The following is a 55,944-nucleotide window of genomic DNA, read 5'->3' as shown; positions in this document are numbered from 1 at the left end:
GGAGTCGAAATAGGCTATCAGGTGACCGGCTGCAAGCTCAGCCATCTCAATGAACGGCGCGTAGCTGGAGGCGAGGGCGCCGGCCTTGACGTAGGCCTGGCTCGGGCCGATCAGGATCTTGTTCCTGCGATAGGCGGTTAGCAGAATGTGTTTGATATTGCGTGGGTTGTAAATGGCATCATCCTGTCCGGCAAGCAGAAAATCACCGAAGCTGAGGGCACGAATCAGGCTTGGGATAAGTTGATCCTCGGTATCGGCAATAAAGACCTTGGCCTCCAGGCCGTAGGGTGCCAGTTGATCGATGAGGGGTTCGTAAAGTTCTACGCTTTCGGTCGTGGCAAGCAAGGCGACGCGGGTTGCCTGGGGCAGGATGACCTTGCCGGTCAAGGCTTGCCGTAATAAGGGCGCATCGTAATAGACGGCAGAAACCTGGCCGGAAAATCGTGTGGTATACCCCTCGATGAAATCCTTATCAACCAGTAATGCCAAAACCGGAAGATCTCTGTTGGCCTGGCGCACCCGTGAGAATGCGGCAGGCCCTATTGCGATCACTGGTTCATTCTCGAGAACGGCGAGCTGGCTTTCAGTCAGTGGCTCCAGTGTGACCTGGTCGCCAAGCTGTTCTGTCAGCAGGCGAGCAACGTGGTCATCCAGAGCCGCGTTTCCAGATCCAGCAATATAGGCTGATCCGGTCCCCGATTCCTGGCCTAGCGCGAGACCAGAATTCACGAACAGCAAAGCCATCAGCCAGACCAACATAGAGGTGAATCTGGCAAGTTTGAGTGTACGGCCCGTTGTAACGTTACCGTTAGGGTTGAGCATCGTCTGACAGCTGGCCCATTCCATTGACTGTTTAGTTTCCTGCCCTGCACACCGTCAAAAGCGAATACCGGCTTCAACAAAAAACTGGTTATGATCTTCGATGTTGTTGTCTGAGCTTAGCTCAGGTTCCCGGTTCAGGTAATGTTGCATGGATAGCGCGATTTCAGCCGTATAACGGGGCTGGAATATCTGTTTCACCAACCGGGTATCAAAGCGTTCAAACCGGGTGTTGAATTCGTCGGCCCAGTAAAATGCACCAGACCACTTAAAGCCTGCGGGAAGATCCTGAATAATCGCCAGGCTACCCGAGTGCCGGACAGACATCCGCTCCAGCAGTTCGGTCATGTAGCGCTGCTCGTTTTCGTTTACCGTGCCGTCAGATTCCAGAATCGGCGCGCCGGTATACCAGGTCTCCTGATCAAGATAACCGTAGCTTGCTCGAAGCAGGGTGCCGGGAAAATCGAGGCTGGCTTCAACCTCAAAGCCCTTCTGGTCAACGGCCACGTTGTTTTCCAGCGTCCACTCCTTGAGCTGGATAACGCCACTGATCATGTCTCTGAGCTCATCGCGAAAGCCTCTGACTTCAAGCGAGAACAACGCTTGATCCAGAGGAAACTGCCCGAAGTAGCTGATTTCGTGAGAGGTTATGGTCTCCTCCTCAAGATCGTTACCCAGTGTGAGGATACCTGTTTCCTGGGCGGCGTCCTCAATCGTGACGCGGCGACCATCAAGGTCAGAATAGATTGCCGGTCTGACATTACGCAGGGTGTATCCCCAGTCAGGGCTTTGTTCAAAGCCATCAGGAGTTCTGACAGCCTGGGAGAACACAAACCTCAGGGCGTGGTTATTGTTCACCACGAAGTTTGCGGCTGCGCGGGGAGAGAAATAGCTGTCGCCTGTGGTGCTGGTTCGCTCCCAGTTGCCGCCGGCATTAAAGGTGACCCATTGCCAGGGACTGTATTCCAGGTTGCCGAACAAGCGGGACTGATAGTTGTTTCCGCGCCCGTTGAAGTAGGTTTCTGAACGGAAGATATCTTTACGGAAACCCGCGCCGGAAACCAGTTTCAGGCTGTCGCTGACAATCAGCGTATCCTGAGCTTCCAGTTCAATCCGGGTATCTTCGGAATCTGCATCCACTACTGCAAAAGCGTCGGGACCGCCCTGGGATATGAAACAGCGCCGTTCCCGCCCGCCGGCCGTGTACGTGTACTCGTACAATGGAGTGTTGTTTCGGAGGCATTCCACCGTGCTGTCCGGGAAACTGATGGCATATTCCTGGCGCCGGTCAAAGTTCTCAACGCTGGCCTGCAAGTGGATGAAATGCTCGCTTGAGAAACTATGGTTGAGCTTGCTTTGCAGATAGTAGTCCCGCACGTCGATGTCCGGATGGTCCAGCGGATTGAGTTCGCCGCTTTTGTCCTTGTCCTGGTATTTGGTGCCATCGACCACGCCGCCCTGAAGTTCCAGGTTAGTCCCCGGCGTAAATGTCAGTCGAGAATCGTAGATAAAAGAGTTGATATCGTGGCCATCATTGAACGGGAAGCGTTCATCGTCATCGACCTGATAATCAAATCCGTCGAACTTGCGTCTCTCGAAACTCAGGCGCCAGTCGTAACTCGAATCCGCATTGCCGGTGGAGGCAAACGTGCGCAGGTAGCCTCTGGAGCCACTGGTGACCGTCGTTTCCAGGTTGGCGCTGTCCGCAGGATCCCGAGTAATGATGTTGATGGTGCCCAGAAATGCGTTGATACCATAGGCGGCCGAATTCGGTCCTCTGGCAACCTCAATGCGCTCGATCAGCTCGAGGGGCACAGGCATGGTTTCCCAGTCCATGTCGGACAGGGTTGCCCGGTGAGCCGTCCGGCCGTCTACCAGAACCTGCATTCTCCGCTGTTCGTAGTGGACTGTGCCGTGGTAGGTAACCACGGGCTGATGGCTGCCAACAAAGTTCACCACCATGCCTGGCACCAGCCGGAAGACTTCATACAGGCTTCTGATACCCAGGTCCCGAATCAGGTCTCCGGCAATCACCGTCGTACTGCCGGGCACTCGGGTTTTGGGCTGCCGCAGTCTGGTGGTGGTCAGCACTTCCGGTATCGCGGCGTTCAAGCCGGGAATACTGTCCTCGAAACCGGAATCGAGAGTTTGTGCGGTGCCGGGTAATGCCGTCCCGCTCAGGGCCGCAGAGAGAGAAACCGACAACCATATGCGTCCTTGCAAGCGATGAAGAGAGCGTTGCTTTGCAAACAGGTAATTCGTAATGGCCATGTGTGTCGTTCTATAATTTGCCGAGATGAAAATATTGTTATGGTTCTCAACTAATCCTAAGTGAGAGAGCCTCGTTTGTCTCTATAAAGAATACAGATTTTCCATTATCGGAGTTGCTGTTGTATGAACTGTTGGGATCTTCTCGGAATTGAGCCGACGGGCGACCAGGATCGGATACGCCAGGCCTACGAGCGTCAGTTGAAGTTTGCGTCAGGCGATGAGGCTCAAGCCCTGGAGCGGGCCTACCGTGAAGCGACCGGTGGCGCGGAGCCCCAATCGACGGCCAATGCGCCGGACGGGGGCCCGTCATCAAGCCCGACAGACAATGATTCCGGACAACTCCGCTATGAAGACGCTGATTCCCGGGCGCTGACGCCCGAAGAGGCCCAGGTTACCCGGGAAGTCATTATCCAGATCAGGGCGTTGATGAACGATAATTACCGCCAGCAGGACGTTGCTATCTGGAAGGCCATCCTGTGTGAACCCCCGGCAGATCGTGTTGATGTTCGCCGGGAGATTGGTCGCCAGTTGGAGCCCCAGGTTCGCCCGCTGGCAGAAAACGGCGCGCTTCCGGCTCCGGTCGCGCGCTTTCTGGGGGACTGGTTCGAGTGGTTCAGCCTGAAAGATGTTGTTGAAGAACCGGATCCACGGACTTACCCGGAGTCGGATATGCTATCTGGCCGAGGCATGGGGGAGGGGGAAAGCGATTCCGCCGACCAGCCTCCACAGATGGTCAATTTCTGGCCGGCGGTTATTGGCTGGATTGTGGGTTTAGCGATTCTGGCAACCATTTTCGGAGGCATGGGCGGGGGCTGATTTTGCCTGTTGAATTTTCTCACGATACTTCTGCGCAAGAATGGCCCCGACAATCACCTGGATCTGGTTGTAGCACATAATCGGCAACACGATCATGCCAAACCCCGGATGGCCAGAGAACAGCACTTTGGCCATCGGCAATCCAGATGCCAGGCTCTTCTTCGAACCACAGAAAACCACCGCGGCTTCATCCTCCAGACTGAACCCCAGCTTTCTCACCATCAATCGAGCGATCAGCATAAACAGCCCCAACAAGCCGAAGCAGATCAGAATCGCCAGGACGATGGCCTGTACCGGAAGGTTCTGCCACAACCCGCTAACCACGGAGTGAGAGAAGGCGGAGTATACGATGATCCAGATCACACACTGGTCATAGCGTGCCATCAGTGACTCATTGCGTGACAGGTAGCCGCCGAGCCAGGGGCGCAGGGCATGGCCAACCGCAAATGGCAGCAGTAGCTGAAGCACGATGTCTTTCAGTGCCTCGGCAACCGAGAACTCTCCGGCGCCCGAGGTGGATACCAGGAGCAGCAACAGAAACGGTGTCAGCATCATGCCGAACACATTAGATGCGGCCGCACTGCAGATGGCAGCCGGTACGTTGCCCCGGGCCATGGCGGTGTAGGCAATCGAAGAAGATACAGCGGATGGAAGTACGCCCAGATACAGAAAACCCAGCCCCAGGTCTTTGGGCATCCACTCGGGCGCAATAGTGTTCAGCTCATTGACCGGCAGTACGGCAAGGGGGAAAAACACGAAGGTGAGGGCGGTAATCAGGATGTGCAGCCGCCAATGGGTGGCGCCGTCGATGATCTGCTGTCTGGACAGGGCTGCGCCATGAAAGAAAAACAGTAAGGCCACTGCGATGGTGCCTGCGGTGCCGAGCGCTTCTGCCGCCTGTCCCGTCACCGGCAGGAACGAGGCGAGAACAATGGCGCCAAGTAACAGCAGGGTAAAGGTGTCTATCCGGAATTTCACAGCTTACTCCATACCACTGAGGGCATTGAGGCTTGGTGTCAGAAGCGCCCTCGACAGTGCCTCCGCTTTATCGGCATCTTTCCGGCGAATGGCTGCCAACAGCAGTTCGTGGGCTTCCTGGCTGGGTTCCGGGAGGTCTGAATCCATTTCGGTTCGCTCGATGGTCTGGCTGACCGCGTGAGAGAAATAGTCGTAGAGCTCAATCAGCGCAGAATTGTGAGATGCTCGTACCAACGAGTGATGAAACCGCTCGTCGTGCCGTATACGTTCGGCAATGACCTCTCCGGCCGCCGCTCGCGCATCCAGGGCCTCGGTCATGGCTTTAAGATCCGCTTCGTTGCGGCGCGTCGCTGCCAGGCGCGCCGCTTCCGTCTCCAGCGTAATCCGGACCTCAATCTGTTCTGCCAGTCGGCTTCGGGCAATTCTCCTAAGTGTTTCTCCGGCGTCCCTGTTTGCGCGCACGTAGGTCCCGTCTCCCTGTCGGGTTTCCAGCATGCCAACGTGCACCAGAACCCTTACGGCTTCGCGGATTGTATTGCGACTGATCCCTAAAGCCTCCGAGAGCTCTGCCTCAACGGGTAAGCGAGTACCTACCGGCCATTCCCCGCTCTCAATCGTTTTCCGGAGACTGTCAATGGCGGTTTCGACCAGCGACCCTTTGCGGATTGGTGTTAGCATAATGGATCATCCCTCTATATGGTGATCCAATCATCCTATGTTTAAGTGCCTGATTCAACCCTGGCTTAAAACTCATGAGAAACCTCGGCGGGGCGGTTCCGTGCTGCCGGGCTCAGGCGTTCACCGGGTCAAGAAACTGGTAGTCGGCGGTATCCACTGACCGGGTCGCAAACCGGTAACTGAAGGTGAAGCCGGGCCAGTTCACGGTGTTTCGCCCATGCTCGTCCAGATACCAGGAGCTGCAGCCAGCATCCCATACACTGCCTTCCAGGCCGCGCTGGACCACCTGGCAGTATCGGCTCTGGCGATCCTCCCGCACATCCATGGCCGCGCCGGGATAGCGGGAGAGGGCGTCCAGGGCACTTAACACGTACCGGTACTGAGATTCGAGCATGAACAGAATCGAATTGTGCGCCAGGTTGGTATTCGGGCCATAGAGCATGAAGAGATTGGGGAATCCACTGACCGAGATGCCTTTGAAGGCTTTGCTACCGTTGGTCCATGCGTCATTCAGCGTCAGACCCTCACGGCCGGCAATGTGGATGGGCGAAAGAAACTCGCTGGCCCGGAAGCCAGTACCGAAGATGATGATGTCGGCAGGCCGGTGCTCGCCTGTTTCAGACACAATCCCGGTCTCATCTATTCGGGCGATGCCGTCTGTGAGCAGGTTGGCGTGGGGCTGATTGACCGCTCGGTACCAGTCGTTGGAGATCAGGATTCGCTTGCAGCCAATGCGGTAATCGGGGATCAAATGGTGGAGTTTATCCGGGTCTGTTACCCAGCGGCGGGCTTCTTTTCGGGCCTGATGGGCGAACAGATCCAGAATCCACGAGAAACGGGTGAATGCCAGAGCCCGGGACTCGTTCTTCCAGTAAATTAGGCCCCGGTAGAGGCGGTCCCACAGTGGCAGCTTTTTAAACAGTGTTTGCTCAAACCGGTGAAACGGCCGGTCCGGCTTGGGCAATACCCAGGCGGCCGAACGCTGGTAAAGGTCCAGTTGCCCGACCAGTGGCGTAATTTCCGGCACAAACTGAATCGCGCTGGCGCCGGTTCCTATCACCGCAACGCGCTTGTTGTGAAGCTCGGTATGGTGCTGCCATTGGGCGGAATGAAAGCAGGTGCCCCGGAAGGTCTCGAGCCCCGGAATGTTCGGCATGGCTGGCCGGTTCAACTGGCCAGTGGCGGTGATTAACACGTCGGCGCTGAATGTGTCGCCGGTTTCAGTCAAGACATGCCAACGGTTGCTGTGATCGTCAAATGTTGCGGACGTTACCGCCTGATTGAACTGGATGTGAGGCTCCAGTTGGTATTTGCGAACACAGGATTTCATGTATTCGAGGATTTCAGGCTGAGCTCCGAATTTCCGGCTCCAGTCGTGTTTGGGCTCGAACGAGTAGGAGTAGAGGTGGGACTGAACATCGCAGGCCGCACCGGGGTATGTGTTGTCGCGCCAGGTTCCGCCCACACCGCCTGCTTTTTCCAGCAGAGTCAGGTCCGTAAATCCTGCCTGTTTGAGTTTGATGGCCATACCGATTCCGCCGAATCCGGTACCGATAATCAGAACAGAGGGTTTTCGGGTGCGAGCGTGGGCCATGGATAATCCTTGTTATTGTTGTACACCAACGACTATAACGGCCTGTTTGTGTAATACATAGGCCGAATCAACCAGATTGATTGTCCGAAAAGGTCAGTAACTCCTCGGCTTTCTGAGCCATCAACTCCCGCAATACCGGCGACTCAAACTGGCGCCGGATACGAATGGCGTAAAACTCCTCGAATACGCCGGGCAGGGCGCCGTAGTCTTTCAACTCGCCGTTTCTCAACTCATCCCGGACCACCACCGGCGGCAGTATGGCGTAGTGCCCGCTGTCCCGGGTCAGCAAACGCATCATGGCCATGTCGTCTACTTCAGCGATGATTACAGGGTGAATGTGGTGGTGATCACAGAGCTGATCGAAGGCCTGCCGGATGTTGTTGTCAGGCCCGGGCAGAATCAGAGGTCGGTCGCGCAGAATATCGGGAAACCCGGGGGCATCCTGGCTGCCCGGTGGCCCGATTACGCTGACCGACTGGCGGGCTATACGGCGTGAGCGCCAGGGCGTTTCTTCGTCACCTTGTACTGGCTGATTCGACAGAATCAGATCGAGTCGGTGCGCTGATAAACGGCGAAGAAGGTCGTCAAGGCTCCCGCTTTGCAGCTTGAGCTCCAGATCTTTTCGTCCCAGCAGGGGCCGCAGGAAGCCTTCCTGAAAGTTTCTGGAGAGGGTTGCGACCGCACCGACTTTCAGAGTTTCCCGGTTGGCCTGACGCCCGGTACGAAACAGCGCCTCCAGTTCCTCCCCCTGGCGGAAAATCTCCTCAGCGTAGGTAAAGGCTACCCGCCCGGCCTCCGATAGTCGCAGTCGCCGCCCCTCCCGGACAAAAAGATCGTAGCCAAGGCTTTCCTCCAGCTTTCGTATCTGGCCGGACAATGCGGACTGTGAGATATGCAGTGATTCGGCTGCCCGGGTGAGGTGTCCGGTTCGAGCCACAGTCCAGAAATAGTAGAGGTGATGGTAGTTCAGACGCATGGTGGTCTCTTGTCTGTTCTTTAAAAGTGAACGATTTGATCTTTATAAACCATTTTATGTATGAGTGCATTAACGGCAAAGTAGGCGTGAACCTGAAGGAGCCCAACATGACAACACTTACCACGACTGCTTCGCTCGTGCTGTTGATGGCCTGGCTGGCCCTGCCTGTTGCCCTGCTGGCGCTGGCTGGATTCGCCAACTGGACGAAAAACCCTCTCAAACTGGCTCATTGCTGGCGCCTGGCGGAAAGCGGTTTCAGGCTGTTGCTGCTGGCAACTGCCACCATTGGTGCAGTCCTGTTGTTTGACCGGCTGGTGTTTGATACCGGTCTGCCGGAGCTCGGCATTCGACTGGGGTTGTACCCGGACGGTCTGGCGGTATGGATGGCTCTGATGGTCTGTTTCATTGCCTGGGTCATTCTTCGTTATACCCGGGACTACCTGCGTGGCGACCCGGCTTATAATGCGTTTTTGCCCTGGTTCCTCACTACAGTGGTCAGTGTACTGGTGCTGGTGTTTACCGATCACCTGCTGGTGCTGGCTGGGGCCTGGGTGGGTGTAAGCCTCTCATTGCACCAGCTCCTGACGCTGTATGCGGAAAGGCCACAGGCTCGCCTCGCGGCAGCTCAGAAATTTATTGCCAGCCGGCTTGGCGATGCCGCCATTCTGGCAGCCGTACTGTTAATCTGGAATCACTACGGCAGCTTCCGCATCCCTGAAATCTATGCTTTGGGCGAAGACCTGGGCCGTGAATCCCAGTCGCTTACCATCGCTTCTGTTTTGCTGGCGGTGGCTGCTGCGCTCAAATGTGCCCAGCTACCGTTCCACGGTTGGCTGATCCGGGTGATGGAAGCTCCCACCCCTGTGTCAGCACTTCTGCATGCGGGCGTAGTCAACCTGGGCGGTTTCCTTTGGCTGCGACTGTTCCCGGTGTTTGAAGGCTTCACGGCAGGGCACATGATCCTGCTGGTTGTTGGCGGGGCAACCGCCATCGTCGCCGTGTTCACCATGATGACCCAGAATTCAGCGAAACATGGCCTGGTCTGGTCCACGAATGCCCAGATGGGCTTCATGCTGTTCGAGATTGCGCTGGGCGCCTACACGCTGGCACTACTGCACCTGCTGGCTCACTCCCTGTACAAGGCGCACTCGTTCCTGGCCGTTGGCCGTACCGTCAAAGTCTCCCGGATTGCGTTTTCAGAGCAAATCAGCAAGTCGCAAGCCGGTCTCGCACTGCTGGCCTCTGGTCTGGCCGCCGCCCTGCTGTGGCAGGCCCCACAACTGGTGGCCCACAAGCCGGTACTGGCGGCCTTGCTGGTGTTCGCCGTTGGCGCTGCCGTTCTGGGTACACCGGGAGCAAGCCAAAAAGGCGCCCGTGTCGTCGTGTTGCTGCTGGCCGTTACCCTGGTCCCCCTGTACGGGGTGCTTAACTGGCTGCTGAGCACCGCTTTGCCTCAGACCGCGCACACAGCCTTGCCGGTTGGTGCTGAGTGGTTCGCCTGGGTAATTCTGGCCGTGCTGTTTATGTTGTCGCTGGTGCTATTCGCCCGCCCGCAGGGCGTGGTGGCGCAGAAGCTCCACTGGCACTTCAGCCAAGGACTCTATCTCGACAAGCCTTTCGAAAAGCTTACCCGCCGCTGGGCACAAACCTGGCTCAATGCCCACGGTAAACCGGCCGACATCCGATTGCGGCACGGGGCTCTGACTGGAGAAAGATCATGAACGCACCTGTTACGTATTCTGCTTCCTGTGAACAGGTCATTCCGGAGCTTGTTAATGAAGCCTGCGAACGAATTGCGCCCATCTGGCCGTTAGATCGCTGGATCGCAGTTAACCCCTGGTGGGGCAGCAGGACTGGACCTGTCGAAAAGGTTTCCCGAGAACTGGACAACCTGTTCGGGGCAGGGTTGTTGATGCCTCCGGCTTTCTACCGGGAAGCCTGGGATGGCGGTCGTATTCAGCGTCCGCACCTTGAGGAAGCTGCCCGCGAAGCGGGTTTGAAAGATGATAGCCAGGCGCTCCTGGCCCAGCTTTCCGGGGCGGCATCAAATCAGCCCGGGTTTGTGTCGGCTCTTGGTTACACCCGCCGTGGTCAACAGGAACCGTCCCTCGAGGAGGTCCGGGAAGAGATCGGCCGCGCCTGTGCGCGCTACTTCGACCTGCGTCAGAATCGCTGGCGGGTTTCTGGTACAAAACAGGATCTGTATCAGTTCTGGCTTAGTCAGTCCGGACGCTCTCTGGCCCGGAAAGCCAGCGTGGAAATGTTGCTGAAGCCTGACTGGCAGGAAGCGGCTGCAACGGTAGCCCGTGAGTTGCCTTACAGCAGCCGCCAACTGCCCCTGGTGATCCACCACCTGCTCGGCCATTTGCTGGGCTGGGCATCCTGGTGCAGAGGTGTGGACTGGCGAGCAGCACTGGGCGATCCTCATGAAAGCGGTACCGAACACTTCTGCGCGCAATTGGCGACCATCTGGCTCATTCATGAGGCCCATGCGCTGATCAATATGACTGAGGCAGAGCGTGAGAGCTGGCAGAATCGTTACGTCAATGCGTTCGATCTGGCGCCGGCCTCCGCTAATGAACAGGCACTCTGGATATGGCATCGGGCCTATGAGCTGGCCTGGCAGTCCCGTTTCCTTGACGATATCCGCTCCAGTGAGCGGAGCTCGCTGGCGGAACCGGATCCTGTGGCGGAAGTGCAGGCCGCCTTCTGCATAGACGTAAGGTCCGAAGTCATTCGTCGACAGCTGGAGAAGGTATACCCTGAAATCAGAACGCTTGGCGTGGCGGGCTTTTTCGGCATGCCCATTGTTCATCACAGGCATGGTCCAACCGATGACGAAGCCCGGCTGCCGGGACTGCTGGCGCCGGTGTATCGGTACTCGGAAACCCTGGGCAGTCCGTCAGAAGACCGGGAGCTGGACCGGAAACTGGACAGCCGCGAACAGGTTCGGGAGTCCGTACGCCGGGCCAAATACTCCAGCCTGTCTACATTCACACTGGTGGAAACCACTGGCCTTGCCTGGGCCTGGAAGCTGGTTCGCGACAGCCTGAACAGAAACTCTGCAAAAGCAGAGGCGGTGGAACCCGGCAGGCTCCACCACTGCGTGGACGGCTATCCTTTGTCAGATCCTGAGCGGGTAAATCTGGCGGAAGGGCTTTTGCGGGCGATGTCCCTGACCAAAGGCTTCGCCAGCGTGTTGTTGCTGGTGGGCCATGGTGCCCATACGGACAACAACCCCAACGAAGCTGGTCTGGCCTGCGGAGCCTGTGGCGGCAAAAATGGAGGGGTAAATGCCAGAGTGGCTGCCGAGCTGCTGAATGACCGGCAGGTGAGGGCGGGCCTGGCAGAGCGTGGCATTGTTATGCCCGAGAGCACCATTGCCCTGGCGGCTGAGCATTGCACGATCACGGACAGAATAACCATTTACGGGCGGGACCAGGTGCCCGACAGCCATCAGCGGGTATTTAATACGCTGGTTGAGAAGCTTGAGGCTGCTGGCCAGGCCTGTCGCAGAGAAAGAGCCACCAGTCTTGGGCTTAATGGCAAGACCGATGATGACCTGCTTGCCGAACTCAAACGCCGGACTCGCAACTGGGCGGAAGTGCGGCCTGAGTGGGGCCTGGCCAACAATGCCGGGATGGTGATCGGCCCGCGTTCACTTACTCGCTCACTGGATCTCGGAGGGCGCTGCTTCCTGCACGACTATGATCCGTCGCAGGACCCGTCCGGAGAGGTTCTGACCCTGCTGATGTCTGCGCCCATGGTGGTGGCAAACTGGATTAATCTGCAGTATTTCGGTTCCGTTGCCAGGCCGGATATCTTCGGTGCCGGCAACAAACTGCTGCACTCGGTGGTTGGCGGCAACCTGGGTGTCGTCGAGGGGAATGGTGTCGATCTCAAGATCGGACTTCCGTTGCAGTCAGTATTCGACGGTGAGCACTGGCGCCATGAGCCAATGCGCCTTGCGGTGGTGGTCGATGCACCGGCGGAACGTATTGAAGCGGTAATCCGGGGTAACGCCGATGTCCGGGCTCTGGTGGAAAACCGCTGGCTCTGGTTGCACCGAGTGGAGGGCGACCAAACGCTGCGTTACGACGACGGCAGGTGGGTAACCACCTGACCGCCGATTACATATTGCTGGCGTTGGCTGCCTCGGTGTATTGCCAGTCGATCGTGCTCGGCTGAACGCTGTTGGCGACAAAGAGGTGGCCAACGTCGGGTACCGCGTACCAGAGTTCACCACGGGTGGGGTTCTGGCGCGCAAACTCCGCATGGCTCATGCCGATTTCCCAGATTTCATCGCTCTGCCAGCCTTCCGGGGCAAGTTCAATACGCACTTCCGAGCCGATCAGGCTGATGGCTTCAATGCGCAGGGGCAGGCGGGCCTTGGCCGCGGGGGATCGGGACAGCTGAACTTCGTGGGGGCGCAGATAGAGCTGGGCTTCCTGATCCTGACGAATCCCCGGCAGGGATACCCAAGCATCGCCCTGAACCAGTTTCTGACCTTTCACCAAGCCCGACAACACGTTGACGTGGCCCAGGAAGTCGAAGACGAACCGGCTTTCTGGCCGGGCATACAGTCCAGTCGGTGAATTCACCTGTTCCACCTGACCCTGGCTCATAACCACCACCTGGTCTGACAGCTCCAACGCTTCTTCCTGATCGTGGGTCACGAAAATGCTGGTGAAGTGGTACTCGTCGTGTAACGCGCGAAGCCAGCGGCGCAAATCCTTTCGGACTTTGGCATCCAGGGCGCCGAAGGGCTCATCCAGCAGCAGAATACGAGGCTGAGTTGCCAGCGCGCGAGCCAGAGCAACACGCTGTTTCTGCCCACCAGATAGCTGTGCCGGATAGCGTTTGGCCAGTTCCGGCAACTGAATCATTTCCAGCAGCTTGGCCACCCGTTGGCGGATCTCCTGCTTTGAGGGGCGCTGCTTTTTTGGGAGCGACTCCAGGCCGAACGCGATGTTCTCGGCAACAGTCAGGTGCCGGAACAGGGCGTAATGCTGAAACACAAACCCGATGTTGCGGTCGCGAACGTGTAGCTGGCTGACATCGTCACCACCGAACAGGATCCGGCCGGAATCTGACGACTCCAGCCCGGCAATAATCCGGAGCAAGGTGGTTTTGCCCGAACCAGAGGGGCCGAGAAGGGCAGTGAGCTGGCCTTCGGGGATATCCAGAGAAACATTCTTCAGCGCCTGGAAGCCGCCGAAGTTCTTGTTGATCTGGTCAATGGTGATACTCATGTCACGCACCTCCTTCTTCGGGCGTCGCGTGTTCAGCTCGGGACTGACGCCATTCGACGAATGCCTTTGCAATCAGTGTCAGGATGGCGATACCCGCCAGCAGCGAAGCGCTGGCAAAGGCCCCGACAATGTTGTAATCCTGATAAAGCAGTTCAACATGCAGCGGTAAGGTGTTGGTTTCTCCGCGAACATTGCCGGATACCACCGAGACCGCACCGAATTCGCCCACTGCGCGGGCGTTGGTCAATACCACACCGTAGATCAACGCCCACTTGATATTAGGCAGCGTGATCTTGCGAAAGATCCGCCAGCCGGAAGCGCCCAGCACCACGCCGGCTTCTTCCTCCTCGCTGCCTTGTTGCTGCATCAAGGGGATCAGCTCCCTGGCCACAAACGGACAGGTTACGAATACGGTGACCATCACGATGCCGGGCCAGGAGAACATCAACTGAACGTCGTAGTTGCTCAGCCAACTGCCCAGCCAGCCGTTCCGGCCATAGAGCAGCAGGTACAGCAGACCGGCAACAACCGGTGATACCGCAAATGGAATATCGATCAGGGTGATCAACAGCTTGCGCCCGGGAAAACGGAACCGAGTAACAGACCAGGCGAGGGCTGTCCCGAAAACCAGGTTAAGCGGCACCGTGAGTGCGGCCACAAACAAAGTCAGGCCGATGGCATCCAGGGTGTATTCATCCAGGACATTGCCGGCAAAAGCGCTCCAGCCTGTGCTCAGCGCCTGCGTAAAGATCACCACTACGGGAATCACCAGCATGATCAGAGTAATTGCGAGGGCCAGCCCGATCAGGCTGCGGCGCACCCAGGGTTGGTCACCAATACGGCGGTTTTGCGCAGCCATCTATCGACCCTCCAGCCTGCGCAGGTAGCGACCCTGCCAGAGGTTGATGGAGAACAGCAGAATCAGCGACGCCAGCAATACCAGCGAGGCAATGGCACTGGCGGCCGCGTAGTCATACTCCTGCAGACGGATGAAGATCATCAGGCTGGTGACTTCGCTGACGTAGGGCGTGTTGCCGGCGATAAAGATAATCGCACCAAATTCGCCCAGGCTGCGGGTGAAAGACAGGGCGATTCCGGTCACCAGGGCTGGCCACAGCGAAGGAAAGATAACTTTGCGGAACACACGCCCGTCAGATGCCCCCAGGCTAACAGCGGCTTCTTCATCGGCTGGCGACAGCTCCTCAAGCACTGGCTGCACCGTACGCACCACAAACGGGATGCTGGTAAATGCCATGGCTACAACGATGCCCAGGGGTGTAAATGCAACCTCCACACCGATTTTGGCCAGCCATTGGCCGTACCAGCCATTCTGGGAAAACAGCGTTGCCAGGGTGATGCCGGCGACAGCAGTTGGCAAGGCAAAGGGCAGGTCGACCACGGCGTCGACAATGCGCTTGCCCGGAAACTCATAGCGAACCAGCACCCAGGCCAACAGCAACCCGAACAGGCCATTGAACAGTGACGCTGCAAGGGCCGTCCATAAGGTAACCTTGTAGGACTCCACCACGCGCGGATCGGTGATGGTGAACCAGAACTGGTCCCAGGTCATGCCGGAGGTTTCAACGACCAGCCCGGTCATCGGCAGCAGCAAAACCAGGCTGACAAAAAACAGCGAAATGCCGAGGCTCAGACCGAATCCCGGCAATACCCGTTTGTTTCGACGACCAAGGCGCCGCACGGGGGCGACGCCTGCTTGAGCGGAGGTGGGCATGGCTTGCTCTTACCGGCGCCGCTGCAACTGGTCCAGCTTGCCGCCACTGCTGAAATGGGTACTCATGGCGTTTTCCCAGCCACCGGCAATCTCTTCGATGGACAGCAGTTTCAGTTCCGGGAAGCGATCGGCATTCTCGGCTTTCACGGCGTCGTTGTGAACACGGTAGTTGAAGCCTGCCAGCAGGCGCTGGGAGTCTTCGGTATAGAGGTGCTCCAGGTACTCCTTGGCCAGCTCGGCGGTGCCATTCTGTTCAACGTAGTCGTCAATCCACGTCACCGGGAATTCAGCCAGGAAGCTTACCTTCGGCGTGACAGCCACGTATTCACCGTTCTCGAAACGGTCTGCAATGTTCAGAACCTCCGACTCGAAGGTCAGCAGGACATCGCCAATGCCGCGCTCAACGAATGTGGTGGTGGCACCACGACCGCCGCTGTCAAAAACGCGTACCTGACCGAGCAGGTCCGCCATGAACTGATCAATTTTTTCCTGATCGTCGCCAAACTGGTCCTGGGCGTAGCCCAGAGCGGCAAGGTAGGTGTAACGGCCGTTTCCAGAGGTCTTAGGGTTCGGCATCACCAGTTGAACGTCTTCGCGAACAAGATCGTCCCAGTTCTCGATATTCTTCGGGTTACCCTCGCGTACCAGGAACGCCATGGTTGAGTAATAAGGCGAGCTGTTGTTCGGCAGGCGATCGGCCCAGTCTTCAGGAATCAGACGACCGCGCTGGTGCAGGATGTCGATGTCGGTCACCTGGTTAAACGTTGCAACATCGGCTTTCAGGCCCTGGATAATGGCCTGCGCCTGCTTGGATGAACCTGCGTGGGACTGTTTGATTTCGACCGTTTCACCGGTCTTTTCCTGCCAGTGCTTTTTAAACTCTTCGTTGTAGGCAGCGAACAGTTCGCGGGCGATGTCGTAAGAGGTGTTGAGCAGCTCCCGGTCTGCAGCCAGTACCGGTTGGGCGGAGAGCAGGGCGGCGCCGAGCGCGATTCCCTTGAACAGTTGCTTCATGACGAGCTCCTCAGAATGATGGTTCTAATCTGAGGAGCAATCTAACAAAAGGTTTTAAGAACGAAAAATATTAAAAATAAATATTCAAAGGCTTGTTTGGCATATGAGAGTCGGCAATTAATAGCGTAGCAGTGCCGAGCCCCAGGTGAAGCCGCCGCCAAAGGCTTCCAGCAACACAACCTGCCCACGCTGGATTCGACCATCGCGGACGGCTTCATCAAGCGCCAACGGGATGGATGCCGCCGACGTGTTGCCGTGGCGATTGACGGTCACCACTACCTGATCCATGGGCATGTCCAGTTTGCGCGCCGTGGCAGCGATAATCCGCAGGTTGGCCTGATGAGGAACCAGCCAGTCGATCTCGGATTTCTGCATCTGGTTGGCCTCCAGGGTTTCATCGACAATCCGGCCGAGCGTGTTCACTGCCACCTTGAAGACTTCATTGCCTTTCATTTCCACAAACGCCTGGCCGGCCTTTACCGCATCAAAATCGTTGGCGATGCCACAGGGGACGTGCAGCAACTCTTCATACCGTCCATCGGCGTGCAGGTGTGTAGACAGAATACCGGTCTCCTCACTGGCCTCCAGCACAACAGCGCCGGCGCCGTCGCCAAAAAGCACGCAGGTGGTACGGTCTTCCCAGTTAAGGATGCGGGAGAATACCTCCGCGCCGATCACCAGCGCTTTTTTGCTTGAACCGGTACGGATGAACTTCTCGGCAGTGGCCAGCGCATAGACGAAACCGCTGCAGACGGCCTGAATATCAAAGGCGGGGCAGCCCTGAATGCCGAGCCGGGCCTGCAGGATACAGGCGCAACTGGGGAACACCTTGTCCGGCGTGGTGGTGGCAAAAACAATCAGATCAATATCCGTGGCTTCAATGCCGGCGGCCTCAATGGCGTTCAGGGCCGCCTGTTCAGCAAGATCTACCGTGCTTTGTCCGGGCAGGGCAATATGCCGCTGTTCGATACCAGTGCGTTCGCGGATCCACTGATCAGAGGTCTCCACCTTCTGTTCCAGGTCGCGATTGGTAACGATGTTATCCGGCAGATAGGAACCGGTTCCGGCAATGCGTGCAAAGGTCATGGACAATTTCCAAGGGTTTATAGGGTAACGATAGACCCATGCTAAACCTTTGCAACCGGATTGGTTATTAGCGGATTGTCAAAGACTGCCCGGGCGACACATTGGGCGCCCGGGCAAGGGGTGGGAGATTAGCCTTCTTTCAACGTTTTCATATCAATGACGAAGCGGTACTTCACATCGCCTTTCTTCATGCGCACGTAGGCTTCGTTGATGTTCCGGATATCCAGCATCTCGATATCACAGGTGATGTCGTGCTCCGCACAGAAATCCAGAACCTCCTGCGTTTCCGGCATTCCGCCAATGAGAGAGCCGGCTACCACGCGGCGCTTGGTCACCAGCAGGCCGGCCTGAAGGGCGGGTTCAATTGGGGTGAGCAAACCCACGAGAATATGTGTGCCGTCGTACTTCAGACACTTCAGGTACGGGTTGAGGTCGTGGGCTACAGGAATGGTGTCGAGCAGAAAATCGAAGGAATCTGCGGCGGCTTTCATCTGTTCCTTGTCGGTGGAAATGATGACGTGGTCCGCACCCTGCTTCTTCGCTTCCGCCACCTTGGCTTCAGAACGGGTAAAGATAGTGACTTCGGCACCCAGCGCCTTGGCGAATTTCACGCCCATGTGGCCGAGACCGCCCATCCCCAGCACGCCTACCTTGTGGCCTTTTCCGACCTTGAAATGCTTTAGGGGTGAATAGGTGGTGATGCCTGCACACAGAATGGGCGCCGCACTGGCCGGGTCGAGTTTTTCCGGCACCCGAACAACAAAGCGTTCGCTGACAACAATCCGCTCGGAATAGCCGCCGTGAGTGACCGAGCCATCGTGGCGGTCCAGGCTACCGTAGGTCATGGTGGAGCCTTCAATACAGTACTGCTCCAGGCCGGAGTCGCAGGCGGAGCAACTGCGACAGCTGTCTACCATGCAGCCCACGCCCACCAGGTCGCCGGCTTTGAAGTGACTGACCTCTGGCCCAACGGCGGTAACCCGGCCAACAATTTCATGGCCCGGAATGACCGGATATTTTGAGCCACCCCAATCATTTTCAACGGTGTGGAGGTCGCTGTGGCAGACACCGCAGTAGTCGATCTCGATCGCTACGTCGTCAGCACGGAGTTCCCGGCGATCAATGGCGTAGGGGGCCAAGCCGGAATCCGGTGCAGTGGCGGCGTATGCTTTGGTATTGGCCATTCGTTCACTCCTTTTCAGTTTTAGAACAAGGATCACGGTTCTGCCGCGGCAGGACAGTTACCTTGTGTAACTCAGCACAGTTCAATTGTAACCTACGTATTCCACTCCATCAGGGATGACCAGATGACAAACACGCAATCTCTTAAAGCTGTGTGGCTGGCGAGCGCAATCGCGCTGGGCGCGGGCCTGGTCAGCGGTTGTATGCCGGGCACCATTGCCACCGGCGTGGGCACCGGCTTTGTGTATGAGCAGAAACAGGACCACAAGCACCGCCATGAAGTGGAGCGGGCGGTGGATCAGTACGTCGAAGACCACGCCAACTCTCCGTGCAGGCACGGGGAAGACCGGGTAATGGAGTCTGCGGCGGAGATTCTCAAGGAATACCGGTTAACCGGTTTGAATGAGGTGCTGGGCCGACTGGATAAGATCTATCAGGATGAAAGTCAGCCGGATCATATCCGGGCCGGTGCCCTGTACAACATGGCGGTGTTGCAGTCGCGCCGCAAGGAACCCAACAAGGTGCTCGCGCGGGAGTACTTCAAGCGCCTGTATGTAGAATTTCCCAATGAATATCGCTGCATCTTTGAAGAATCAGACTGGCGGGATTCAATGATTGAACAGCAGTTGCTGCTGCCCGGCGAGACGGTTGAATCCTTCCTGAGAGATGCGAAAGCCGATGTGGAGCGCATGAAGCGGCAGGACTGAGCCTGCCGCCTTTAAGATCAGATCAGGCTATCCAGCCGAAAAAGAAATCAAACAGCCAGGAGAAGAAACCGCCGCTGCTCTGGGGGCGCGGTTCTGCCTGGGCTTCCTGATTGGCAACCGGCTCGCTGGCGTTTGCCACTGGCGCATCAACAATCACGGGTTCCGGTTCTTCTTCAACAACGAGCGGCTCGTCCGGGCCCGCTGCGGTAGGCTCGGTGGGCAGTTGGGCGATCAGCTCTTCGTTATCACCAGTGACCACCTCGACAACTTCTGCCGAGTCCTGATCTGCGGTGACTGGCGCTTGACTGCTTTCGGCAACGGATGAAGAAAGCTCTGTAACACGCTGTTCTGTTTGGCTTTCATCCGGACCGGTTTCAGATTCTTCTGCTGGGACCGATTGCGCTGCTGTCTCCAGGGCCGCAACCTGAATCTCTCGCGGTTCTGCGGCATCCACGATCTCTGGCTCGACAGTTTCCGGTTCAGGTTCCTGAGCTTCGGGAATTGGCTCCGGCTTGGGCTCTGGTGCGACAGCGGCAACGGAACGGGCGGGTGACGGGACTTTTGCGGTAATTCCAAGTTGACCACGTGCCGCAGACCGGGAAGCCACAGAATTGCTCTGGATCGTTAGGGCCGGAGCCGCCTCAACACCAAGGGATTTGAGCGTGGCTGAATCCAGATTTCCGCTTGCCGAGAGCTCTGGGCGATCGGACTGATACTGACGAATGGCAGTTCGCAGCTTGGCGTCTATCCAGCCGTCGGCCGTGCCGATATCGTAACCGGACCCATAAAGCGCATTTTCCGCAGCAAAGACGGTATGAGTGGGAGAGGCTGCCTGGGCCCAGCCACAGATGGCAATGCTTGAGACAACGGCCAGACTTTGCGCGGCGGTTTTGCGGCGTCCCTGCAACGGTGAGCGTTTCATGGCGAATCCCTCCAGAGGCTCTTTGGTATTGTTGTTTACATATTGTTACCGAGTGTCTTCACGGTATCAGGGATTAATAGTTGCGCCTATGAAGTGGTTAACAAGTTGGCGCAAGGTGCCCGTAGGATGTTGCGGAGGTTGCTGGTATTGTCACAACCCATCAGGCACAGAACGGGCAGGGCGTCCCCGGCAGTTTTGGTAGAGCAAGCATGCAGAATCTCGATTATCGCGTTATACAGCAGGCCATTGACTGGCTGGAGCAAGGGCAGACGATCTGGCTGTGCACCGTGCTGTCCACGTTCGGCTCTTCCCCCCGGGAACCCGGAGCGATGATGGTAGCGAAAGCCGACGGAGCGCATGTTGGGTCATTGTCCGGCGGCTGTGTTGAAGAGGATTTCCTGGATCGACTGGTGCAGGGGGAATATACCTTGCCATCCGTTGTTATTAGATATGGTGGCGACAGCGAGGAAAACCGCAATCCAAAGGTGAAGCTGCCCTGTGGAGGCGCATTGGAAGTACTGGTGGAAAAGCGATCTCCGGAGTCACATTTTGTCGATCAGCTGCGGACGCTGCTGCAACGGCTTTCAAGTGGTGAAGCTTTGGAGCGGGAAGTAGGCCTGGCTGGTGGCAACGTCAGTCTCCACCCTGTCGATGATCACGGTAGCCGGGTCATTTGGGAGCAGGGTAGCGAGACCATAAAGATTGTCGTCGCACCCGTCGCGCGATTGATTCTGGCCGGATATTCAACCGTAGCGGACGCCTGCGCCCGGTTTGCTCTGGGTCTGGGTTATGAGGTGGTGCTTTGCGACCCACGGGAAGACATCGCCGGCACCCACAATTTGCCCGAAGGTGTCGAGTTTATTCCCCAACTGCCCTCCGTATACCTTGGCAAAGACGGTGCCTGCGCCCCCTCGACGGCCGTAGTGGCCACCACGCACGATCCAAGGATCGATGATCTGGCGATGATGGCCGCGGTCAAAACGCCAGCGGGCTATATCGGTGTCATGGGCTCAATGCGCACTTCAAAAGCCCGGGCGGAACGGTTGAAACGCAGTGGCGGGCTCACTGAGGCCGAGATTCAGCGTATTCATATGCCCGTGGGGGTGGATATCGGCAGCAAGACACCGGCCGAGATTGCCCTGTCGATTATGGCGGATGTGGTTCGCGCCCGGCGCCAGCTTTTCCGGGCGGTCAATTAACGCTCTCGGCTCGCGGGTTTCGAGGGTAGTACCGGTCGGGCAGCCGCTCGATGTGCGGAAAGAACCGGGTGTCTTTGTAGGGCATCTTCATATATCCGGACACGCCAAGCCCGGTGATTTGCTCCACCGCAGACAGGATCTCGTCCAGCAGCGTCCGGAATTCCGGTTCCCGCTCGGGGTCCAGCAGCCGGTAATGGCTGTGGATCTTCAGGTGCCGGGGCAGGGCTTCGAAGATGATCATGCCGGTGTGGTGAATGTCGTTCAACCGTTCCAGTGCCCGGATAATCGTCTCGGGTAATACCAGGAATTCTTCCGGGTCGGGGCCATCCTCAAAATAGGAATGCACGCGGCTTTCATCTTCCACTTCCGGCGCTGCGCTCACTTCGTAGTGTAGATTCATGCCGGGGGAGACCAGAAACGGCTGGCCCTGATCTTCACGATCAATGTGCAGGGTGTTACGGGCGTTGAACAGGCAGCTTTTGAATATCCCTTTGCGGTAGATGGCCTGGGCCAGGTACACCATGTTATTGACGGCCTGGACAAAGGCCGATTTCAACGTCGGATCATGCAGGTTCAGAGAGGTATCGATATAGATACCGTCGGTTTCCCAGCGTACCGCCAGGCCTCCTTCCACAGGGTAGCGCCCGAGCCGACTGACCGCCGCCAGAAACGCTTTCTCGGTTTCCCCCATGCCCTGCATGAAGTTCTTGTAGTAGCGGTCGAGTTGGACGTCGTTCACATCACTCAGGGTCTCCGGGGCACCTTCCTCCCGCAAAAACGACTTCCGGGAACTGTATACCACGGTATCAATTTCCTGCCCGGACGCCCGCACCCATACCGGCACCTGCGGAGTGGTCGGCCGTGCCGGAAGGTCAATCATCACCGTGCGGGCCATTCGGGGCATTTCCCGCAAGTAGTAATCACCAGCCTTGCGGCGAGTCTCCGGGTCGGGCGACAGCATGCCATCAAGCATTCGGGCAAATTCCATGGGAAGCCCCAGAGACGCAGCTGGAATCGCCCGGTGCCCAAACCGACAGGATTGGGCAGAGGCGAGGGCATACAGGGTTCCGGCAGCCCCCTGTTCATCAAAGCGGGGCGAGGAGAGCCCGCCGTTCAGCTGCTCCTCGCCGATAAAATAGACATCGCCCAGTCTGGCATTGGTTTGCTGCAGGTTATCCGACATCAGTTCCATCACATTGGCGGTGACGAACTGTTGATTGGCATCCAGCTGGGCGAACACCGAGGACCCCCAGTCAATCAGCGCGATGTTCTCGGTACGGGCATCAAACACCAGATTGGACGGTTTGATGTCGCCGTGAACAATGGGGCGGCCGGCGGGCCCGTTTTCCCGGCGCAGGCAGCGCAGGATATCCGCCAGTTGATCGGCAATTCGAATAATAAGCCGGGGTTTCAGGCGGCCTTCCTGCAGGGAGACCTCTTCCAGGTTGAGCCCTGCAGCGCGCTCCATGACCAGGATAGGTTGGTTGTTGGCGCGCTGGAAGGCGATCAGTCGCGGTACTCTGGGGTGGTGCACCTGCTCCAGAATGAAGGCTTCGTCTTCCAGACGATCCTGGAGGTGCTGGGGCAGGTTGATGCGGGTGAACTTGAACACATGTTCCGGCCCCGGCGTATCCAGACCAGGAAAGCGGCCGGCAAACACAAAGCCATAGGCACCCTTGCCAATCAGTTCAACATCCCGGTAACCCAGTTGGCGGAGCTGGGCAACGCAAAGCGCCACCCAGTCCTTGAGCTTCTTGGCATCATCGTGGCTGAGCAGGTAGATCGACTGCTCTTCCGGTATATAGAATTGCTGAAGATGCTTTTCCTGCTCCATCACAGCCCGTTAGCCCATATGCAACAGCATGGTCTGGGGCGACTCCAGATAGCTCTTCCAGAGGTTGCAGAACCGCGCGATGGTGCCGCCGTCAATAATGCGGTGATCGCCGGCCCAGCTGATCGTCATGATCGCCCGCTCAACCACCTGACCATTGGCATCGAAACGCGGTAGCTTCTGGGTGCGGCCCAGCGCCACAATCGCCACTTCCGGTGCGTTGATGATGGGCGCAGCGTAGGTGCCGCCCAATGCGCCGATATTGGAAATGGTGATGGTGCCGCCTTTGAGATCATCCTGGCTGACACGTCCGGAACGGGCGGCCTCAGTCAACCGGGCGATTTCCTCGGCGATCCCCAGCAGCGTGAGCTGTTCAACGTGCTTGACGTTGGGCACCACCAGGCCAGCTTTGCCATCTACCGCCATGCCAATGTTGCAGTGGGGCAGGTAGTGGATTTCGGTCACGTCCTCGTTTAACTGACTGTTCAATACCGGGTATTCCTGAACAGCCAGAGCCATGGCCTTCATGAAGAATGGCATGAGCGTTAGCCGGGTGCCTTTGGCTTCAGCCTCCGGCTTCAGCTGTTCCCGCAGCATGAGCAAGTCGGTTACATCAATATCCTCACTGTAGATAAAGTGAGGGATGGTGGTTGCCGACTGAACCATCGCCTTGGCCATGGCCGTTTTCATGCCTTTGATCGGTTCCACGCGGACTTGCTGATCACCTTCGGCGTGGCGGCGAGGCGCCGTGCCGGGGTCAACCTGACGTTCGGTGGCGCTGGGCTCTGATTTGGGCTGTTCCAAATGCGCCAGAACATCTGCCTTAAGCACCCGGCCATCCTTGCCGGAACCGGCAATGTCGCCCAGGTTCAGCTCGTGCTCGCGCACCAACCGACGGACCGCCGGGCTTGCTGGAATCCGGGCCCGGGTGCCGGTTGCCACCGGTGTCGCTTTTGTGGGCGCGGCGTCCGCCGACGGCCTGGATTCACTCTTTGGCTGAGGAGCCTCTTCACGATCCCGCGGGATGAAGGCAAACAGCGGTGAATGCACCCGCGCCATGGATTGCTGCTCGTGGTAGAGCTTGGTGATTCGGCCGGCCTTGGGGGCGGTGATCTCAACCATGGCCTTATCGGTCATCACGTCCACCACCGGCTGATCTTCTTCGATTTCGTCGCCCTCGGCGACGCGCCATTCAACCACCTCGCACTCGACAATCCCTTCACCGATGTCGGGCAAAATAAAGTCTTCAGTCGCGTTATCGTCCCCGCTTTGTAAGGGTTCCGCTTTGGCTACAGCTTCCGGGGCAGCATCTACCTGCGGCGACTCTTCAGCGCTTGCTGGTGCCGGCGCCCCGGCCTCGCCACTCTCATCCACCAACTCGAACAGTGGCGCATGCACCTTCGCGATATCGCCTTCCTGGTAATAGAGACGGGTAACCCGGCCCTTGTAGGGGGCAGGAATTTCCACCAGCGCCTTGTCAGTCATCACTTCGGCCACCGGCTGGTCTTCCTCGATGACGTCGCCTTCGGCTACCAGCCATTTGACCAGTTCACATTCCACGATACCTTCGCCGATATCGGGCAGAATAAAATCACTCATGCTTGTTCTCCTGTCCTGATATCCGCCTAGAATTCCACGCTTTCCCTGATGGCCTCGTAGACCTTCAGGTGATTCGGCAGGTGCTCCTTCTCAAGCACCAGCGGGAAGGGGGTGTCCATCCCGGTTACCCGCGCAATGGGAGATTCCAGGTACAGGAAGCAGCGCTCCTGAATGGTCGCTGCAATTTCGCCGGCAAAGCCGCCAGTGAGAGGAGCTTCGTGGGTAATCACAAGGCGCCCGGTTTTGAGCACGGAATTGGCCACGGTTTCCACATCCCAGGGCAGGATCGACCGGAGGTCAATCACCTCGCAGGAAATGCCTTCCTTTTCAGCGCGCTCAACCGCCTGGTCTATCACGTCCATCTGGGCGCCCCAGCCAAGAATGGTCACGTCAGTGCCTTCCTTGGTGATCTCGGCTTCACCCAGAGGCAGGCGATAATCTTCATCTGGCACCTCGCCCACAGACGCGCGGTACAGGCGCTTGGGTTCAAAGAACAGTACCGGGTTGGGGTCGTGGATGGCAGCCAACAGCAAGCCCTTGGCCTGATGGGGGTTGCGGGGCACCACGATTTTGAGGCCCGGGGTATGGGCAAAATAGGCTTCCGGAGATTGCGAATGGTAAAGGCCGCCGGCAATGCCACCACCGTAGGGTGCACGAATGGTCAGACCAGCAACGTTAAAGAGGTTGCCGGAGCGATAGCGGTATTTTGCCGATTCGTTCACGATCTGATCGAAGGCCGGGAAGATGTAGTCGGCAAACTGGATTTCCGCCACCGGCACAGAGCCCTGGGCGGCCAGACCGTTGGCAAAACCGATGATGCCCTGTTCCACCAGCGGTGTGTTGAAACAGCGGGACTTGCCGTATTTCTGTTGAAGATTACTGGTAGCGCGGAACACGCCGCCAAAAACGCCCACGTCTTCACCGAAACACAACACTTTGTCATCGGCCGCCATGGCTGTATCCAGGGCATTGTTGATGGCCTGGAGCATATTCATCTTGGTCATCTCACGCTCCTCCCTTAACGTGTTCGGCGCTCTTTGGGTACTCATCCGGATATCGACGTATGTGAGCCTTCAGTTTCTCAAACTGCTCGGCCAGCATGGGAGGTACTTCGTCGTAGACATCGGTAACCAGAGTTTCGAGGGCTGGTGGCGGACGCTTCTGCGCCCGCTTCATGGTTTCCAGCACTTCCCGGCGCATGTTTTCCTGGAACTGTTTTTCGTCGTCCTCACTCCACCATTTCTTGCTTTCCAGCCACAGGCGCATGCGCAGGATCGGGTCTTTCTCGCGCCATACCGCTTCCTCGTCTTTGCTGCGATAACCGGACGGGTCGTCGGAGGAGGAGTGGGCCGCAAGGCGGTAGCTCATGGCCTCGATCAATACCGGTCGATTGTGTTTGACGGCCAGCTCCCGGGCGGCTCTGGTGGCTTCATACATGGCCAGTACGTCGTTACCGTCTACCCGGATAACGTCCATCTTGTAGCCATAGGCTCTGGGTGCTACGCCGTCGGCTGCGAACTGTTCGGCTGCGGGGGTGGAAATGGCATAACCGTTGTTCCGGCACAGGAAGATGACGGGTACGCGATGGACTGCAGCCATGTTCAGGGCCGCGTGAAAGTCACCCTCGGACGCGGCGCCTTCGCCAAAATAGGTGATGGTGCAGTGGCCGTCTCCCGCCAGCTTCTGGCCATAGGCATAGCCGGTGGCCTGGGGAATCTGGGTGGCCAGGGGCGAAGAGATGGTCATGTAATTCAGCTTTTTCGAGCCGTAGTGCACGGGCATTTGCCGGCCCTTACCGTAATCAAGCTCATTGCCGAAAAGCTGGTTCATGAATTCGTCGATGGAAAAACCGCGGTAGGCGAGGGCGCCTTGCTCCCGGTACTGCGCCATGATCATGTCGTTATCATCCAGCGCGGCGGCGCTGCCGATCACGGCGGCTTCTTCACCGGTACACTGCATGTAGAAGCTCAGACGCCCCTGGCGCTGGGCAGCAAGCATACGCTCATCGAGAATCCGGGTGGTGACCATGGCCCGGTAGATGCGAAGGGCTTTCTCTTTTTCAAGATCCGGCGCTTTGGCGCTCTTATAGAGCTTGCCATCCTGCTTCAGGAGCTTGAACGTGGGAATACGGAATTCCGCACCATCGGTGAACGAGGGGGAATACACAACTTTCGATTTTGTTGTTGTCATAGTCCTCTTCCTGGGGTATTGGCCTGAGGAAACAAAACACGCCTTGTGGGCGTGTCGTTAATGTCATTGTAGACAACCTGGGGAAATCTGATGTGGATCATTCCAGGCTTACCTTTACCTTAACGTAAACTGCATCCATCGGGTAGACCCAGAATGCGGATTTTTATTTAACTGAGCCAAACCGATGAATTTTCCGTGTTGGCCGCAAGCATGCTAACGTCAATACAGGTACTCTATTGAATAGCTTCATTAAACGGACTCTGGTGGGCAGGCATATGAATGTGATCGTGATCGGCGCAGGGATAATGGGAACCACTTTTGCCACCCTGGCGAAGGAACTGGCGCCCGAACTGGATATCACCATTCTGGAGCGACTGGACAGCCCGGGCGCAGGCAACTCCTGGTCTTTCAACAATGCCGGCACGGGCCACGAGGCCAACTGCGAGCTTAACTATACGCCGGTGGATGGCGAGGTAATCTCGGTGGAGAAAGCCTTGAAAATCCATGCCCAGTTCAACGTTGCCAAGCAGTTCTGGGCCTACCTTGTTCGAAAAGGTGCGATAAAAGAGCCCACTAGCTTCATCAACCAGACCCGCCATTGCACCCTGGTCTCCGAGCCGTCCATCGAGGAACTCAAGCTACGCTTCAAGGAAATGTCCGCCCACCACTTTTTTGAGCACATGCGCTTTTCCGAGGAATTTGACGAGATCAAGAGCTGGATTCCCTACACCATGGACGGCCGTCCCCATCACGAGAAAATGGCAGCGACCGTTGTGGAAACGGGAACCGATGTGAATTTTGGTTCCCTGACTGAACAGATGGCGGAATATGCGACGAAGCAGTTGGGCGTAAAAGTCGAGTATGGCGTCCATGTAAAGCGGGTGCACCGAAACCCAGCGGGGAGCTGGTTGGTAGAAACGCAAACCCGGGGCGCTGCCGTTCAGCATCGGGCCGACATACTGTTTGTTGGCGCGGGCGGGGGTGCCTTCCCCATTCTCAAGAAAAGTCATTTACCGTTTGCCCGGAGGTTCACCGGTTTTCCGGTGGGCGGGCGTTTTCTGCAGGCGGAAATTACCGAAGAGCAGGCCCGTCAATACCGCGCAAAAACCTACGGCAAGGCGGAAGTTGGTGCACCTCCAATGTCTGTACCGCATCTGGACCTGCGGGTGGCTGATGGCAGGCATTATTTGCTGTTCGGCCCATTTGCCTCATTCAAGCCCGTTCTGGAAAAAGGGCGCGGATTCATTGATTATCTGAAGGCCATGCGCCTGCACGATATCCCCGGGTTGCTGAGCGTCGCGATAGAGCATTTCGCTCTCGTGAAATACCTGGTTTCTGAGACCTTCAAAGGCGAGAAAAGCATGCTGGAGTCGCTGGAGAAATTCGCTCCGGGCCTGAGCTCCAGGTTTGACTGGAAGCCTATTGAGGCTGGCCAGCGGGTACAGATCATCAAGGATGGGGATCTGCAGATGGGTACAGAGATTATCGTGTCGAAGGATAAAACCTACGGCACAATACTTGGGGCGTCGCCTGGCGCCTCGGTGTCACCTGAGGTGATGCTGCGTGCCCTGGAGCAATTGTTCCCGGCGGTATTTGCTGGAGAGTCCGCCAGATCCAAGCTGAAAGAGATGTTCCCTGAGGACAATCTGGATACACTGATCAGCAATCCGGAGCGGTATCGCGAGATTCGGGACGCCGTAAACTCAGCCTTGGGCATCCAGTCAGAGATACCAGCTTAGCCAAACGTTCTCAGGGACGAACACAAATAGTGAAAGCACTTGAACTCAAGGTTCCACCCGTTGTTCTAGTTATCCTTTTCGGGGCGGCCATGTGGGCTATTTCGAGGCTGTTGCCGTCTGGCTATTTTACCGTTCCGGGCAGGCTGATTCTGTGCACCCTCATGGTCCTGGCTGGCGCAGGTATTGCCCTGGCCGGCGTTCTGGCATTTCGTGCAGCAGGCACCACCGTGGATCCTCGTACGCCCCATCAGTCTGCCAGCCTGGTGGTTGACGGGATTTACCGTTACACCCGCAATCCCATGTACCTCGGATTTCTGCTGATGCTTATTGCGTGGAGCCTGTACTTGGGCAGTGTATTTGCCGCTCTGTTACTGCCTCTGTTCATGCTGTACATGAATCGCTTCCAGATCAAACCCGAGGAACGACACATGCGGGCGTTATTCGGTGACGACTACACCCAGTACGCCTCACGGGTTGGGCGCTGGTTCTAGCCGGATAAGGGAATAAAGTCTTCTTCATCACCGGGTACGGTGGGAAAACGTCGGTTCTGCCAGTCATCCTTGGCCTGTTCGATACACTCCTTACGGCTGGACACAAAATTCCATTCAATAAACCGTCGACCCAGTGGTTCGCCGCCAACAAGGGCGATCCGGGTATCTTCAATCGCCTCAACCGTAACGCCCTCGTGAGCCGCCAAAACGGCCATGGAATATTCAGGCACCTCCGTTCCGCCTGCCCGCAGCTTTCCTTTGGCAACGTACAACCCTCGTTCCTCGGCATCAGGCAGAGTAAGCTTTTGCCCCGGTTTCAGCCATGCCTCAATGTATAGGGTATCGGCAAAGGTCTTGACCGGCGACGCGGCAGCGAAAGCGGTTCCCACGGTGCAGGATTTCACCTTCAAACAGGTAGGTAACGGTCGCAATGCCAATATGGGGGTGAGGGCGCACGTTAATGCCATCCCCGGCCGCAAAATGGGCCGGCCCCATATGATCAAAAAAGATCCATGGCCCGATCATTCTCCGGCCAATTACCGGCAGAACCCGCCTTACCGAAAAGCCCCCGAGGTCACGGTTTCTGGGCTGAAGGAGCTGAACTATGGCGCCACATTCTTCGGTGATGGGGAAATCCATTTCAGTGTCGGGCGCGAGATTGCTCATGGTCAGCTCCGGACTTGAGTTCAATTAAGTGGTGCTCTTGGAGCTTGGTGCCAGCATGGGAAAGTGTCAAATGGGAACGATGGCTATGCCAGAGTTTGGCTTGGCTCAATACTTGTGCCAACAGCTGGCATCGCTATAATTGGCGCCCGCTTTGGTGTGCCCAGGCTGCGAATTTACCGCTCGCCGGCGGCTACGCCAGAAACTGGCACCGGCAGAAGCTCGTGCCACTTGTTGGCATGACGCCTCCAGAGAGTCTATGTACCGCGATTTCAAGACCACCCTTGAGCTCATTACCACTGTGCTGGATAACGCTGATCTGACTTCAGATGAGATCCGAAGACGTTATGCCAACATGCCTGACCGGACATTTAAGCGACACATGGCGATTGCCCGCAAACACGGCGCACAGATGGAATGTGTCTCTGATCCTGCCGGCCGCTATACCTGGATTTGTCGCAACAGAAATCAGATAGAGAGCCGAGTCCGAACCTGGCTGATCTTTGAGCGCGAACGAACACTGGTGGGCGATTCCCAGCTCGACCTTTTGCACCAGTCGCTGTAGTGGCTTTCATTCGCCCGAATGTGGCGCGTGTCGAAATCGCCACCATTGCCTCGATTTTGCTAAGCTTTCAGAGAGCAGGGAGAAGATGCAATGGCCTTCCATAACCCGGATCCAAAAATCCGTGAAATCGAACGTGACAATGCCCGACTACGTGCCGAATTTTTCGCCGAACTGTTTGGCGGTGCGTGGCGTGTGTTTCGCCGGGTTTTGTTGCGCTGTCGGGTCCGCCAGCCGCGCGTTTGTTGCCTGAAAACTGAGTGCGCACCCCACGAAAATTCTGATCAGCGAAGTGCAAGCTGCTCACAGGTACCGCGCTGAGGTTTGCCCGTATACCTGACGAACAACGACGAGATGAGCATTTCATGGCTGCGGCAACTGAAAGTGAGCTTTGGAGTAACCGATATAAGGAGATCGCTCGGGAGGCTTATGTGTTGCTTCGAAACCAAAAACGCACCGTCTCTGGTTCCAAGACGCAAATGAAGCAGCTATAGCTCAGCCGTGGCTTTCGGGCTGAACCTGGCCGCGGATAACAATCTGACCGCTGTATGGGGCCGGTTTTGCTGCATGGTACTCAGCGTCGCGATCCTGAATTTCACCGCGAATCACGATCTGTCCGCTATAGGGGGCGGGCTGAGCCTGCTCCGAGCGGGCCTCATCGGATTTGCGGTCTGCCAGGGTTGCGTTGGCGAGGCTGCCGGGAGAAGCTCGCCGCGCTCCCCGAAGGTGAAGGTGACCTCCAGTGGTTTGGCCGGGCAGCAGAGTGGGTCTTCAGCCGCATAGCTAAACCCGGACAGGACGAGGCCTTTTCCGGTTTCGCGAACGCCAGTGAACAGGCGGTCACCCTTGCCCCCAACGTGACGAACAGAGAGTAAGCGATAGGTCTTGACCGGCGACACGCCAGCAATGCTGTCGTTGATGGCGTACAAGGCAAGGTACTGATTGTTGGTTGCTCCGCCTCCCCAGCCCCCCAGAGTCATGAGCACGGCAACACCGTTGCTGTACCCGGGGCCATTCAGCGATGAGAGGGAGAGGTAAGAGGCACTTTCGGGATAGAAAACCGCCCGCCCATCACTGAGTATGCTTCCCAGCATGCCGGCCTCCTCGGCAAGCTCGTCTGGCAGGGAGGCAGGGTCTGCCAGAGCAAAGCCGCTCCAGAGCAGAAATAGCAGCATTAGAAGGGGATTCATGAACGGACGGACTCCTGCCAATAGTGATACAGATCGCGGATGTTACCAGAGCAGAGTAGTGGCATCGCAGCCTGAATGTCGTCCAGCGGCCAGTCCCACCAGGCCATCTCCAGAAGCCGCGCAATGTCTTCGTCGCAGAAGCGCTGTTTAATAGTTTTCGCTGGGTTGCCGCCCACGATCGTGTAGGGTTCGACATCCCGGGTGATCAGCGCACGGCTTCCAATAACGGCGCCATGACCGATGGTGATGCCGGGCATAATCATTGCCTCTGAGCCGATCCATACATCACTGCCAATCACCGTGTCGCCAGCCCGCTGAAATCCATCCAAGGCACTGGTGAAGGCGGCTTCATCTATCATATAAAAGAACGGAAACGCGGAAACCCAGTCGTGCCGGTGGCCCTGATTGCCTGCCATGATGAATGATGCACCGGAGCCGATGGAACAGAAACTGCCGATAACGAGCCGATCAACGTCATCACGATCAGGCATGAGATACCGGGCGCAATCGTCGAATGAATGGCCATGGTAATAACCGGAATAGTAACTGTATCGCCCGACCCTGATGTTTGGGTTAGTCACCTGGTTTGCGAGAAACTCGCCTTTGAAGGGGCCCTCAAAATGGTTGGTCATGGGGTCTGGAAAGCTCCTGATTCCTTGTGGGTTTCCTGGCTGTGAGGGCTAGCCCATTCTGGTAAGTTTAGCGGGCCCGGGGCAAACAAAGTAGGGGCTGCACTACTCACAGGTTCTATTTCGGAGCCGGAACCCCAGGGTATGCTGGACGATCACACAAGGTGCTAAATTCGTGGTCCGACTTGGCGTTCGGATGAATATCGCTGGAACCGCATGATTGGGAACGCGTAACAGGCATGAGTAGCAGGGGGCGCTATAAACAAAAGCGAACGTTCTAGATCCTCCACTGCGAACCGGTTTTTAATTCAGTCCTGAAGAACAATGAGCCGCTTCAATGGTTCGGCAATGCAAAGCCATTAGTTAACGAAATAGCGGCCCCATTTGTTCATGAAACCTGTTTATACGCAGTATTTGAGCATGAAGCCATGGACCGTTCCCTGTAGTTTGGCTGTAGGAAGCTCAACCAAGCCTTCCGAGAACCGGAAACGTCGACAACATCCACGACGCAAAGAGTGTCATCCGACCGGTGAGCACCATTACTCCCATTACAACGAGCACCAAGCCAGCAAGCGCTCTCAGCAGTCTACTCCAGCGACTGAGCCAGCGTACTCGTTGCCGAAAGTGTTCAATAAACAGGGCGGTTCCGAGAAAAGGAAGAGCCAACCCCAACGAATACGCCGCCAGATACAGCATGCCCGCCTCAGCATTGGCATGCGTGGAGCTGAGCGCCAATATGGCCCCGAGTATGGGGCCTATACAGGGTGTCCAGCCGATGGCAAACGCGGCGCCAATTCCCCAGGTTGCAAGATCAGGAATTTAGTCCCCTAAGTTTTGTAAGTCCGTTAAACTGCCCAGAAATCAAATTTGATACCTTCACTGGAAGGGTCGTTGTCGATGATAACCCTCGACCGCCATAGCATCTTGCCGGTACCGCACTCCGGCAGGGTAATGGTTCCCTGGTAAACACCCTGGGCATTCGGTAGCAGCTGGGTGCGGACCACGCCCATGTACATTTCAAGCCCTTCGAAATCCACGATCAGGGAGTCTGCTGTCATGTTATCGAGACGCACACGAATGGGAATCTCTGTCATCGATTCGATGGCTTCATTACCTAAGCCGACTGTGATGGTTTGATCGCCCTTTCGCCCGATACACTGACCTTCAAAAGGTGCGCATCCCTCGGTGGCGTAAAAAGTGACACCGGCATCCAGATCAGGCTTCAGGTACTGCGGCAACACGAAAATTGCAGCGACCACCAGACTGAAACCGGCTATACCGAATAACCATGACCATTTATTGAAGTGCTGCTTCAACGACATTTTCGAGTTACCGAGATTTAAAGGAGTGTTGTCTGGTATCCGTGAGAAGTCAGGAGGGGCTCTCGGCCTGGTTAATGTCCTGACTTTCGTTCTGTTGATAGCGGCGCTGGTCGTCTGTCCATAGTGTTCTCAGGTACTCGATCACCCACTGAATTTCCTCGTCGGTGAGGGTGTCCTCAAATGCTGGCATAGCCAGCCGATCTGTTTTGTTGAAGGGATGCCGCCATCCCTCGGCAATCATCCTGAACAGCATGGCATCACTGTGGCGCCAGGTGTGGCCGGTCTCATCGTGTGGTGGCGGGGGCATTTCGCCTTTCTCATCCGGTTTGTTCCAGTTGGCCGCACCTTCACCCTGCCATCCGTGGCAGGCGGCGCAGTATTGCTCGTAGATCTGGCGACCCTTGGCCACTTCGGTCGGCAAGCTGTCGCTGTTTGGTGGCGCGCCACCGGCCATCAGAAGGGCCGGGGCAACGAGCAAGACCAGCGGGACAAACCACTTATTCATGAACAGGCACCCATTCGCCAGAGGCGTTCCGCGAAAGCAGGTCTCCGTTTTCCGTGCCCACCACGAGTCCTTCCTTGGGTGAGAATGTCAGAGCGGTGATTGCCTGGGGTATTTCAAGGCCAACCCAGGTTTCGCCGCCGTCAGAACTGTGGTGAAGTTGCCCCTCGATTACGGCGTAGACGTTCTCCGGGGCCGAAGGATCGTAATCAATGGCCGTCACCGCCCCTCGCAATTCGCCGGCATCGCCCCAGAAGCAAAAACAGTCCATGGAACGGGCCACACCACGGGTGGTGCCCGCGAACAGCCAGCCACTTTCCATGCTGCCGGGCATATCCGAGTGCAGGAACGCCTGCACCGGCTCCCGGGGTCCACCGTCAACCTTCACCCATTCGCCACCGCCGTCCCTGGATCGGAACATGCCACCTTCACCAAGATAGGCGTAGAGCGTTTCCGGTTGGGTGGCGTGGGCGGCAATGGCGGTGATTCCGAGATCCGGCAGGGTGTCATTGAGGGAATGCCAGCGCTCGCTAGCATACTCATAGCGCCAGATGCCAAGGCCTGGCCCTGCCAGGTACAGGCGTTCGTCCGCGCCCTTTGCCATGGAACGGGGTTGAGCGCCGGAATCGGACGGTGGCAGCGGGATGTCGGCGGCAGTCTTATCATCAAGAACAAGCAGGCCGCTATCCCGAAGCACCAGCAGGGCGCCGGAGGAGTCAGTCGCCAGCGCTTTCACTGCTTGGGCATCATTCGCAGACTCGGCTTGAACCAGCCCCGGTATCGACGGCTCTGCGGGACGGGCGCCAGTGCCAATAAAGGCGCGATCGAAATGGACGTTCTGCTCGCCGCCCTCGTTCAACTGGACCACCAGGTTATTGGCATCGACAAACCGGGCTTCACCGTTCAGGACCGTGATTGCCGTCTGGTCGCGCAGAATCCCTTCGTACTTGGCGTCGCGCAGTTCCTCGACACGCGTCTGCTGTTGCTGAAGCAGGTTCGCCCGGTCCACCTTCGGTATCTGGGCGCTGACGCCCCCGTCAAATGGGCTCTCCGTGCGCAGATGCGCGATATGCGCGGCACGACTCATGATTTTCGACGGCACGCAGCCGGTATTCACGCAGGTACCACCAATAATGCCGCGCTCGATCAGGGTGATGCGGGCGCCACGCTCCGCGGCCTTCAGGGCAGCCGCCATGGCTGCGCCGCCGCTACCAATCACAGCGATATGCAGGTTTTTGTCACTATTCATTCCGAGTTCCTTGAATTACTGGGGCATTGTCACGGCAGGCGCCGAGTCGCGTGTAACAGAGGGCGCTTGGAGTCCTTTATCACAACTCACTTACTGTCCGTTTCCAGGGATTTCAGGGTGGAGGGATAGCCGACATCGCCCGTTGCCTGGGTTAAGGCTTCCACCGATGTTCGTGTGTCGTCAAAGGTAATCACGGCTTCTCGATCCGGATAGCTCACGTCGACTTGTGAAACACCGTCCACCTTGTTCAAGGCCAGCTTGATGGTAATGGGGCATGCGGAACAGGTCATCCCCGGAACTGAAAGCGTCACTGTCTGCATGGCGGCCCACGAGGGCATGCTGAGCAGGGCGAAAAGCAACGTCATGGCAAAGCGCATTTTCATGGGACAATCTCCTTTCAATAAAACAGAGGAAGGGCATAGGGAAACAACAGGGCGACCAGTATCAGTGCCGTTACTGCCCAAAAGATCACCTTATAAGTCGTTCGCACCCGTGGTACGGCACACACTTCACCGGGTTGACACTGTTCCACTGGCCGGAAGATTCGACGCCAGGCGAAGAACATGGCCACCAATGCAACGCCGATGAAAATCGGGCGGTAAGGTTCAAGAGCCGTGAGGTTGCCCATCCAGGCACCGGAGACACCCAGCGCGACAAGTACCAGCGGTCCGAGACAGCAGGCCGAAGCCAAAAGGCCCGCAATACCTCCCGCAGCCAAGGGGACACGCCCCGATTTGGAATTCGGCATAACGCTGACACCTTTCATGGTTTCATTCGATGAGATAAGATTACTTCCGTAGTCAGCTACGGAGTCAAGGGGTATGCCGGATAAAGCGAATTCATTGACCATCGGTGGCCTGGCTAAGGCTGCCAACGTCCATGTCGAGACAATCCGCTATTACCAGCGGCGACGTCTAGTACCGGAGCCGGAACGTCCTCCAGGTGGTATTAGGCGCTATGGTCCAGCTGATATCGAGCGGTTAATGTTCGTGAAAACGGCTCAGCAGCTGGGCTTCAGTCTTGTCGAAATCAGTGACCTGCTACAACTTGAAGATGGCGCTCACTGCCAGGAGGCCAGCGCTCTGGCCGAGCACAAGTTGCGGGACGTGCGTGAGAAAATCGACCAACTGGGGAGAATCGAGAAGGTACTGGGCGAGATGGTTGAGCAGTGCCATGCCCATCCGTACAATATTACCTGCCCATTGATTGCATCATTGCATGAGGGGGCAGTGGGGGGGAACGATCAACGTGAAAGAACATGATTTTCACTCGACTGAGGGCTCGAGGGAGAGCGGATGTTTTATCCCCGGATAGTCCCCACACCCAAGCTTCTGAGGAACTTATGTGCGCCGCCAACATCTTACTCTGGTAGCCGAATTGGCGGATACGGTGATGGAGCGTGTCTGTTTGCACTTCCGCCAATGTAGGTTAAAGTGGGCGACTATCTTCCCACGCGGAAGATGTTTTAGCTGTTCTGTAATCAGGATATCAGTGCGATGACCACACGGCTTATGGGACTGGCAGTACTACTGCTCGTGGCTCTTCTCCCCGTTGCACAGGGAGTTGCCGCGACCTCTTTTGAAGCGGAACCCATGGCCGAGGCTTGTGTCATGTTGCCAGACACCCAGGTGATGCATGACTGCGCCGGGCTCAATGCCGAGGGCAGCTGCAGTAGCCCGTGTTCAACGTCCCATGTCGGGAAATCTGCAATTAGAGACTCGGTAGTGCTGTTATCTTCCCCCTGCCCGAAAGGCTATTCTTCTCATTCCGGCCGTGTACTTTCTGGCCCAGACCCCTTTCCTCCCAAGTAATCAACAGTCTCCTGAACCTTTGATTACCAGAGGCTTTCGCTTCGAGTGCCTGTCGTTTGGCCTTGCGCGGTAGACCATCACGTAGGCAGCTTTGCTGGTGATTTTATCGACTGATGAATACATGAAAACGGGAACGTATCTGTGATGTCATTCTATCTGGAATACCCGGTGCGCGGCATGACCGTGCTCTGCCATAAGCTTTCGATGGCACTTTTTTTGAGTTTATTCGCTGCCTTGGCCTCGGCGTCACCACCAATGGACCCGGGAATCAAGGCACTGCAGGAGAGAATCGGTTTTACGGTGACTGAACGCTTCTCCACGCCAGCCGAGGGCGTGACCGGCTATGTTGTAAAGACCGGCGACGGGAAAACCGGAATCCTCTATGGTCTCGGTGACCTCACTTTTTCCGGCGCACTTCTGGAGAGTGATGGCAACGATCTGACCAGCGAATATTCCGCTCGTTATATACCGAAGCCGACGTATGCGTCGGTTGCCGAGCAGCTCTCCCGGGACCCCCATCTGGTGAGCGAGGGCGGTAAAGATGCCCCTGAGGTCTATATCTTCGCGGATCCCAACTGCATTTTTTGCCACAAATTCTGGCAGCAAACCAGGGATTGGGTTGCGGAGGGGAAAGTCAGGTTGCACTGGGTCATGGTCGGGTTTCTCAAACCGTCCAGCCTGGGGCTTTCTGCAGCAATCATGAACGCAGAGGATCGAGCCGCGGCGCTCCAGGTGTTTGAGGAAAACTTCGGAAAAAGCGGTGACGGCCGCGGCATTTCTGAACTCACTCCGATCCCGGCCGACCTTCAACAGGCCCTCGAACAACACGGTCAGTGGATGGCCGAGGCGGGTTTCAGCGGGACGCCAGGGCTGCTGTTCAAGGACACGAGCGGACAATGGCGGGGCCAGACTGGTGTGCCCAGCCAGGAAGCGCTCGGCAGGATGCTGGGAGTCACTGAGTAATGGATCAGCTGCCCTCATTACTCATTGCCGGCCAGATCATGATGGCGGTTATGGCAGGTCTACTGCTCAACCTGACGCCCTGTGTTCTGCCCGCGATTCCCATCAAGGTCCGGACCATCCTGCGGGAGGCGGGCGGCCAGAGGTCCCATCGGGTGCTGGCCGCGTTGGCATTCACGGCCGGAACACTCACCTTTTTCCTGACGCTGGGCGGCCTGACCGCACTGCTGCAGTGGAACTGGGGCACGTTGTTCCAGTCAACGCTATTCGTGGCCGTCCTGGTTGCGTTAATGGTCGGGTTTGCGGTGATTACCTGGCTCGATCTGCCCATCCCCGTCCCGACATTCGCCGCCTCGGCGCATGGCCGGCGTTACTTTGAAGCCTATGTATCCGGGCTGTTGAGTGCGATTCTGGCCGCGCCCTGCGCAGGACCATTCCTCGGTGGCGTTCTGGCCTTTGCCGTTACCCAGCCGACACCGGTCATCATGGGGATATTCGGCAGTATCGGGCTGGGGCTGTCGTTGCCCTACGCGGTACTGATGCTCAGGCCCGAGTGGCTGAGCCGGTTGCCCAAGGCGGGCCCCTGGACCCTGGCCATTCGTGAAGTGCTCGCGCTGATATTGCTGGCCGCCGCCGTCTTTTTCAGCGCGAGCCTGGTGCCCAAAGCGGTATACCCCTGGCTGTGGTGGGCCTGGCTGGCGCTGGTGCTGGTCTGGGGTCTCCGTCGTTTCGTTCAGGGGAGCGGTGCCGTTCGCGTGATCACTGCAACGGCGACAGGCCTTGCCCTTGCGGTGACAGTGGTATTCGCATCTCCGTTGGGCAGCGGCGAAGACGAACTTGTCTGGCAGCCCTACTCCGCAGAACTCCTGGCGGACACAAAAGCCCGTGGCACGCCGTATTTGCTGGAGTTCACTGCCGATTGGTGCATCAACTGCAAGGTCCTGGAGCGCACCGTGTATAAAGAGCCCGCTGTGGCTGAAGCCGTAGCGCGGGCCGGCATGGTGCCGATTCAGGTGGATGTGACAGCAAGCGATCCCGAAAAAGACGCATTGTTAACCGCGACGGGTGGGCAAGCTTTGCCTTTTGCGGCGATTTTTGACGCTGACGGCACCGTTGTCGCCCGTTTCACTGGGCTCTTTGATACCGACAGCCTGGTCGAGGCGATCAACCGCACCGAGAATTCACAACCCTAGATACTGGAGATGAACCATGACAACCCAAGCCAAAGTATTGCTGACCGGCATAGCGGTTTTTCTGATCGCGATCGCGGCGTTCATGTTGATCGGTACCAATTCCGGAAAGGCCCCTGGCTCAGCCCAGCCTGAACAAGCCAGTTCCGACCCCCAGGCGCCAGTTGCCCGCACGGGGTTGGCAGATTCTTCCGATAAGGTCCGCCTCAATCTTGCGGAAGGCGGCAAAGCCCTGATAGGGGAGACCGGTGAAATCGTTCTGACACTGGACATTGAACCGGGCTGGCACGTGAATGCGAATCCAGCCTCCATGGAGTTTCTGATCCCCACCGTCGCCAAGTCTTCGGCTGGCGGCCAGTCGCTCGATATTCCGACGGAGTACCCGCGCGGCCGGGTCAGTGACATTGTGCTGGGTGACACCGCCCTGGAGGTGTACGACGACGGTGCGAGCATCCGGCTGCTGCCAGATGAAAAACAGACCGCCGCGCTGAAAGAGGCAGGCAAGCTAGACATGACGGTACGGGTACAGGCCTGCAGTGACGAGGGCGTTTGCCTGGCACCAGCTGACCTGCCCGTTGCGCTGAATCTGGACGATATCAAGCCACAATAAACCGGGACTCCCTTCGGAAAACAACTCAAATGGAGAATGACTGTGAACAGTGTATTCAGAATTGCTGATTGCCATGGTTGCCCAGGTCAGCACCAATGCCATGGCCCATTCCATGGAAGATGTGGAGGCCTCGTTGAACGAGAAAGAGCGGTATGCCCAGTTTGTGGATCAGCCGGCCCCTGAATTTGATCTTACAGGCGTTGATGGCAATACCCTTGCCCTTGCCGACTTAAACGGCAAAACCGTTGTGCTTAACTTTCTCTACACGCGCTGTACCGAGGCCTGCCCTTTGCATATGAACCTGATCCGGCAGTTGCAAACCGGGGTTGAAGAAGAAGGGCTGAGTGAAGAGGTGGTGTTCATCACCATTGCCACGGACCGGGAAGATGTTGCAGGCACCCGGAGAAACATGCGTGCCTACGGCGAGAATTTCGATCTGAATCCCCGCAACTGGCAATTCCTCTACCGAGCCAGGATGGAACCACCTGAACTGACACCAGAACTTGCTAAAGCCTACGGCGTTCAGTTCAGGGATACGGGTGAGGGTGTACAGGTCCATGGTGTGGTAACCCACGTGATTGACCCGGAAGGGCAGATGCGGGCCCGGTTCCATGGATTGAAATTCAAGCCTGAACACCTGGTGACCTACCTGACGGCCATTGCCAAAGGCCCCAACGCGGCAGCCGATGATGGGTTCTGGGGCCGACTGCACGGGCGAATTGAAGAGCTGTTACAGAGTGAGTAACGCGTGGGGCACCATGCCGGCAACAAACCGACCACTGTAATCAGGAGTAATGTCCAATGAGTCACCAGCGCATATCTGCCGCCCGGGGAATCGCCGTAGTCCTTTTCGCGCTTGCTATTTCCATAGCCGCTCAAGTTATGGCTGCAGGGAAGGTTCCGAAGTCGGTGGGGCCCCAGGGGTTCCTGATCTGGGAGTCCCCTCGCACTCTGCCCGAGCTGGCTTTTGAAGACGAAAACGGCAGACCGCTGACACTGGCTGACTTTCAGGGCAAGGTGATTTTGCTCAATATCTGGGCGACCTGGTGCGCACCCTGCCGTGAGGAAATGCCGACGCTGGACTCACTTCAGGCTCAACTGGGCGGCGAGCATTTTGAAGTGGTTGCGCTGTCCGTTGACCACTCAGGCATCAGCGTTGTTGAAAAATTCTACCGGAAAACCGGCATCCAACATCTTCGCCAGTATATTGATCCGTCGACAATGGCGACCTCAACACTGGGCATAGAAGGTGTTCCTACAACGCTGCTGATTGATCACAACGGTCGCGAAATTGGCCGCCTGGTCGGTGCCGCGGAATGGGACAGCCCGGCCATAGCGGATTTGATAACCCGTACCATTGACGGGGTTCCAGACTGACCGATGGTCAGTCCGACTGGACGTCTGCAACAAACGCCTTGACCTTAAAGTTGGCTCGGGCGATTCAGCTTTGGCCAGGCGATTAATTCAAGGTCAAGTCATATATATTGAAAGTCTGTCTTTGCAGAGGCAATGACCATGATAAAGAATTTATTGAATTGATTCCGCTGGATTGGAATAACCGCTCGTTCAGCCGCTTCCTTTTACCTCTTTATGAGAAATCCGGGGTAGAAGATTGAAACTGGAGACTAATCTGTTGCCTGGCATTGGGAGAATGGGTATTATCCGATCCTATGCATCGATCGCAATTAACCACGCTCAAGAAAATTTTCTGGGTAACGTATTTGGCTGTCGCCCTGGTCTTCATCCAAGGCGCGCGATTGCATATGCATACCTACGATCATGAGCCGACCACGTCGGAACATGTGCATCAGGATCAAAGCCACGTCGACTACGGTGCTTCGGGCAAGAAACATCCTGACGAAGTGGGTCACATCGACCTGTCTCAACAAGGAGCCCTGAAAAAACTGCCGCTTGGGTCGATGGTCCTCGCCCTGTTTGCGGCAGTGATTCTACTTCTGCCGAGACGATTTTGCTCTCAGGTATTGTGGCGCCTCTATCGCCATACAAGGTTTCTTTCTTCCCCTTTCAGTCTAAGGCCGCCTCTGCGCGCGCCCCCTCTCTGAGAATCTGAGACTTCCCTTTAGATGGTTTTGCCTGCAGAGACTTAGTATTGGTCTGTGCATTAGCAATGCCGCATGGCTTTTTATCTTGGATGCTTTTGCGCGCGTGTCGTATCACCGACGCAGCGCTTAGGAGTGGATAATGTTCAATGTTTTTTTCTTGGCGCGCCGAAAAAATCGGCGAGCGGTGGTGCTGTGGTTCCTGCTGTCTTGTACTGCGTCGGTATCGGTCATGGGTCAATCGCAGGGTATATGGACACTGGAAGACAGTATCCGGCGTGCGGTTGAGATTGCGCCGGAAATTCGTGGTGCGCAGGCGACTGTCAATGCCCGCCGGGGTGCTCTGCAACAGGCCGGTGTGTGGCCGAACCCGCAGATCGAATTGCGTGCCGACGACAGTATTGGCAAGGACGCGGGCACCGGAGGTACTGATTTCACCCAGTTTGCGATCAGCCAGCCGCTGCCACTGAGTGGTCGTATCGGGTACCAGAAGGCGGTTGCCGGGGCGGGACTGGACGCTGCCCGGGCCGAACAGAGCTATCAAAAGATTCGTCTGGAAACCCAGGTAGCGCAGCGCTATCACAGCTTGCAGTTGGCTTGGGAGCGCCTTCGCCTGGCGGAGGAACGCTTGCAACTTGCCGATGACCTGCAGAACACCGGGCGCCGACGCGCTCAGGCCGGTGAGCTTTCTGACCTGGAGCGCTTGCGCATGGATCTGATCCGGGAAGCCGCGCAACAGGAATTAAATAGTGCAGAAGGCGCATACAATGAAGCGCTCAGCAGATTTCGCGTCTACTTGGAGCTACCCGGAGAGACGACACCTCGATTGACTTCCCTTCAACCGTTTGGCCCCGTCCACGGGCTGGAGCAGTTGCAGGCTGGTCTGGCGAATCATCCGGCGCTGCTCGCCGCGAAACACCGAGTCGAGGCAGCGCGATCAGGTGTGGACTTGGCCCGTGCTGAGCGTTTGCCAGATATCAGCCTGCGGGTGTTTCGTGAGCAGGATTTACTAAACGGACGCCGTCAGGATGTCACTGGAATCGGCCTGGGTATCACCATACCTCTCTGGGACCGAAACAGCGGTCGCATTGGAGAAGTCCGGTCACAAGTAATTGAGGGCCAGTCGGAGCTACAGGCGCTGGAACGGGATTTGGATAGTCGCTTGCAGCGGAGTTTTTTGAATCTGAATCAGCTCATTAAGCAGGGTGAGCATTACCGCGCGCGAGTTTTCCAGCCTGCGCAAAAAGTATTCGAACTGACGCGCAAGGCATACGCCAACGGTGAGGTGGAAATTCTCTCGGTAATCGATGCCAACAACACCTATTTTGACGCCCATGAACGCTATTTGGAGCTGCTGCAAAAGGCCTGGCTGGAGGCTGCAGATTTGCGCCTGGCGGCTGGTCGTGCCCTTGTCCTCACTGAACAGGATACTGACAATGAATAAGCTACTAGCCACACTGTTTTTCCTGCTGATTCCGGCGCTGGCGCCGGCCGCTGAACTGGAGCTGACCCAGGAGCAGTTGACCAGCGCCGGGCTTACGACCACCACCGTAACTACCCGCGAGCTCAAGCCGCGTCTGAAACTGACCGGCACCCTCACTGCCGACCGGCGCAAGAGCAATCGTGTCACCCCTGTCGTGGACGGCATGGTGACCGAACTGCTGGCGGTGGAGAACGAGGCAGTGCGCAAGGGGCAGGTGCTGGCCCGCCTGCGCAGCAACAGCCTGGGCCAGGCGCAGGCCGACTATCTGGAAACGTTGGCCCGCTTCGAACTGGCGCGCGCCGAGCGCGCCCGTATCGAAGGCTTGTGGAAAGACGGCATCGTCGCCGAAAGCCGTTGGCTCAAAGTGGACAGTGAATACAAGAGCGCCCGCGCCACGCTGGATGCGCGGCGTCGCTTGTTGTCGCTTGCCGGCCTGTCTGATCGGCAGATACAGGCCCTGGCGCAGAAACCGGACCGCCTGGCGGAGTTCGAGTTGACCAGTCCTATCGATGGGATGGTCACCGGGGTCGAGATCGAGTCAGGTCAGTTGATAACCGCTGGGCAGACCGCCTTTCACGTGGACGACCTGTCCAGCCTGTGGGCCGAGGTACGCATCCCTGTCGCCAACTTATCTGAGATCAAACCGGGTGCGGAGGCCACGGTCCAGGTACAGGCCAGTCCCGGGCGTGAATACCGTGGCCGCCTGCAATCGCTTGCGGCTGAGGTGGACCGGCAAAGTCAAACCCTGGGCGGACGCATCGTGGTCGATAACCCGGACGGCCAGTTGCGACCCGGCATGTACGCCACCGTGACCCTGACCGGTGTGGCCTATCGAGGACTCATGGTGCCCGCCAGCGCCGTGTTCCGGGTGGGTGAGCAGGCCTACCTGTTCAAGGTGCTGGGCCCACGGCGCTATGCGCCAACGCCGATCGAGATCGGGCTGGAGTCGGAAGGCTGGATTGCGGTGCGCGGCGGCATTGAGGCGAATTCCGAGATCGTTAGCGGCGGCGTGGCCGAGCTCAAATCCCACTGGCAGTACCAGGGGGGTGAGTAAGCCATGATCGCTTCATTGATTCGTTTTTCCCTGATCCAGCGGCTAATGATACTGCTGTTGGCCGCTGCACTGATTGTCGGTGGGGTATGGGCGTTTCGCACGCTTCCCATCGATGCCTTCCCCGATATCGCCTCGCCCCAGGTATTGGTGATCGTCAAGGCACCGGGCCTGTCGCCCACCGAGGTGGAAAGCCGCATTACCTTTCCGATTGAAAGGGAGATGCAGGGCCTGCCGCGTCAGACCGTGCTGCGCTCCACCACCAAATACGCGTTGAGTTCCATCACTATCGACTTCGAGGACGGCACCGACATCTACTGGGCACGCCAGCAGGTGGCCGAACGCCTCAATCAGGTCTGGGGCGAACTGCCCGCCGGGGTGGAGGGCGGATTGGGGCCCATCACCACGCCGTTGAGCGAGGGATACATGTATCGGGTTGAGGGCGAGGGCTACAGCAACCGGGAACTGCGTAGTATCCAGGACTGGGTGATCCGTCCGCGCCTACGCACCGTGGAGGGCGTAGCCGACGTCAATTCCCTGGGCGGCGAAGTCAAGGTGTTCGAAGTCGTTGCCGATCCCGAGGCGCTGTTGGCCCACGGCCTGGCAATTGATGACTTGGAACGCGCACTGAAAGCCAATAACCGCAATGCCGGCGGGGACCGCATCAACCGTAACGACGAGGTGCTGTTGGTGCGTACCGTGGGGCAACTACTGGATATGGAGGATATCCGCAGCATCACCGTGGCCAGCCGTAATGGCGTCCCGGTGCACGTCACTGATGTGGCCACGGTCCGCATCAACTCCATGACCCGCTACGGCGCGGTCACCGCCGATGGCGAGGGCGAGGTGGTGACCGGCCTGGCGCTGCTGCGCCGGGGCGCCAACAGCCGGACCATGGTCGAAGGCGTCAAGCATGAGCTCGAGGCGCTCAAGGCGACGTTACCCGAAGGTGTACGTATTGTGCCGTTCTATGATCGCTCCGAGTTGGTCAGCCAGGCGGTGTGGACGGTGGAAAAAGCGCTTGGCGAGGCTGTGGTCCTGGTGCTGTTGGTGTTGATAGTCATGCTCGGCAATTTACGCGCCGCCCTGACCGTGGCGCTAATTTTGCCGTTGTCGGTGCTGTTCACTTTCGTGATGATGCGTCTGTTTGGTGTCAGCGCCAATCTCATGTCTCTCGGCGGGCTGGCGATTGCCATCGGTATCCTGGTGGATGCTGCGGTGGTGGTGGTCGAGAACACTCATGCGCGACTCAGCCAGGCGCCCAAGGGGGTTGATCGTCTGCATCTGATCTACCGCGCGACGCTAGAGGTGGCTACGCCAGTGATCTCTGCCGTGCTGATCATCATTGTGGTATTTCTGCCCTTGTTCAGCCTGTCCGGCCTAGAAGGCAAAATGTTTACGCCGCTGGCGGTGACTATCGCTTTCGCCCTTATCGGCTCGCTGCTCCTGTCGCTGACGGTCATTCCGGTGATGGCCAGCCTGTTGATGCGGGGTGGCGCTGAGGAAGACAGCCGGGTGTTGAAGTTGTTGAAGCACGGCTATGTGCCGGTCATGCGCTGGGCGCTGCGCCACCTCAAGACGGCCGTGGGCGGCGCATTGATGCTACTGCTCGGCGCCGCCCTGCTGTTTCCCCTGATTGGGAAGGAGTTCATGCCGGTCATGGACGAAGGTACCACGGTGGTCATCATCGAAAAGCTGCCCAGCATCTCGCTGGAGCGTTCCCTGGCGCTTGACGAGCCCTATCAAAAGGCCATGATGGAGCTGCCGGAGGTCACCGGCGTGGTGTCCCGCACCGGCGCCGACGAGCTGCGTATGGACCCCATGGGTTTGTATCAAACCGATAATTTTCTCATCACCAAACCAAGGGACCAGTGGACGGTGAGTCTGGAGGAGTTTCAGGAGCGGTTGCGCGAGAAACTCGATCGCTTCGTCGGCATCGACTACGCCTTCACTCAGCCCATCGACATGCGGGTCTCCGAGATGTTGACCGGCGTGCGGGCCGCGATGGCCATCAAGTTGTACGGCGATGATCTGAAGGTACTGAAGGAAAAGTCCAAACAGATCGAAATGCTCATCAATAACATTCCCGGGGCGGTCGATGTCTTTCGCGCTCCGTTGTCAGGCCAAACCTATCTGCAGGTTGAGATTGATCCCCAGGCCATTGCCCGATTCGGCATTAATATCGAGGATATCAACCAGCTTGTGGAAATTGCCGTCGGCGGCCGGGTTGTCACTGAGGTAATCGAAGACAACCGACGCGTTGGTGTGTTGTTGCGTTATCCGGAACAGGCGCGCACGTCGCCGAACGATATCGCGGCGCTAAGAGTGGAAACGCCCGCTGGGGAAAAGATTCGCCTCGACAGCGTGGCCGCAATCCGAGAAGTCGATGGGCCGGTTGGGATCACCCGGGAGTCGGCCAAGCGCCAGGTAGTGGTGCAGGCCAACGTCGAAGGTCGTGATATGGTGGGGTTCGTAGAAGAGGTTCGTGCCACCCTGGAACGTGAGGTGCAATTGCCGACAGGTTACTACGTCACCTATGGTGGGCAGTTCGAGAACCAGCAGCGCGCTGCGGCCCGTCTGGCGTTGGTGGTGCCGATTGCCATCGCGCTGATCTTCGTGATGCTGTTCATCACGTTCCGATCCCTGCGCCAGGCCGGTTTGATCATCCTCAACATTCCGTTCGCCATGATCGGCGGCGTCGTCAGCCTGTATCTGTCAGGGCTGTACCTGTCAGTGCCGGCCTCCGTGGGGTTCATCACCCTGTTCGGTGTGGCGGTGCTCAACGGAGTGGTGATGGTGACTTACTTCAACCAGTTGCGTGAAGCCGGGAGAACTCTGCTCCAGGCTGTGCAGGAAGGCGCCGAGCGCAGGTTGCGACCGGTGCTCATGACCGCATTAATCGCCAGCCTGGGTCTGGTGCCGCTATTGACGGCGACCGGGCCGGGCTCAGAGTTGCAGCGCCCGCTGGCGGTCGTGGTGATCGGCGGACTGTTCACGTCGACGCTGCTCACACTGGTGCTGCTTCCTACCTTATATGCCTGGATAGAAGGGCGGGCGCAGCGACGCCTCGCTCAGCCCACAACGGAGGACCACGCGTGAAGATTCTGACGCTTATTGTGCATGCCAATACCCAGCAGGAATTGGGCGATCAACTGCGAACCCTGAGCGAGGTATCCGGCTTTACGTTCAGCCATGTGGAAGGGCACGGGGCTCAGGTGGAACGCGACCCGTTTCTCTCGGCACGTGATAAAGTGGTTGGTTACACACCGCGGGTGCGGGTGGATATCCTGCTTGATGACGCGGATGTAAGTGTCGTACTGGAGGCGCTTCGACAGGCGGAAAACACTGTGACCGGCCAAGGCGTGTATTGGACAATACCTGTGGAAGATGGAGGACACCTGTGATTTAGATCGCTGAAACCTACCTGAGTAAGAAGAGGGATCTTAAGAAGAGGCTAAGATCCCTCTTAGACATGATGTTTTGACCTGCCCACCCTCAACGTTCGTGGGTTATCGTTGGGGAGTGGGTAAACAACCCTTAGACAGAGCCACATTGAGGAGGGCAAGTCATGACAGAGTTTAACGCTGAATCCGTTTCATTTCACACCGCCGCTTCTGCTGTCGATCCGGCGGCCTGTTGCAGTTTGTCTATGAGGCCGGTCCCTGTGGTTACGGCCTGTATCGTCAATTGCTCGCCAGCGGCCATGATGCTCAGGTGGTGGCGCCCTCGCGTATTCCGAAGGCGCCCGGGGAGCGAATCAAGACCGGTCGGCGCGATGCTCTGAAGCTGGCGCGCCTGGCTCGCAGGGGCGACCTGACGCCGGTCTGGGTGCCTGATAACGAACAGGAAGCCATGCGCGATCTGACCCGGGCGCGTGATGACATGAAGGCTCAGGAACGCAAGCGCGTCAGCAGAGGAAATGCCGACGCTGGACTCACTTCAGGCTCAACTGGGCGGCGAGCATTTTGAAGTGGTTGCGCTGTCCGTTGACCACGCAGGCATCAGCGTTGTTGAAAAATTCTACCGGAAAACCGGCATCCAACATCTTCGCCAGTATATTGATCCGTCGACAATGGCGACCTCAACGCTAGGCATAGAAGGTGTTCCTACAACGCTGCTGATTGATCATGACGGTCGCGAAATTGGCCGCCTGGTCGGTGCCGCGGAATGGGACAGTCCGGCCATGGTGGATTTGATGACCCGCACCATTGACGAGGCTTGGAACTGACCGAGGGTCACTCCGACTGAAAGTCTGTCTTTGCAGAGATGAGGCAATGACCAAAACAAAGACTTTATTGAACCCATGGCTTGGCTCCGTAGCGATAAAGCCAGGCATGGGTGCCTTCCATGGAGAGTCGGGAGACAATAAGCCCCACAGGCATTGGGCTCATCAAATCGTGATCGGTTTAGACGCAAGCGTTGAAGTCATGTCCGGTGAAACACGATGCGAGGGAAGGGGGTTATGGATACCAGCTGGAGTTACTCATCAATTAAAACTGTCCAGGGTACTGTGTATTTACATCGATCCAAACCTTGATGTCTGCAATGTTCTACTGCCTTACATCAAAAATCCGTCGAAGCGATCCATCCGGGCACTCGATGAGGATTTCATTACGGAGTGCTTGTCTCGCTTTACTGGCACCGAAAATCTGTTAATTGCACTGAAAGCTTTCGAGCGACAATACCGGGGTAGTAAGCCATCTGGTCCAAAGAGTAGGTTGAGCGACGTTTTAGAAGCATTGAATGCCGAAGCATCGGGGGGGCGATCAGTCTCACGAGCCGAGTTGGCAAAAATGGTTTGCCTGTCTCCAAGCCATTTTTCCCACTGGTTTACCGAATGTACCGGTTTACCTTTGCGCAGCTATAGAAAGTGGTTAAAGCTATTAACCGGGTTTGAGTTATCGCGCGAGATGTCACTCACTGATGCAGCAATTGCTTCGGGATTTTCTGATCAAGCCCATTTCTGCAGGTCTGTTACTGAGGCATTTGGCGTTTCCCCAACGGTTATTCAACGGCTTTTATCCGAATAATCAGCTCTTTCGTTCAATTCGGCTGCGTGCATCCATGAGATGCTGAACGCTCTAGTTAGCGAGGGCTGTTGGAATGATCCGTAACGTAATGTGGTTGGTTAGGCTTTTGTATTTGCCGTTGTTTTTGCTCGTGGGTAATGGTGTTGCTGTCTATCTCGTTGCCGAAGACTTCAACGCCGGTTGGCTGGGGTTGTTGATCCTGGTGTTTATAGGGATTTCTTTCGCCACTGAAAGACTTATCCCCTATGATCGGGCGTTTAATGAGCCTCAACGGGATCAGCGGCGCGATGTGCTCCATGCACTCATGAACGAGTCGCTTAATGTTATTGGCATAGCTGTACTCCCATTAATTGCAGGATTGCTCGTTTTGGCACCGATCTGGCCTTCCAGTTGGCCACTGCTTTTCCAGTTGCTGTTGGCAATCCTCATTTCTGATATTGGTATCACCCTGGCGCATTTTGCCAGTCATCGCCTCCGGTTGCTGTGGCGCCTACATGCCGTTCATCACAGCGTAAAACGGTTGTACGGCTTTAATGGGCTCATGAAACATCCACTGCATCAATTTATAGAAACAGTTGCTGGGACGACACCATTACTCATTATAGGAGTACCACAGAATGTCCTGATGTTGTTGGTGGTTGCAGTCGTATTTCAGTTGCTACTGCAACACTCGAATGTAGCGTATTTTACCGGACCGCTGAAAAAGGTTCTCGCAATCAACTCCGTGCATCGTTTCCATCATTTGAATACGGCAAAAGAGGGTGATGTGAACTTCGGGCTTTTTACAACCTTGACTGATCGCTTTTTAGGCACGGCTTACTTCGATTCCGAGCGAACGATCGGCGCTAAAGATCTCGGTATTGCTTCAGAGCCGAATTACCCAACGAACTACTGGCAACAGTTGATGCAGCCTTTTCAACGAAACAGGAGATGATGAGGTGCTTGCTCCATCTGCCGGCTACTCAGGCTCCGTGTTGTCGAAAAGATCTGCCAGGAAGCGGATTTTCAACATCTGCGCAAGTATATTGATTCGCCCACACTGGTTACCCCAATACTTGGCATAAATGCCTCAGGCTACTGCTGTATGCTTTCTTCACTGAGCCCTTCGAGAACCCCACAGGCTCCAATGTCCCGATCATCGTTGCAACTCGCTCTCAACGACGTGAGTTGTTTCTCCAGTACCTGCAGATCGGTTATCCGAGACCGTACATGAGCGAGGTGATCATCAAGCAAGGTGTTGATGACCCTGCAAGGCTGATGGGGCGCGCCCTGATAACGCTGTAACTCGTGAATTTCAGCGAGTGACAGCTCGAGTATTCTGCAGCGCCGGATAAAGGCCAGTCGCTCAACATGCCGTTCGGTGTAAATACGGTAGCCGTTGTCCTGACGATCCGGCGGTGGTAACAAGCCCTCTCGCTCATAGAAACGGATGGTCTGGGTGTCAACCCCTACGGACCGCGCCAACTGACCAATGCGCATCGGGTGTCTCCTCAACAAATGGTATCTGTTCTATTGACCTTATAGTGACTATATAGTTTTAAATCATAATCCGACAATACCCAAGTGGAGCCGTATCATGAGTAAACCCTGTGAAGACGCCTGTGGCTGCGACGCAACACCCGCCGAGGGTAATGCCGGGTCGGAGGCCTCTGAAGCGTCCGGCAACTGGATCAGTGTGTATACCGTACCGAAGATGGATTGTCCTTCGGAGGAACGGATGATTCGCCTGGCCCTGAACGGTTTTGAAGACATTCGCGGGCTGTCCTTCGACCTGTCTGATCGGCGGTTGAAGGTTGTGCACGATGGCGAGGCTGAGCCTATCACCGCGAAGCTGGCAACCCTCGGGCTGGGAGCTTCGCTTCAGGAAACGGCCGCTGCCGACCCTGAGTCAATCAAGGCGGTCGGGGGTACGGCTATCTCGGCCGAGCAGGAGTCCGGCACCCTGCGTTGGTTGCTCGGTATCAATGCCGTCCTGTTTGCGGTGGAAATGACGGCCGGCCTGATCGCCCAGTCTACCGGACTGATTGCAGAATCCCTGGACAATTTCGCCGACGCGGCCGTGTATGGGCTCGCCCTGTATGCGGTTGGGCACAGCGTGAAAATGCAGGTGCGTGCGGCGCATCTCGCGGGCGTACTCCAACTGATACTGGCTGTGGGCGCACTTGCAGAGGTGGTGAGGCGCTTTGTCTTCGGCAGTGAGCCGGAGTCGCTGGTAATGATGGGGATTGCGTTCATCGCATTGATCGCCAATACCACCTGTCTGCTGTTGATATCCAAACATCGGGAGGGCGGTGCCCACATGAAGGCGAGCTGGATATTCTCAGCCAACGATGTGGTGATCAATCTGGGGGTCATTACCGCTGGCGCCCTGGTGGCATGGACTGGCTCCAATTACCCGGACCTTATCATCGGCAGCATCGCGGGGATTATCGTACTCAACGGTGCCAGGCGCATCCTGGCGCTTAAGGGTTAAACAATGTCCATCGTTGCCAAAAAACTCTTGCCGTATGGCCTGCTGGCTATTTCGGGCCTGATTGCGGCGTCTGATCAGGTTGTAAAATGGTTGGTCCAGCAGTCAATGGCGTATGGCGAATCGATTCCGGTGACCCCGTTCTTTAACTGGGTGCATGTCTGGAACACCGGTGCCGCATTCAGCCTGTTTGCCGATGGCGGAGGTTGGCAGCGATACTTTCTTATCACAGTCGCGGTAGTTGTCTCATTTGTACTGATCAGGCTGATTCTTCAGTGCCGCCGCAGGGGAGAAGCCATCGCGTACAGCCTTATTCTTGGCGGTGCCATGGGCAACCTGATTGACCGGATATTTCGTGGCTATGTTGTGGATTCCTTTGATGTCTATTGGCAATCCTGGCACTGGCCGGCCTTTAACCTTGCCGATATCGCCATTGTGCTGGGCACCGTGCTTTTCCTCTATGTCAGTTTCATACCCGAAAAATCGGGCACGAACGTCGAGCTCGATGGATCAGGCTAAGAAACATCTGACAAACGCCTTGACCTTAAAGTTGACTTTAAGGATATCGTCTGTGCTGACAAACCAAGAACGACAGCCAAAGCAAAGGAGAATGAAACGATGACATTGCAACTTGGAGAAACCGCTCCCGATTTCACCGTGGCATCCACCGAGGGAAACATTCAGTTTCATGAGTGGCTGGGAGACGACTGGGCCGTACTGTTTTCACACCCCGCCGACTACACCCCCGTCTGTACCACAGAGCTCGGCGCCTTCGCCAAGCGTAAGGACGAGTTCGCCAGTCGCGGTGTGAAGCTGATCGGGGTCTCCGTCGACCCGCTCGACTCTCATAACGACTGGGTGAAGGATATCGAGAAAACCCAGGGCGCCGGGCTCAATTTTCCCCTGCTGGCAGACAAGGATCAGGTGGTTGCCGACCTGTACGGAATGATCCATCCAAAAGCCGACCCCAAGGTGACTGTTCGAACGGTATTTATTATCGATTCCGCGAAGAAAATCCGTCTGATGCTGACGTATCCGCCCAGCACCGGGCGCAATCTGGACGAGATCCTGCGCGTCATTGATTCGCTCCAACTGACCGACAACCACAAAGTGGCCACGCCGGTGGACTGGAAGAATGGCGAGGATGTGATCATCGTTCCGTCGCTCTCCAACGAAGAGGCCAAAGAGCGCTTCCCCGACGGATGGGATGAGCAGACACCGTATCTGCGCGTTACCCGCCAACCTGGTCGGAAGTAATAGAGAATTCGTCAGCTGGCCTTGTGGCTGGCTGACGAAGCAATACCTGAGAAACCTTCACCGATAGGTTCGGTCATCGCCGAACCCGCAACCGAACACGGCCCCGAAATGCTTACCCTGACAATCCCTGAAGTTGGTCTCTTCGCGTTATTGATTGCACTTTGCCTGTCGCTGCTTCAGGCGACCGTGCCCTTGCTGGGAGCCGCCACCCGGCGCCCGTTGTGGATGGCATTTGCAGAGCCCATGGCATGGGGGCAATTTGTTTTTCTACTGGTTTCTTATGCCAGCCTGACCGCCAGTTTTCTTCTGGATGATTTCAGCGTGGATTATGTGGCCCGTAATTCCAACTCGATGCTGCCCTGGTACTACAAGTTCACCGCCGTCTGGGGCTCTCATGAAGGCTCGGTGCTGTTATGGAGTCTGATTCTCAGTGGCTGGGGCTTTGCCGTCAGTCTGTTTTCCCGCCAGTTGCCACGGGATATGCTGGCACGGGTTCTGGGAGTTCTGGGTGTCGTCAGCGCAGGGTTCCTGCTTTTCATCGTCGTTACGTCCAGTCCCTTTGATCGCCTGTTGCCGGGCATGCCAGCCGACGGTGCCGATCTGAATCCGTTGTTGCAGGATGTTGGCCTGATCATCCATCCGCCGATGCTTTACATGGGCTATGTGGGTTTTTCAGTGGTCTTTGCTTTTGCCATCGCTGCGCTGATCGAAGGGCGTCTCGATGCGGCCTGGACGCGCTGGGTTCGGCCGTGGACCAACATTGCCTGGGCCTTTCTGACCCTCGGCATCGCTCTGGGTAGCTGGTGGGCCTACTATGAACTGGGTTGGGGAGGCTGGTGGTTCTGGGATCCGGTGGAAAATGCATCGCTCCTGCCCTGGCTGAGCGGGACAGCGCTGATACATTCACTGGCGGTCACGGAAAAACGCGGCACGTTCAAGAGCTGGACGGCACTGCTGGCGATTTTCACGTTCTCACTCTCGTTACTGGGCACCTTCCTGGTGCGCTCAGGGGTACTGACCTCGGTTCATGCCTTTGCCAATGATCCGTCACGGGGGCTCTTCATTCTGGCGTTGCTGGGAATAACGGTCGGCGTCTCGCTGTTGATCTTTGCGCTACGGGCGCCGCGAATGAGCGCCAACGCGGGCTTTAGCTGGCTTTCCCGGGATGCTCTGTTGCTGATCAACAATATTTTGCTGGTCATCATGACGATCACGGTCCTGATGGGCACCCTGTACCCCTTGATCCTGGATGCACTCGGGCTGGGCAAGGTCAGTATCGGCGCGCCTTACTTTAATAGCCTGTTCGTGCCACTGACCGTCATGCTGTGTGCCTTTATGGGGCTGGGGCCGGTCTCACGCTGGAAGCAGATGCCCGGTCGGGAGCTGTTCCGGCGGCTTCTGGGGGCGGGCCTGGCCGCACTGGCGATTGCGGTATCGATACCGTTTCTTTACAACGGCCAGTGGAATGTCGCCGTGGCGCTGGGGATGGTGGCGGCCCTGTGGGTGGTACTGGGGGTGGTGCGCGACCTGTTTGATAAAGTCCGCAATGCGTCCTCTGCGCTGGCCGGATTGCGTAAGTTGACCCCTTCATACTGGGGCATGGTGGTCGGCCACGTGGGCCTGGCCGTCACCATCGTGGGCGTGGTGATGGTGTCGAACTACGCCATGGAGCGTAATGTGCGGCTTGATATCGGTGAGCAGGTGAATCTGGGCGGGTACGATTTTACGCTGACCGAACTGGGCGAGCGTCGGGGGCCCAACTTCCTCGCCGATACGGCGACCATCGAGGTTGCCCGTGAAGGCCGGATTGTCACCACCCTGTACCCGGAGAAGCGCCTGTACATTGCCCGAGGGCAGCCGATGACCGATGTCGCACTCGACCCCGGCCTGTTGCGGGACCTTTACGTGGCCATGGGGGAGGAACTGGACGACGGCAGCTGGGCAATGCGCCTACAGGTCAAGCCATTTGTACGCTGGCTTTGGCTGGGTGCGCTGCTGATGGCCTCCGGGGGCGTGCTGGCCGTGGCAGACCGTCGCTACCGTCGCCGCCGTGCAGCCGCAGCTGACCGCGAATCGATGAGGCCGGCACGCGAGGTTCGCGCATGATGCGTCGCCTGTTGCTGCTGCTTCCGTTTGTGGTGTTCCTTGGCCTGGCCTTCTTTTTGTACCGGGGGCTTTCGCTGGATCCCAGTGCTCGCGAGTCAGCCCTGATAGGCCAGGCGTTTCCCGCGTTCACGCTCCCGACGCTGGAGGACCCTGATACCGAGGTGGATGAATCCCTGCTTCGCGGGCAGATATCTCTGGTCAATGTCTGGGCATCCTGGTGCCCGACCTGCAAGGAGGAAATGCCCCAGCTACTGGCGCTCTCCGAGCGCGGCATTCAGATGGTGGGCATCAACTATAAAGACGCCCGTGACCTGGGGCGACAGTTTCTCGAAGAGTTCGGAAAACCTTTCGAGGTCAACATCTTCGATCCTGCCGGTGACCTGGGTTTTGAAATTGGCGTGTATGGCGTGCCCGAAACCTTCCTGGTCGACGCAGACGGTATCGTTCGATACAAGCACGTTGGGTACATAACGCCCGCCCAGGTGGATGAAGTCATGATGGAGGTAGAGAAATGGCGCTAACCCTGAAGATCCGTTGCTGTGTGGTCATCGTGCTTTTGATGGCCTCGTTCCAGTCGATGGCGGATACGGCAATTGATGCGCGTCATTTCGAGGATCCGGTGATGGCGGAGCGTTATCGCGACCTTACGGCGTCATTGCGGTGCCCTAAATGTGATGCTCAAGCCATCGACAGCTCCGATTCGCCGGTGGCGGCGGACATGCG

General features: G+C 57.2%; 55 protein-coding genes and 2 pseudogenes (2 of these 57 cut by a window edge). 29 read left to right on the top strand and 28 right to left on the bottom strand.

Features of this window, described 5'->3' with window-relative positions; all coding sequences use genetic code 11:
• Together OZ656_RS11045 and OZ656_RS11040 are read right to left on the bottom strand one after the other, a co-directional pair.
• Positions 1 to 759, bottom strand: the 5' portion of a protein-coding gene (locus tag OZ656_RS11045; RefSeq protein WP_041656790.1) for an ABC transporter substrate-binding protein. 156 nt of this gene lie to the left of the window's left edge; only the first 759 of its 915 coding nucleotides appear in the window; the start codon lies at positions 757 to 759; its stop codon lies off the left edge, out of view.
• Positions 760 to 876: 117 nt separating this feature from the next.
• A complete protein-coding gene (locus tag OZ656_RS11040; protein WP_011784854.1) occupies positions 877 to 3,090 on the bottom strand; it encodes a TonB-dependent siderophore receptor in 2,214 nt (737 codons plus the stop codon).
• A gap of 123 nt (positions 3,091 to 3,213) precedes the next feature.
• Between OZ656_RS11040 and OZ656_RS11035 the strand changes: the two genes are divergently transcribed.
• Positions 3,214 to 3,906, top strand: a complete 693-nt coding sequence (locus tag OZ656_RS11035) for a J domain-containing protein (RefSeq protein WP_278349978.1) — start codon at positions 3,214 to 3,216, stop codon at positions 3,904 to 3,906.
• Here the strand turns inward: OZ656_RS11035 and OZ656_RS11030 are convergent.
• The 4 genes from OZ656_RS11030 to OZ656_RS11015 form a co-directional block, all read right to left on the bottom strand.
• Positions 3,862 to 4,884 (bottom strand): bile acid:sodium symporter family protein, encoded by a 1,023-nt coding sequence (locus OZ656_RS11030; protein ID WP_011784856.1) that lies wholly within the window; start codon positions 4,882 to 4,884, stop codon positions 3,862 to 3,864. The genes OZ656_RS11035 and OZ656_RS11030 overlap by 45 nt on opposite strands.
• Positions 4,885 to 4,887: 3 nt before the next feature.
• The gene (locus OZ656_RS11025) at positions 4,888 to 5,562 is read right to left on the bottom strand and encodes a FadR/GntR family transcriptional regulator (protein ID WP_278349977.1); all 675 of its coding nucleotides are present in this window, start codon (positions 5,560 to 5,562) and stop codon (positions 4,888 to 4,890) included.
• Between the two features lie 112 nt (positions 5,563 to 5,674).
• Entirely contained in the window at positions 5,675 to 7,156 is a 1,482-nt protein-coding gene (locus OZ656_RS11020; protein ID WP_278349976.1) for an NAD(P)/FAD-dependent oxidoreductase, read from the bottom strand.
• A 67-nt stretch (positions 7,157 to 7,223) separates the two neighbouring features.
• Positions 7,224 to 8,132, bottom strand: a complete 909-nt coding sequence (locus tag OZ656_RS11015) for a LysR family transcriptional regulator (protein WP_011784859.1) — start codon at positions 8,130 to 8,132, stop codon at positions 7,224 to 7,226.
• A gap of 107 nt (positions 8,133 to 8,239) precedes the next feature.
• Between OZ656_RS11015 and OZ656_RS11010 the strand changes: the two genes are divergently transcribed.
• Both OZ656_RS11010 and OZ656_RS11005 read left to right on the top strand, forming a co-directional pair.
• The gene (locus OZ656_RS11010) at positions 8,240 to 9,853 is read left to right on the top strand and encodes an NADH-quinone oxidoreductase subunit L (protein ID WP_041656279.1); all 1,614 of its coding nucleotides are present in this window, start codon (positions 8,240 to 8,242) and stop codon (positions 9,851 to 9,853) included.
• Entirely contained in the window at positions 9,850 to 12,255 is a 2,406-nt protein-coding gene (locus tag OZ656_RS11005) for a YbcC family protein (RefSeq protein ID WP_278349975.1), read from the top strand. Before OZ656_RS11010 ends, OZ656_RS11005 begins: the two co-directional genes overlap by 4 nt.
• 7 nt (positions 12,256 to 12,262) lie before the next feature.
• Here the strand turns inward: OZ656_RS11005 and OZ656_RS11000 are convergent, their stop codons facing one another.
• The 6 genes from OZ656_RS11000 to OZ656_RS10975 all read right to left on the bottom strand — a co-directional run bounded on the left by OZ656_RS11000 (position 12,263) and on the right by OZ656_RS10975 (position 18,400).
• Positions 12,263 to 13,384 carry a sulfate/molybdate ABC transporter ATP-binding protein gene (locus OZ656_RS11000; RefSeq protein ID WP_011784862.1) on the bottom strand — a complete coding sequence of 374 codons (1,122 nt, stop codon included), beginning with the start codon at positions 13,382 to 13,384 and terminating at the stop codon, positions 12,263 to 12,265.
• A 1-nt stretch (position 13,385) separates the two neighbouring features.
• Positions 13,386 to 14,243: a sulfate ABC transporter permease subunit CysW gene (gene cysW / locus OZ656_RS10995; RefSeq protein WP_011784863.1), complete on the bottom strand. Its 858-nt coding sequence runs from the start codon at positions 14,241 to 14,243 to the stop codon at positions 13,386 to 13,388.
• Positions 14,244 to 15,116 (bottom strand): sulfate/thiosulfate ABC transporter permease CysT, encoded by an 873-nt coding sequence (gene cysT / locus OZ656_RS10990; protein WP_011784864.1) that lies wholly within the window; start codon positions 15,114 to 15,116, stop codon positions 14,244 to 14,246.
• A 9-nt stretch (positions 15,117 to 15,125) separates the two neighbouring features.
• A complete protein-coding gene (gene cysP, locus OZ656_RS10985) occupies positions 15,126 to 16,130 on the bottom strand; it encodes a thiosulfate ABC transporter substrate-binding protein CysP (RefSeq protein ID WP_011784865.1) in 1,005 nt (334 codons plus the stop codon).
• A gap of 117 nt (positions 16,131 to 16,247) precedes the next feature.
• Positions 16,248 to 17,216 carry a beta-ketoacyl-ACP synthase III gene (locus OZ656_RS10980; protein ID WP_011784866.1) on the bottom strand — a complete coding sequence of 323 codons (969 nt, stop codon included), beginning with the start codon at positions 17,214 to 17,216 and terminating at the stop codon, positions 16,248 to 16,250.
• Positions 17,217 to 17,344: 128 nt separating this feature from the next.
• Positions 17,345 to 18,400, bottom strand: a complete 1,056-nt coding sequence (locus OZ656_RS10975) for an NAD(P)-dependent alcohol dehydrogenase (protein WP_011784867.1) — start codon at positions 18,398 to 18,400, stop codon at positions 17,345 to 17,347.
• A gap of 123 nt (positions 18,401 to 18,523) precedes the next feature.
• On the opposite strand from OZ656_RS10975, the gene OZ656_RS10970 reads away from it, so the two are divergent.
• On the top strand, positions 18,524 to 19,105 hold the full coding sequence (locus OZ656_RS10970) for a hypothetical protein (protein ID WP_011784868.1): 582 nt from the start codon (positions 18,524 to 18,526) through the stop codon (positions 19,103 to 19,105).
• Positions 19,106 to 19,127: 22 nt separating this feature from the next.
• On the opposite strand, the gene OZ656_RS10965 is transcribed toward OZ656_RS10970, so the two are convergent.
• Positions 19,128 to 20,027, bottom strand: a complete 900-nt coding sequence (locus tag OZ656_RS10965; protein WP_278349974.1) for a peptidoglycan-binding domain-containing protein — start codon at positions 20,025 to 20,027, stop codon at positions 19,128 to 19,130.
• Positions 20,028 to 20,236: 209 nt separating this feature from the next.
• Between OZ656_RS10965 and OZ656_RS10960 the strand changes: the two genes are divergently transcribed.
• Positions 20,237 to 21,226: an XdhC family protein gene (locus OZ656_RS10960; protein WP_011784870.1), complete on the top strand. Its 990-nt coding sequence runs from the start codon at positions 20,237 to 20,239 to the stop codon at positions 21,224 to 21,226.
• Here OZ656_RS10960 and OZ656_RS10955 read toward each other — a convergent pair.
• The 4 genes from OZ656_RS10955 to OZ656_RS10940 are packed head-to-tail and all read right to left on the bottom strand — an operon-like array spanning position 21,219 to position 26,846.
• Positions 21,219 to 23,060 carry a protein kinase gene (locus tag OZ656_RS10955; protein ID WP_011784871.1) on the bottom strand — a complete coding sequence of 614 codons (1,842 nt, stop codon included), beginning with the start codon at positions 23,058 to 23,060 and terminating at the stop codon, positions 21,219 to 21,221. The genes OZ656_RS10960 and OZ656_RS10955 overlap by 8 nt on opposite strands.
• Positions 23,061 to 23,069: 9 nt before the next feature.
• Entirely contained in the window at positions 23,070 to 24,656 is a 1,587-nt protein-coding gene (locus OZ656_RS10950) for a dihydrolipoyllysine-residue acetyltransferase (RefSeq protein ID WP_011784872.1), read from the bottom strand.
• 26 nt (positions 24,657 to 24,682) lie between these two features.
• Positions 24,683 to 25,660 carry an alpha-ketoacid dehydrogenase subunit beta gene (locus OZ656_RS10945; protein WP_011784873.1) on the bottom strand — a complete coding sequence of 326 codons (978 nt, stop codon included), beginning with the start codon at positions 25,658 to 25,660 and terminating at the stop codon, positions 24,683 to 24,685.
• A 1-nt stretch (position 25,661) separates the two neighbouring features.
• Positions 25,662 to 26,846, bottom strand: coding sequence for a thiamine pyrophosphate-dependent dehydrogenase E1 component subunit alpha (locus tag OZ656_RS10940; RefSeq protein WP_011784874.1), 1,185 nt, complete (start codon positions 26,844 to 26,846; stop codon positions 25,662 to 25,664).
• A gap of 275 nt (positions 26,847 to 27,121) precedes the next feature.
• On the opposite strand from OZ656_RS10940, the gene OZ656_RS10935 reads away from it, so the two are divergent.
• Together OZ656_RS10935 and OZ656_RS10930 are read left to right on the top strand one after the other, a co-directional pair.
• Positions 27,122 to 28,585, top strand: coding sequence for a malate:quinone oxidoreductase (locus OZ656_RS10935; RefSeq protein ID WP_011784875.1), 1,464 nt, complete (start codon positions 27,122 to 27,124; stop codon positions 28,583 to 28,585).
• A gap of 89 nt (positions 28,586 to 28,674) precedes the next feature.
• Positions 28,675 to 29,076 (top strand): isoprenylcysteine carboxylmethyltransferase family protein, encoded by a 402-nt coding sequence (locus OZ656_RS10930; RefSeq protein WP_011784876.1) that lies wholly within the window; start codon positions 28,675 to 28,677, stop codon positions 29,074 to 29,076.
• On the opposite strand, the gene OZ656_RS10925 is transcribed toward OZ656_RS10930, so the two are convergent.
• A complete protein-coding gene (locus OZ656_RS10925) occupies positions 29,073 to 29,465 on the bottom strand; it encodes a pirin-like C-terminal cupin domain-containing protein (protein WP_049756870.1) in 393 nt (130 codons plus the stop codon). The genes OZ656_RS10930 and OZ656_RS10925 overlap by 4 nt on opposite strands.
• Complete coding sequence (locus OZ656_RS10920; RefSeq protein ID WP_236078988.1) at positions 29,404 to 29,601, bottom strand: pirin family protein; 198 nt, start codon at positions 29,599 to 29,601, stop codon at positions 29,404 to 29,406. The genes OZ656_RS10925 and OZ656_RS10920 overlap by 62 nt, the downstream gene beginning before the upstream one ends.
• 397 nt (positions 29,602 to 29,998) lie before the next feature.
• Between OZ656_RS10920 and OZ656_RS10915 the strand changes: the two genes are divergently transcribed.
• On the top strand, positions 29,999 to 30,304 hold the full coding sequence (locus OZ656_RS10915) for a hypothetical protein (RefSeq protein WP_014421613.1): 306 nt from the start codon (positions 29,999 to 30,001) through the stop codon (positions 30,302 to 30,304).
• A gap of 602 nt (positions 30,305 to 30,906) precedes the next feature.
• On the opposite strand, the gene OZ656_RS10910 is transcribed toward OZ656_RS10915, so the two are convergent.
• From OZ656_RS10910 to merT, 8 genes and pseudogenes are all read right to left on the bottom strand, one after another.
• Positions 30,907 to 31,491, bottom strand: coding sequence for a hypothetical protein (locus tag OZ656_RS10910; protein ID WP_011784878.1), 585 nt, complete (start codon positions 31,489 to 31,491; stop codon positions 30,907 to 30,909).
• Positions 31,488 to 32,123, bottom strand: coding sequence for a type B chloramphenicol O-acetyltransferase (gene catB, locus OZ656_RS10905; RefSeq protein WP_011784879.1), 636 nt, complete (start codon positions 32,121 to 32,123; stop codon positions 31,488 to 31,490). Before catB ends, OZ656_RS10910 begins: the two co-directional genes overlap by 4 nt.
• Before the next feature lie 459 nt (positions 32,124 to 32,582).
• A pseudogene (locus OZ656_RS10900) lies at positions 32,583 to 32,912 on the bottom strand (cytochrome c biogenesis CcdA family protein); the annotation flags it as partial.
• 53 nt (positions 32,913 to 32,965) lie between these two features.
• Positions 32,966 to 33,442: a hypothetical protein gene (locus tag OZ656_RS10895; protein ID WP_011784881.1), complete on the bottom strand. Its 477-nt coding sequence runs from the start codon at positions 33,440 to 33,442 to the stop codon at positions 32,966 to 32,968.
• Positions 33,443 to 33,491: 49 nt separating this feature from the next.
• Complete coding sequence (locus OZ656_RS10890) at positions 33,492 to 33,947, bottom strand: cytochrome c (RefSeq protein WP_011784882.1); 456 nt, start codon at positions 33,945 to 33,947, stop codon at positions 33,492 to 33,494.
• Positions 33,940 to 35,193: an FAD-dependent oxidoreductase gene (locus OZ656_RS10885; protein WP_011784883.1), complete on the bottom strand. Its 1,254-nt coding sequence runs from the start codon at positions 35,191 to 35,193 to the stop codon at positions 33,940 to 33,942. The genes OZ656_RS10890 and OZ656_RS10885 overlap by 8 nt, the downstream gene beginning before the upstream one ends.
• 86 nt (positions 35,194 to 35,279) lie before the next feature.
• Positions 35,280 to 35,576 carry a mercury resistance system periplasmic binding protein MerP gene (gene merP / locus OZ656_RS10880; RefSeq protein WP_011784884.1) on the bottom strand — a complete coding sequence of 99 codons (297 nt, stop codon included), beginning with the start codon at positions 35,574 to 35,576 and terminating at the stop codon, positions 35,280 to 35,282.
• A 14-nt stretch (positions 35,577 to 35,590) separates the two neighbouring features.
• Complete coding sequence (gene merT, locus OZ656_RS10875; RefSeq protein ID WP_011784885.1) at positions 35,591 to 35,941, bottom strand: mercuric ion transporter MerT; 351 nt, start codon at positions 35,939 to 35,941, stop codon at positions 35,591 to 35,593.
• 73 nt (positions 35,942 to 36,014) lie between these two features.
• Here merT and merR point away from each other — a divergent pair, with 73 nt between their 5' ends.
• The 15 genes and pseudogenes from merR to OZ656_RS10800 all read left to right on the top strand — a co-directional run bounded on the left by merR (position 36,015) and on the right by OZ656_RS10800 (position 50,322).
• A complete protein-coding gene (gene merR / locus OZ656_RS10870; protein WP_011784886.1) occupies positions 36,015 to 36,455 on the top strand; it encodes an Hg(II)-responsive transcriptional regulator in 441 nt (146 codons plus the stop codon).
• A gap of 693 nt (positions 36,456 to 37,148) precedes the next feature.
• Positions 37,149 to 37,967, top strand: a complete 819-nt coding sequence (gene dsbG, locus OZ656_RS10865) for a thiol:disulfide interchange protein DsbG (protein ID WP_011784888.1) — start codon at positions 37,149 to 37,151, stop codon at positions 37,965 to 37,967.
• Positions 37,967 to 39,157: a protein-disulfide reductase DsbD gene (locus OZ656_RS10860; protein ID WP_011784889.1), complete on the top strand. Its 1,191-nt coding sequence runs from the start codon at positions 37,967 to 37,969 to the stop codon at positions 39,155 to 39,157. The genes dsbG and OZ656_RS10860 overlap by 1 nt, the downstream gene beginning before the upstream one ends.
• 16 nt (positions 39,158 to 39,173) lie before the next feature.
• Complete coding sequence (locus OZ656_RS10855) at positions 39,174 to 39,764, top strand: protein-disulfide reductase DsbD domain-containing protein (protein WP_011784890.1); 591 nt, start codon at positions 39,174 to 39,176, stop codon at positions 39,762 to 39,764.
• A gap of 49 nt (positions 39,765 to 39,813) precedes the next feature.
• Positions 39,814 to 40,509, top strand: a complete 696-nt coding sequence (locus OZ656_RS10850; RefSeq protein ID WP_011784891.1) for an SCO family protein — start codon at positions 39,814 to 39,816, stop codon at positions 40,507 to 40,509.
• Positions 40,510 to 40,565: 56 nt separating this feature from the next.
• Positions 40,566 to 41,141 (top strand): TlpA disulfide reductase family protein, encoded by a 576-nt coding sequence (locus OZ656_RS10845; RefSeq protein WP_278350129.1) that lies wholly within the window; start codon positions 40,566 to 40,568, stop codon positions 41,139 to 41,141.
• Positions 41,142 to 41,434: 293 nt separating this feature from the next.
• A complete protein-coding gene (locus OZ656_RS10840) occupies positions 41,435 to 41,827 on the top strand; it encodes a hypothetical protein (protein WP_139216080.1) in 393 nt (130 codons plus the stop codon).
• A gap of 229 nt (positions 41,828 to 42,056) precedes the next feature.
• Positions 42,057 to 43,268 (top strand): TolC family protein, encoded by a 1,212-nt coding sequence (locus OZ656_RS10835; protein ID WP_175497437.1) that lies wholly within the window; start codon positions 42,057 to 42,059, stop codon positions 43,266 to 43,268.
• Positions 43,261 to 44,361, top strand: coding sequence for an efflux RND transporter periplasmic adaptor subunit (locus tag OZ656_RS10830; protein ID WP_053115055.1), 1,101 nt, complete (start codon positions 43,261 to 43,263; stop codon positions 44,359 to 44,361). Before OZ656_RS10835 ends, OZ656_RS10830 begins: the two co-directional genes overlap by 8 nt.
• A gap of 3 nt (positions 44,362 to 44,364) precedes the next feature.
• On the top strand, positions 44,365 to 47,457 hold the full coding sequence (locus OZ656_RS10825; RefSeq protein ID WP_053115056.1) for an efflux RND transporter permease subunit: 3,093 nt from the start codon (positions 44,365 to 44,367) through the stop codon (positions 47,455 to 47,457).
• Positions 47,454 to 47,762 carry a DUF3240 family protein gene (locus OZ656_RS10820; RefSeq protein ID WP_053115057.1) on the top strand — a complete coding sequence of 103 codons (309 nt, stop codon included), beginning with the start codon at positions 47,454 to 47,456 and terminating at the stop codon, positions 47,760 to 47,762. The genes OZ656_RS10825 and OZ656_RS10820 overlap by 4 nt, the downstream gene beginning before the upstream one ends.
• A gap of 232 nt (positions 47,763 to 47,994) precedes the next feature.
• A pseudogene (locus OZ656_RS10815) lies at positions 47,995 to 48,246 on the top strand (transposase); the annotation flags it as partial.
• A 31-nt stretch (positions 48,247 to 48,277) separates the two neighbouring features.
• Complete coding sequence (locus OZ656_RS10810) at positions 48,278 to 48,586, top strand: TlpA disulfide reductase family protein (protein WP_227507755.1); 309 nt, start codon at positions 48,278 to 48,280, stop codon at positions 48,584 to 48,586.
• 46 nt (positions 48,587 to 48,632) lie between these two features.
• Complete coding sequence (locus tag OZ656_RS10805; protein ID WP_075267711.1) at positions 48,633 to 49,388, top strand: AraC family transcriptional regulator; 756 nt, start codon at positions 48,633 to 48,635, stop codon at positions 49,386 to 49,388.
• Positions 49,389 to 49,461: 73 nt separating this feature from the next.
• Positions 49,462 to 50,322, top strand: a complete 861-nt coding sequence (locus tag OZ656_RS10800; RefSeq protein WP_053115059.1) for a sterol desaturase family protein — start codon at positions 49,462 to 49,464, stop codon at positions 50,320 to 50,322.
• Between the two features lie 140 nt (positions 50,323 to 50,462).
• Here OZ656_RS10800 and cadR read toward each other — a convergent pair whose 3' ends face one another.
• Complete coding sequence (gene cadR, locus OZ656_RS10795; protein WP_053115060.1) at positions 50,463 to 50,867, bottom strand: Cd(II)/Pb(II)-responsive transcriptional regulator; 405 nt, start codon at positions 50,865 to 50,867, stop codon at positions 50,463 to 50,465.
• Between the two features lie 97 nt (positions 50,868 to 50,964).
• Between cadR and OZ656_RS10790 the strand changes: the two genes are divergently transcribed.
• The 6 genes from OZ656_RS10790 to OZ656_RS10765 all read left to right on the top strand — a co-directional run.
• Positions 50,965 to 51,861: a cation transporter gene (locus tag OZ656_RS10790; protein ID WP_379944481.1), complete on the top strand. Its 897-nt coding sequence runs from the start codon at positions 50,965 to 50,967 to the stop codon at positions 51,859 to 51,861.
• 3 nt (positions 51,862 to 51,864) lie between these two features.
• Positions 51,865 to 52,377 (top strand): signal peptidase II, encoded by a 513-nt coding sequence (lspA, locus tag OZ656_RS10785; protein WP_011784899.1) that lies wholly within the window; start codon positions 51,865 to 51,867, stop codon positions 52,375 to 52,377.
• Between the two features lie 99 nt (positions 52,378 to 52,476).
• A complete protein-coding gene (locus tag OZ656_RS10780) occupies positions 52,477 to 53,115 on the top strand; it encodes a peroxiredoxin (protein ID WP_011784900.1) in 639 nt (212 codons plus the stop codon).
• Between the two features lie 108 nt (positions 53,116 to 53,223).
• Positions 53,224 to 55,221, top strand: a complete 1,998-nt coding sequence (locus tag OZ656_RS10775; protein ID WP_041656287.1) for a heme lyase CcmF/NrfE family subunit — start codon at positions 53,224 to 53,226, stop codon at positions 55,219 to 55,221.
• Positions 55,218 to 55,742, top strand: a complete 525-nt coding sequence (locus OZ656_RS10770) for a DsbE family thiol:disulfide interchange protein (protein WP_011784902.1) — start codon at positions 55,218 to 55,220, stop codon at positions 55,740 to 55,742. The genes OZ656_RS10775 and OZ656_RS10770 overlap by 4 nt, the downstream gene beginning before the upstream one ends.
• Positions 55,733 to 55,944, top strand: the 5' portion of a protein-coding gene (locus OZ656_RS10765; protein ID WP_011784903.1) for a cytochrome c-type biogenesis protein. Its footprint extends 277 nt past the window's final position; 212 of the gene's 489 nt are visible here — the first part of the coding sequence; the start codon lies at positions 55,733 to 55,735; the stop codon falls past the right edge of the window. The genes OZ656_RS10770 and OZ656_RS10765 overlap by 10 nt, the downstream gene beginning before the upstream one ends.

Origin of the sequence: Marinobacter sp. LM1 (assembly GCF_042763285.1) — a bacterium.
GTDB lineage: Bacteria > Pseudomonadota > Gammaproteobacteria > Pseudomonadales > Oleiphilaceae > Marinobacter > Marinobacter nauticus.
Note: the sequence above shows the minus strand (reverse complement) of the source record. Positions and strands in the feature narration are given on the sequence as shown.

What these genes read in the sequence shown, in the direction of transcription:
- OZ656_RS11000 (WP_011784862.1), bottom strand. Translation starts at nt 13,384, where the DNA reads ATGAGTATCACCATTGACCAGATCAACAAGAACTTCGGCGGCTTCCAG.
- OZ656_RS10780 (WP_011784900.1), top strand. Translation starts at nt 52,477, where the DNA reads ATGACATTGCAACTTGGAGAAACCGCTCCCGATTTCACCGTGGCATCC.
- OZ656_RS10940 (WP_011784874.1), bottom strand. Translation starts at nt 26,846, where the DNA reads ATGACAACAACAAAATCGAAAGTTGTGTATTCCCCCTCGTTCACCGAT.
- OZ656_RS10860 (WP_011784889.1), top strand. Translation starts at nt 37,967, where the DNA reads ATGGATCAGCTGCCCTCATTACTCATTGCCGGCCAGATCATGATGGCG.
- OZ656_RS10975 (WP_011784867.1), bottom strand. Translation starts at nt 18,400, where the DNA reads ATGGCCAATACCAAAGCATACGCCGCCACTGCACCGGATTCCGGCTTG.
- OZ656_RS10805 (WP_075267711.1), top strand. Translation starts at nt 48,633, where the DNA reads ATGACCAAAACAAAGACTTTATTGAACCCATGGCTTGGCTCCGTAGCG.
- OZ656_RS10945 (WP_011784873.1), bottom strand. Translation starts at nt 25,660, where the DNA reads ATGACCAAGATGAATATGCTCCAGGCCATCAACAATGCCCTGGATACA.
- OZ656_RS11010 (WP_041656279.1), top strand. Translation starts at nt 8,240, where the DNA reads ATGACAACACTTACCACGACTGCTTCGCTCGTGCTGTTGATGGCCTGG.
- OZ656_RS10920 (WP_236078988.1), bottom strand. Translation starts at nt 29,601, where the DNA reads ATGATCGGGCCATGGATCTTTTTTGATCATATGGGGCCGGCCCATTTT.
- OZ656_RS10840 (WP_139216080.1), top strand. Translation starts at nt 41,435, where the DNA reads ATGCATCGATCGCAATTAACCACGCTCAAGAAAATTTTCTGGGTAACG.
- OZ656_RS11015 (WP_011784859.1), bottom strand. Translation starts at nt 8,132, where the DNA reads ATGCGTCTGAACTACCATCACCTCTACTATTTCTGGACTGTGGCTCGA.
- OZ656_RS10910 (WP_011784878.1), bottom strand. Translation starts at nt 31,491, where the DNA reads ATGAATCCCCTTCTAATGCTGCTATTTCTGCTCTGGAGCGGCTTTGCT.
- OZ656_RS10835 (WP_175497437.1), top strand. Translation starts at nt 42,057, where the DNA reads ATGGGTCAATCGCAGGGTATATGGACACTGGAAGACAGTATCCGGCGT.
- cadR (WP_053115060.1), bottom strand. Translation starts at nt 50,867, where the DNA reads ATGCGCATTGGTCAGTTGGCGCGGTCCGTAGGGGTTGACACCCAGACC.
- cysW (WP_011784863.1), bottom strand. Translation starts at nt 14,243, where the DNA reads ATGGCTGCGCAAAACCGCCGTATTGGTGACCAACCCTGGGTGCGCCGC.
- dsbG (WP_011784888.1), top strand. Translation starts at nt 37,149, where the DNA reads ATGTCATTCTATCTGGAATACCCGGTGCGCGGCATGACCGTGCTCTGC.
- merP (WP_011784884.1), bottom strand. Translation starts at nt 35,576, where the DNA reads ATGAAAATGCGCTTTGCCATGACGTTGCTTTTCGCCCTGCTCAGCATG.
- OZ656_RS10935 (WP_011784875.1), top strand. Translation starts at nt 27,122, where the DNA reads ATGAATGTGATCGTGATCGGCGCAGGGATAATGGGAACCACTTTTGCC.
- OZ656_RS10885 (WP_011784883.1), bottom strand. Translation starts at nt 35,193, where the DNA reads ATGAATAGTGACAAAAACCTGCATATCGCTGTGATTGGTAGCGGCGGC.
- OZ656_RS11020 (WP_278349976.1), bottom strand. Translation starts at nt 7,156, where the DNA reads ATGGCCCACGCTCGCACCCGAAAACCCTCTGTTCTGATTATCGGTACC.
- merR (WP_011784886.1), top strand. Translation starts at nt 36,015, where the DNA reads ATGCCGGATAAAGCGAATTCATTGACCATCGGTGGCCTGGCTAAGGCT.
- OZ656_RS10960 (WP_011784870.1), top strand. Translation starts at nt 20,237, where the DNA reads ATGCAGAATCTCGATTATCGCGTTATACAGCAGGCCATTGACTGGCTG.
- OZ656_RS10980 (WP_011784866.1), bottom strand. Translation starts at nt 17,216, where the DNA reads ATGACCTTTGCACGCATTGCCGGAACCGGTTCCTATCTGCCGGATAAC.
- OZ656_RS10770 (WP_011784902.1), top strand. Translation starts at nt 55,218, where the DNA reads ATGATGCGTCGCCTGTTGCTGCTGCTTCCGTTTGTGGTGTTCCTTGGC.
- OZ656_RS10890 (WP_011784882.1), bottom strand. Translation starts at nt 33,947, where the DNA reads ATGAATAAGTGGTTTGTCCCGCTGGTCTTGCTCGTTGCCCCGGCCCTT.
- OZ656_RS10800 (WP_053115059.1), top strand. Translation starts at nt 49,462, where the DNA reads ATGATCCGTAACGTAATGTGGTTGGTTAGGCTTTTGTATTTGCCGTTG.
- OZ656_RS10810 (WP_227507755.1), top strand. Translation starts at nt 48,278, where the DNA reads ATGCCGACGCTGGACTCACTTCAGGCTCAACTGGGCGGCGAGCATTTT.
- OZ656_RS10915 (WP_014421613.1), top strand. Translation starts at nt 29,999, where the DNA reads ATGTACCGCGATTTCAAGACCACCCTTGAGCTCATTACCACTGTGCTG.
- OZ656_RS10930 (WP_011784876.1), top strand. Translation starts at nt 28,675, where the DNA reads ATGTGGGCTATTTCGAGGCTGTTGCCGTCTGGCTATTTTACCGTTCCG.
- OZ656_RS10825 (WP_053115056.1), top strand. Translation starts at nt 44,365, where the DNA reads ATGATCGCTTCATTGATTCGTTTTTCCCTGATCCAGCGGCTAATGATA.
- merT (WP_011784885.1), bottom strand. Translation starts at nt 35,941, where the DNA reads ATGCCGAATTCCAAATCGGGGCGTGTCCCCTTGGCTGCGGGAGGTATT.
- lspA (WP_011784899.1), top strand. Translation starts at nt 51,865, where the DNA reads ATGTCCATCGTTGCCAAAAAACTCTTGCCGTATGGCCTGCTGGCTATT.
- catB (WP_011784879.1), bottom strand. Translation starts at nt 32,123, where the DNA reads ATGACCAACCATTTTGAGGGCCCCTTCAAAGGCGAGTTTCTCGCAAAC.
- OZ656_RS10955 (WP_011784871.1), bottom strand. Translation starts at nt 23,060, where the DNA reads ATGGAGCAGGAAAAGCATCTTCAGCAATTCTATATACCGGAAGAGCAG.
- OZ656_RS10950 (WP_011784872.1), bottom strand. Translation starts at nt 24,656, where the DNA reads ATGAGTGATTTTATTCTGCCCGATATCGGCGAAGGTATCGTGGAATGT.
- cysT (WP_011784864.1), bottom strand. Translation starts at nt 15,116, where the DNA reads ATGCCCACCTCCGCTCAAGCAGGCGTCGCCCCCGTGCGGCGCCTTGGT.
- OZ656_RS10830 (WP_053115055.1), top strand. Translation starts at nt 43,261, where the DNA reads ATGAATAAGCTACTAGCCACACTGTTTTTCCTGCTGATTCCGGCGCTG.
- OZ656_RS11025 (WP_278349977.1), bottom strand. Translation starts at nt 5,562, where the DNA reads ATGCTAACACCAATCCGCAAAGGGTCGCTGGTCGAAACCGCCATTGAC.
- OZ656_RS10970 (WP_011784868.1), top strand. Translation starts at nt 18,524, where the DNA reads ATGACAAACACGCAATCTCTTAAAGCTGTGTGGCTGGCGAGCGCAATC.
- OZ656_RS10965 (WP_278349974.1), bottom strand. Translation starts at nt 20,027, where the DNA reads ATGAAACGCTCACCGTTGCAGGGACGCCGCAAAACCGCCGCGCAAAGT.
- OZ656_RS11005 (WP_278349975.1), top strand. Translation starts at nt 9,850, where the DNA reads ATGAACGCACCTGTTACGTATTCTGCTTCCTGTGAACAGGTCATTCCG.
- OZ656_RS10855 (WP_011784890.1), top strand. Translation starts at nt 39,174, where the DNA reads ATGACAACCCAAGCCAAAGTATTGCTGACCGGCATAGCGGTTTTTCTG.
- OZ656_RS10895 (WP_011784881.1), bottom strand. Translation starts at nt 33,442, where the DNA reads ATGTCGTTGAAGCAGCACTTCAATAAATGGTCATGGTTATTCGGTATA.
- OZ656_RS11040 (WP_011784854.1), bottom strand. Translation starts at nt 3,090, where the DNA reads ATGGCCATTACGAATTACCTGTTTGCAAAGCAACGCTCTCTTCATCGC.
- OZ656_RS10845 (WP_278350129.1), top strand. Translation starts at nt 40,566, where the DNA reads ATGAGTCACCAGCGCATATCTGCCGCCCGGGGAATCGCCGTAGTCCTT.
- cysP (WP_011784865.1), bottom strand. Translation starts at nt 16,130, where the DNA reads ATGAAGCAACTGTTCAAGGGAATCGCGCTCGGCGCCGCCCTGCTCTCC.
- OZ656_RS10790 (WP_379944481.1), top strand. Translation starts at nt 50,965, where the DNA reads ATGAGTAAACCCTGTGAAGACGCCTGTGGCTGCGACGCAACACCCGCC.
- OZ656_RS10775 (WP_041656287.1), top strand. Translation starts at nt 53,224, where the DNA reads ATGCTTACCCTGACAATCCCTGAAGTTGGTCTCTTCGCGTTATTGATT.
- OZ656_RS11035 (WP_278349978.1), top strand. Translation starts at nt 3,214, where the DNA reads ATGAACTGTTGGGATCTTCTCGGAATTGAGCCGACGGGCGACCAGGAT.